This window comes from Ochrobactrum vermis (assembly GCF_002975205.1).
GTDB lineage: Bacteria > Pseudomonadota > Alphaproteobacteria > Rhizobiales > Rhizobiaceae > Brucella > Brucella vermis.
On sequence record NZ_PCOC01000002.1, the window covers coordinates 1,383,191 to 1,440,861 of the forward strand.

The window sequence follows — 57,671 nt, forward strand, 5'->3', positions numbered from 1 at the left end:
ACTGCGTAGGAAACCAATGAAAGGCCGATTGCCACCTGGAAGGTACGTGGGCGAAGAATGAGCCACACGCCGGATGCCATCAATACGCCGATTGCCAGAGCAAGAACGAGTTCCATCAGTTCTCCTCCTTCGTTGCGGCGAGCTTCTCAACACGGTGTTTACGGAGCGATTGGTGCGCCAGAGCGATCAACACCAGCACGGTAGCGCCGACCACGAGGGTGAAGACGCCGAGATCGAACAACAGTGCACTTGCCGTCGGCATTTTCCCGATAAACGGTATTTCCGTATACTGGAAAAAGGTGGTGAGAAACGGATAGCCGAAGAACCACGAACCCGCCCCCGTCGCGGCTGCAAACAGCAGTCCGAGTCCGATCCAGCGCAATGGCAGAATACGCAAGCGGTCTTCGACCACGCGCGCGCCCGACGCCAGATATTGCAGCAGGAATGCAATTGCGAGCGTGATACCTGCCGCGAACCCGCCGCCCGGCAGATCATGACCGCGCAGGAACAAATGCACTGCCAGCACGATGATGACCGGGAAAAGCCATTGCATGATGACCGAGGGTACGGCCAGATAATCGGCCAGTGTTTCGCCCGCCTTGCGATCAGGTGCGGCCTCGTCATAGGCATCCTGAATCTTCTGCTGTGCGGTCGAACCCGTCGTATCGGATGCAGGACGGAAACGACGCAGGAGCGCGAAGACCGTCAGACCCACAATGCCGAGAACGGCGATTTCGCCAAAAGTATCGAAAGCGCGGAAATCGACCAGAATGACGTTCACGACATTCTTGCCGCCGCCGCCCGAATAGGCGTTTTCGAGGAAATAGTCGCCGATGCTGCTGGGCGATATGCGCGTCATCACGGCATAGGCAATGACGGCCACCCCTGCCCCACTGCCGATTGCGAGCAGCAAGTCGCGGTAGCGGCGGATACGTGGGCCGATTTGCACCGGAATCGGATCGGGATCTTCCCAGCGCTTGGGCAGCCAGCGAAGCCCGAGAAGCAGCAGAACGGTGGTGACGATCTCGACCAGCAACTGCGTCACGGCGAGGTCGGGCGCGGACAGCCAGACGAAGGTGATGCAGGTGATAAGCCCCGCACCGCCGAGAAGGATCAGTGCCGCCAGTCGGTGATACTTGGCCTGATAGGCCGCACCGATGGCACAGGCCCCACCAAGGATCCAAAGTCCCGCAAAAATGGGATCGACCGGCTGTGCGCCGAGCGAGCCCGCCTGCAGCCCCGATGATAAAATCGGCCACGCAGCGGCAAAGATGGCCACCGCAACGACGATACGAAGCTGTGGTTGCAGGCGACGGGTACTGAGAAAGGCTTCTGCCTTACGCGCCCAGTTCCATGACAACGTCACCAGAACACGCTCGAAAATGCGCTGTCCCTGCAAGTGCCGGAAGAATGGCGGGCCATCTTCACTGGTTGCAAGATAGTTCTTCAGCATCCAGTGCAGAAGAATGCCGCCGATCATGGCAACGATACTCATCATCAGCGGCAGGTTGAAGCCGTGCCAGACCGAGAGACTATATTCAGGCGTGGCTGTGCCCAGCACCGACTGAACAGCCGAATGCAGGAACGGCCCGATGGAGAGACCCGGAATAATACCGATCAACAGGCAAAGCAGAACCAGAAGCTCGATAGGACGGCGCATCCAGTGCGGCGGCTCGTGCGGCTCATGCGGCAGGTCATGCGGCGGAGGCCCGAAAAATGTCGAATAGATGAAGCGCACCGAATAGGCGACCGTGAAGATACCGGCAATCGTGGCCACGTAAGGTGTGATTGTATCGAGCCACGACGCCATATGCGTTTCTACCGCTTCGGCAAAGAACATTTCCTTGGAAATGAAGCCGTTGAGCAACGGCACGCCCGCCATGGCCGCACTCGCCACCATGGCAAGCGTTGCCGTATAGGGCATGGGACGCAACAGGCCGCTCAGCTTGCGCATGTCACGTGTGCCGGTCTCGTGGTCGATGATACCCGCAGCCATGAACAGCGATGCCTTGAAAATCGCATGGTTGACCATGTGGAAGATCGCGGCAACGGCAGCAAGCGGACTACCAAGGCTAAGCAGAACGGTAATCAGGCCAAGGTTGCTGATCGTCGAATAGGCGAGCAGTCCTTTGAGGTCCTGCTGGAAAACAGCAAAGAAGCTGGCGATCAGGAGCGTTATCAGACCGGCCGAACCGACGATCCAGAACCACTCTTCGGTACCGCTGAGAACCGGCCACAGACGGGCCAACAGGAAGACGCCTGCTTTAACCATGGTTGCCGAATGCAGGTAGGCCGATACCGGCGTCGGTGCTGCCATGGCATTCGGAAGCCAGAAATGGAACGGAAACTGCGCACTCTTCGTGAAAGCACCGAGCAGGATCAGAATGAGCGCCACGCTGTAAAGCGGATGTGTTCGAACGATGTTGCCCGCCGCCAGAACCTTGTCGAGATCGTAGCTTCCGACGATATGGCCGAGGATCAGAACGCCTGCCAGCAGACAGAACCCACCTATGCCGGTCACCGTCAACGCCATGCGCGCGCCATCGCGGGCACTGGCATTATGATACCAATACCCGATCAACAGGAACGAGAAGATGCTGGTCAGTTCCCAGAACACGGCGAGCAATATCAGATTGCCTGACAGAACCACGCCGAGCATCGATCCCATGAAGGACAGAAGGAACGAGAAGAACCTCGGGACGGGATCTTCGGGCGACATGTAATAACGCGCATAAATGACGACCAGCAGGCCGATGCCCGTGATGAGCATCGCGAAAAGCCAGGCAAAGCCGTCCATGCGAAAGGTGACATTGAGGCCGTAGGCTGGAAGCCATTCTACGGTGCCGCGAAGCACCTTGCCGTCTGATACGATGGGATAAAGGCTGGCGGTAACGATAAAGGCAACGAGCGCAATCGCTGCCGTAAACCAGGCCGAACCACTACGATCCGCCCCCCTGAATAATCCGGTTATGGCGCTGCCGAGAAAGGGTAGAAGGACAAGCAGGAAAAGCATTCTGCCGTCCATCGTCATGCGCCACAGGCCTCCTAGCCGAAATCAAGGTTGATCCGAAGCAGGCACCGCTCAAGAAAACAGCAACAGAATCGCTCCGGCAAGTTGTAGAGAGGAATCATATATTCCGATGGCTTTATTATGACCGGCCACGGAACATTATGGCAATAGCTTTCAATGGCTTATCGCGTAAATTTGAATCATTTTATCGTTCCTTACGCCGGAAAATCTATAATTTATCGACTGCTTCGAAGTGCGATACCTAGCTGCCGGTGATATTGACCCGAAAATCTTTCAGCCAGATGACACACATCTTATCTTGAGGTGTACCGCAAACATGGTTCTAACCGTCGAGCAAAATTGCCGACAGTCGTTGGGCTTGAACGCGAATATCCGGCACCGCAGTAACTTCCCAGAATGCGCCTTTCGTAACCGGTCCAATGGCGAAAAAGGGGCCTGAAGGCTCTCCTCGCGCATTGAGAACCTGCAGATCACGCGTGACATCGAAACCGAGATCCAGTGCATCCGGTCGTGCCAGCCCATGCTCCAAAAGGCCGGTCAACGCGGCGTTGCGGGTCGTCGAAAATCGAGGATTACCGCCGCGACAATCGATAACGGTTGCTACATGCAATTTTTCGACCTGTTCGCTACGTCGCGGGCGATAGCGGATTTCCATCCCTTCGCCTTCATCGCGCACCGAAACCAGATGACCTGCCGAAACTTTAAGCTGCCCACTGTTCACGGCAGCTTCAATGCGATCGGCAACTGCGGGTGCCATGCGGTGCCGATGCACATCCCACCATGGACGCAGGTGGCGAAGGAAACTGCGGCGCTGCGATATAGGCAATCCTGCCCAGATGTGCTGCGTATGCGGGCGCAGACCATCCATCACACCGCGCCAGCCGGACCCGGCTTTTTCCGCTTTAATCGCCATGGTGCGCACGCGCTGCATGAGCTGCGACAGGCCCAGCGATACGGGCAGATCGTCTGCCTCTATCGAATAGGCTTGTGTCGGAGAATGACGCGCGGGCAGAAGTCCGCGCCGCGAAATCGCGTTTATTTCAGCACTGTGGCCATTATCAAGCAGCGACAATACGCTATCGATCATCGACAAGCCTGTGCCGAATATCGCGATCGGAGCATCTGTAGGCACATCAAAATAGCCGTTGCTCGACCAGTATTCCGTAACGTGCTTGCCGGATTTTGCGATGGCAGCTTCGTTACCCGTAGCAAGAATGACTGCATCGGCAGCGAAGGCTTCTCCGGTTTCGGTGACAACGGTCGGCCTGCCGTCCTTCAGCGCTACATCGACGATGCCGATTTTCTCAATCATCAGACGCGGGTCACCTTCGCAAAGGTAAGGTGCGACCAGATTCTCCAGATAAGAGCGGTATAATTTGCGCGGTGCAAAACTATGAGGCTCCCACGGGTGGCCACGAGCGGCAACGCCGCCCGACTGCAACCAGTTCAGGAAGTGATCCGGCTGATCGGGAAATGCACTCATATTGCTGGCGCGGACATTGAGAAGATGGCTCGGATTTTCCGTCGCGTAGGCAATCCCTGCCCCAATTTGGCCCGAGCGCTCGAAAATTCTCACGGTTGAACCAGGCGAACGGCGAAGTAACTGTGCGGCCAGAATGATGCCACTTGCGCCTGCGCCGATGATGATAAATGACTTCAAACTATCGTGACCTCGTCCCGTTTCACGACAACGACACGAAAAGCGTGCCGTCAGATTATCGTTTTAAATCCCACTGTTTTAGTTAGATTCCAATAAACGAGCTCTCTTGTAAACCCCATAAAACCGGGATGCTCCCAGTGTCGGGGGCATCTTTTGGCGCCTGTTCATCTGGAGTGGATGATCGAAAAGTAAACAGTGAAATGCGGCGAACCACAGATCGTTGACAGTGTGTTTCAGAAACATGGGCTGGCTTCCGAAGTCCGAATAACAATATTTCTCTCAACATCATTCATGAGGCTGCCTTGAAAATCCCAAGCCAGACAGCCCCCCGCTAGACCGCTGAAACACAGGACAGAGCAATGAACAATTCCCTGCTGAATTCCATCAAGAAGCGCCGCACGCAGTATGCGCTGGGTAAGTCCCTTCCGCTTTCGAACGAAGACACCGCCGAGCTGATCCGTGAAGCGGTCAAGCATACGCCCTCTTCGTTCAACTCGCAGAGCTCTCGCGCTGTGATCCTGTTTGACGCCGAGAGCGACAAGCTGTGGAACATCACGAAGGAAGCGCTTCGCCAGATCGTCCCTGCCGACGCTTTTGCGCAGACGGAAGCCAAGATCGACAGCTTCGCCGCCGGTGCCGGTACAGTTCTGTTCTTTGAAGATCAGAACGTTGTTAAGGGTCTTCAGGAGAACTTTCCGCTTTACGCTGATAATTTCCCGATCTGGTCCGAACAGTCGGGTGGCATGGCGCAGCATTCGGTCTGGAGCGCGCTTGCCGATGCAGGCATCGGCGCCAGCCTTCAGCATTACAACCCGCTGATCGATCAGGAAGTCGCCAAGGCCTGGGATATTCCATCGTCCTGGAAACTTCGCGCACAAATGCCGTTCGGCTCGAACGAACAGCCTTTTGCTGAAAAAACTTTCATGAACGACAACGACCGCTTCAAAGTGTTCGCTTAATCGCGTGATTGCTTAGCATGAATTGAGCCGGAGGAATTTTCCTCCGGCTTTTGCATTTCAGTGGTAAAATATTTCACGAAACCATTGTTCCCTCCCACAAAGCTGGATGTAATGCAGCGGCTTCAAGGAGAGTCGCGCCCAAAGCGACAAGCACCTGGAGCTTCATCAATGCAGGGCCGCAATCATACGGATTGCGCAGCCCGGAGGGGAAGTTGCATGACGACTAAAATTCCGTCACTCACTCAAAATATCTCTAAGGCAGGCCACCCGACGCACGGTCTGGGAAGGAAGCTGTTGCGCGCATCCATTCCGGCCGCGCTGGCATTCACGCTCTTTCTGTCGGCATCACCCAAGGCTGTGGAAGCAGCCACTCCGGCCGATACGCTTGTCATGGCGATGAGCATTGACGACGTCATCTCTCTCGACCCGGCGGAAATCTTCGAGATCACGACGTCTGAGGTGCTGACCAGCACATATGAACGGCTCATCACCACGGATACCAAGGACCCAACCAAGATCATTCCGCAGATTGCCGAAAGCTGGAATTTTTCCGACGATGGGAAGTCGATCACATTCAAGATCCGCAAGGGGCTGAAATTCGCTTCCGGCAATCCACTGACCGCGCAGGACGCAGCCTATTCGTTGCAGCGCGCGATCAAGCTCGACATGAGCCCGGCATTCATTCTGGGCCAGTTCGGCCTCACCCGCGATAATGCCGAGCAGAACATTGTCGCGACCGACGATGAAACGCTTGTATTCACCACCGGAAAGGCGTTTGCGCCGAGCTTCGTCCTGAACTGCCTGACATCCAGCGTCGCGTCGATTGTCGACAGCAAGCTGGTTAAGGAGCATGAGCAGAAGAAGGAAAAGACCAAGGATTTTCCTTACGAAACCGATTTCGGCTACGAATGGCTGAAGAACAATTATGCCGGTTCCGGACCTTTCGCGCTTAAACAATGGCGGGCGAATGAAGTCCTGCTTCTGGAACGCAACGAAAATTATGCCGACGCAAAACCAGCTATGAAGCGTGTTATCTACCGCCACGTGAAGGAAGGCGTTTCGCAGCGCCTGCTTTTGCAGGCGGGCGATATCGACGTCGCACGCAATCTGGAACCCGGCGACATTGAAGAATTGGGCAAGGACCAGAAGTTCCACGTCATCAACGCACCGAAGGGGCGCGTCTATTATCTGGTCGCCAACCAGAACGTTCCTGAACTTGCAAAGCCCGAAGTCCGGCAGGCGCTCAAATATCTGATCGATTACGACACGATTGAATCGAAGCTGATCAACGGGATCGGTCGCACCCACCAGTCCTTCCTGCCGCTCGGCATGTTCGGCGCGGTCGATGACAAACCGTTCAGCTACAACGTCGACAAAGCCAAAGAACTGCTCGCAAAGGCTGGCCTCAAGGATGGCTTCAAGGTGACGCTCGACGTGCGCAACAACCAGCCATTTGTCGGTATCGCGGAAAACATCCAGCAAACCATGGGCAAGGCGGGCATTCAGGTCGAAATCCTGCAGGGCGATGGCAAACTGACGACCACCAAGGTTCGTGCACGCAAACACCAGATGGCGCTTGGCATCTGGGGGCCGGATTATTGGGATCCGCATACCAATGCCGTCACCTTTACCAATAATCCGAACAATGGCGAAGACGTCTCGATGCGCACCAATGCCTGGCAGGCGCATTGGGAAATTCCGGAACTGACAGCCGAAACGATGGCTGCTGCTGAAGAGCGCGACACCGCCAAACGCGAGGCGATGTATCACGATCTTCAAAAGAAGTTCCAGGAAACAAGCCCGTTTGCGATCATCTATCAGCAGATTGAAACGGCTGTGACAGGCTCGAATGTGCACGATTTCAACATGGTGGCCGATGCCAACTATGTTCAGACAGTCACGAAGGACTAGAGCATGTCTCCCGAAAGTGGGAACCGGTTTCGGGATAAAGACATGCGTAAAAACAAACAGTTAGAGAATTTCCGATGATTCAGGCAAAACAGGAAATGCTCTAACTGGATACGAAAAGGCCGGGCAAAGCGCCCGGCCATTTTACTTCCCGTCGTCGAAACTGAACGGCGGCAATTGCTCGAGCGCGGATTTCAGTGCTTCAGACCAGCTTTCCGATACAGTCTGATAATAAGGATCGGTAGCCTCAAACCGTTTGCGGGCACCCGTTTTGAAGCTGTCTGCTTCATAGATCTGCATATCGAGCGGCAATCCCACCGAAAGATTGGCTTTCAGCGTGGAGTCGAAGGAGACAAGCAGCAGCTTCACCGCTTCCTCGAAACTCATTTGCTCCTGATAGGCGCGTACAAGGATGGGTTTGCCGTATTTGTTCTCACCAATCTGGAAGAATGGCGTATCAACCGAACTCTCGATGAAATTGCCCTCGGGATAGATATAGAAAAGGCGCGGCTGCCCGCCCTTGATCTGTCCGCCGAGAATGAATGAAGCGCCGAAAGCATCGGCACTCTGACCGCCTGTGGCGGAGTTCTGGATCACTTCCTTGACGGTATCGCCAACGAGACGTGCAATCTGAAACATCGAAGGCGCATCGAAAACTGACGGATGCCTGTCTGCCGGAGCCTTCATGCGTTCTTCCAGAAGGCTTGCGACGGCTTGCGTGGTCGCGAGGTTTCCAGCCGAAAGCAGAACAATCACGCGCTCACCGGGTTCAGACCAGCTCCGCATCTTCGTAAAGACGGAAATATTGTCGAGCCCGGCATTCGTCCGTGTATCGGACATGAACACAAGGCCACGATCGATTTTCATTCCAACGCAATAGGTCATAAGCAATATCCGGCAGGCAACTCGCTATCCAGAAGGATCACTGCCCTACATTGATGTGAACCGCAAGGCTTTCCATTGTGCCACCCAGACGGACGCCAGAAATCGGCGCAGCATCGCGATAATCGAGCCCGGTTGCAATTCGCACGTAACGGTCGTTCGGGCAAACATTGTTGGCGGCGTCAAAACCGACCCAGCCCAGACCGTCAATATGAGCTTCAGCCCATGCGTGACTTGCGGTCTGCTCTTCCACGCCTTCCATCATCAGATATCCCGATACGTAACGGGCCGGAATGCCGATGAGCCTGGCCGTCGAAAGGAAAATATGCGTGTGATCCTGGCAAACGCCTTTCCCGGTTTCCAATGCACTTTCGGCATCCGTTGAAACGCTCGTTGTTCCAGGCATATAGGCGACGGCCTTGTGTATGGCGTTCATCAGCTCGTGCATCAGGGCAAGCCGTTCCAGTCCGGACGGAAGATCACCCGCCAGAGCCCTGACGCGCTGACCCGGAGTGGTCAGCGGCGTTTCGCGTTCGAAGAGCCAGAGCGGCGCATAACCATAGACAGGCCCCAATACGCCAACCCTGTCTTCCACATCGATGCTGCCACTGGCTGTTATGATGATTTCATTGATATTGCGGGCATGTTGGACCAGATCTGTCTTGTTACCGAAGCCGTCGACATAGGAAACCTCGGGCTCTCCACCTTCGATCTTCAGTTCCCAGTGTTTGACAAGCTGACCCGGCACGGTTGGCGGACGCAGCCGCAACCTTTGCACGGCATAAGGAACCGGATGCTCATAGCGATAATGTGAAACGTGCCGGATGTTGAGCAGCAAGCGAAGACCTCAATAGAAATTATAGGTTTCAGCGATCTCGTTGCCGAGCCGGTTATTGCGGTCGATGAATTCGGTCAGGAATTCATGCAAGCCTACGTCGAAAATCGCGGATATGTCCTGATTTTGCAGGCTTGCATAAATTTTGTCCGCTGTCTCGTGGCAGGCGGCGCGATGGTCGTAATCTTTTGACAGATAATCCAGATGTTCGGCGATGCTGCGATAGCAGTAATTGAGTGAGCGCGGCATACGGCCATTCAGGATCAGATAGTCCGCAACCTGTGCCGGACGGTAATCACCATCATAAACCCAGCGATAGGAGCGGTGTGCGGATACAGAGCGCAGGATCGATTCCCATTGATAATTGTCCAGTGTCGTTCCGACATAGGATATCGCGGGCAGCAGGACATAATATTTCACATCGAGAATACGAGCCGTGTTATCGGCGCGTTCGATAAATGTGCCGAGGCTTGCAAAATCGAAGATTTCATTGCGCAGCATAGTGCCATGAAATGAGCCGCGAATGAGCGCGGTCTCGCGCTTGATCTGATCGAGAAGCTGTGGAAGGTCGCTTTCTTTCAACGGCTTGCACAACGTTTTCTTTAGCGCCATCCATGCTTCATTGATGCTTTCCCACGCTTCACGTGTCAGCGCCGTACGTACCATACGGCCATTGGATCGGGCGGTTTCAAAACATGTCATCACGCTTGACGGGTTATCCGCGTCACGCAGCAGGAAATCCGCGACATTGGCGGCGTTATAGACATCGTATTTTGCGGAGAACCCCTGACTTGCACCTGCAGAAACTGCGACCGAAGACCACTCCTCCGGCGCGTCAGATGTTTTCGTCAATGCCATGCGCAGTCCCGCATCAACGAGGCGTGCCATGTTTTCGGCGCGCTCAATATAGCGGAACATCCAGTAAAGTCCGTTTGCCGTACGGCCAAGAAGCATAAATCATTCCCCTTTCGCGCCCTGATCTTGTCGTCAGTTGCTGCACGTTGATGCAGTTTCAGTCGTCGAGTACCCACGTATCCTTGGTTCCACCGCCCTGGCTGGAGTTCACGACAAGCGATCCCTCCTTCAACGCCACACGCGTGAGCCCGCCGGGCGTTATGCGGATACGGTCGGAAACCAGAACGAAAGGGCGGAGATCGACATGGCGCGGTGCCAGCCCGCTTTCAGTGAAGATGGGTGTCGTTGACAGTGCAAGCGTTGGCTGCGCGATATAATTGCGCGGCCTTGCCTTCAGTTTTTCTGCAAAAGCATCACATTCAGCCTTTGTCGAAGCCGGTCCGACCAGCATTCCGTAGCCACCGGAACCATGCACTTCCTTGACGACAAGCTCGGCCAGATTGTCGAGCACATAAGCCAGGCTGTCCGGCTCGGAACAACGCCATGTCGGCACATTTTCCAGAATGGCTTTGCGGCCCGTGTAAAACTCTATGATTTCCGGCATGTAGGAATAGATCGCCTTATCATCGGCGATGCCGGTTCCGGGCGCATTGGCAATGGTTATGTTTCCGGCTCTATAGACATCCATGATGCCGGGAACACCAAGTGTGGAATCCGGTCTGAAAGTTAGCGGGTCAAGAAACGCATCGTCAACACGCCGATAAAGCACGTCGATGGCGCGGTATCCTTGCGTGGTTCGCATTGCGACACGCCCATCGACGACGCGCAGGTCGCTTCCCTCCACCAGTTCGACACCCATCTGGTCGGCAAGGAATGCATGTTCGAAATAGGCTGAATTATAGATGCCGGGCGTCAGCACCGCGACGGTTGGCACATCCTGCGTGCCCGGAGGCGCAACGCTTGCCAGCGACTGGCGCAGCAACTGCGGGTAATTCTCGACCGGACGGACCTTGACGTTCTGAAACAGCTCGGGAAAGAGCTGCATCATCGTCTCGCGGTTTTCCAGCATATAGGAAACACCGGATGGCGTGCGCGCATTATCTTCCAGCACATAGAACTGGTTTTCGGCGGTTCGCACGATATCGACGCCGATAATATGGGTGTAGACGTTGCCCGGAGGACGAAAACCGATCATTTCCGGCAAGAAGGCTTCATTCCTGAAAATCAGCTCTTTCGGAATGCGCCCTGCCCGGACGATTTCCTGACGATGATAAATATCGTCAAGAAAGGCATTGAGCGCCATGACGCGCTGTTCTATGCCCTGCGACAGACGCCGCCATTCCTGACCTGAAATGATACGCGGGATAATGTCGAAGGGAATGAGGCGCTCGCCCGCTTCCTGATCGCCATAGACGGCAAAGGTTATGCCCGTCTTGCGGAACACGCTTTCGGCGTCATCGCTTTTCTGTAGAAGTTTGTGCGGATCCTGCTGGTCGAGCCACTGCTTGAGAAATTCGTAAGGCTGGCGGACATTCCCGCCATGGTTGAGCATCTCGTCGAATGGCTTCACTTAATTCCCCTTTTTTCCCTATTATTCAGTCCGGACTCAGGGAAAAGCAAGTATGGAAATTATGCAAAAGCGCAAAGCTGGGTTGCGCAGTTTCGTCGTGACAGATGATCTCGGACGCGCTCTAATGCGCCCGCCGGTGCAATTTCAGTGACAGTTCAGCCAGGTCGATGGGCTTTCACGACCGCAGGGTCGGTATCGATGCGTCCTGCTCCGATCAGGTCGAGGCAATAAGGCACTGCTGGAAAAATAGCCTGCAAGGTCATGGCAATCGAAGCCGGTTTGCCGGGAAGATTGAGAATGAAGCTCTTGCCGCGACTGCCTGCCGTCTGGCGTGACAGAATGGCGGTTGGGGTCTGTTCAAGACTGACGCGACGCATCAGCTCACCGAAACCGGGCAACTCCTTGTGCAGGACGGCCTGCATGGCTTCCGGTGTTTCATCACGCGGGCTCGGCCCTGTGCCACCCGTCGTCAGGATAAGATCGCAGGCCTCGTTGTCGCAAAGGTCGATTAGCGTATCGCGTACCGATTCCATACCATCGGGAATGACGCGCCGGATTGTTTCATAAGGTGTGATGACGGCAGTTTTCAGCCATGCTTCCATGGCTGGACCGCTCAGGTCTTCGTATTCGCCGCGACTTGCACGGTCGGAAACAGTCACGAAGCCGATCTTTACCATCATATCCTCATACTAGAGCGCATCCCAAGAAGTGCGAAGCGGTTTTTGGATAAGATGCGCGTTAAAACAAATAGATAGAGCATTTCGAATGATTCGATATAGACCAGAAATGCTCTAATGCTTGGCTCTTAACCAATGTCTGGCGATCTTATAGGCGCTCACCGGTTTGATGTGAAGGTTGTATACTGCAAATGAGAACACCGCCCGTAGGCGGCGTCCGTTTATTGCAAAGATCGAAAATTATGGTGTCACGTCGAAGCCGAACCACTTTTCCGACAAACGCTTGATCGTGCCGTCAGCTTTTGCCGCTCTGATGGCTTCATTGAACCTCTTTCTCAGTTCAGGTTCATCTTTACGCAAACCTACCGCAACCCCGCGACCAAGAATACCACCCTTATAAAAAGGCCCGGTTATCACTGTATTCTCGTAGCCAGGCATATCTTTATTCGTAAGCACGTATGCTTGCGAATTAACAAGCATATCGATGCGTCCTGTTCTTAAATCAAGATCAGCCTCATCACTGAATTTATATTCACGGGTGGTAATTTTGTTACCGAAATACTCATTAACAAGTGATTGCGCGATTGACCCGACGACGACACCTACTGTGGCACCTTCGATTGCGGTTCCAACATCGTTCACTGTTTTGGATGTAATCGCTGGATCTTGCGAGAGATGGAGGGTTTCGCCAGTGTGAGGAAGATTATTATACTTACTTCCCTGCAATGCAGCAAAAACCTGTGGCGTAAGACTATATGAAATGGAAAAATCTATAATCTTTTCTCTTGCCTTCGTTGCAGTCAGCGCTCCCATGATAGCGTCGAATTTACCTACGGTCAGACCCGGAATTACGCCGTCGAATGGCTGAGAGACAAATGTGCACTCAACTTTCATATGTTGGCACAAGTATTTTCCAAGCTCGATTTCATAGCCATCCAGTGTGCCATCGGGCCGCGTTAAATTGTAAGGACGAAGATACCCTTCAGTTGCTATAGTCAATCCTTTTTGATTGCTATCCAAGGCATAAGATTTTTCTTGAAGCGCGCAAAAATAGATCATTGCAGGCAACAATAATGCATAAATAAATCTCAATGCACACCTGTGAATGATAAGTAAATAACGTAATATTATTCTTTATTGAATCGATTTCAAATCCAACTCTTAGCCCGCATAGAAGTACAAAATAAAACGCCGCCCGTAGGCGGCGTCCTGCATGTTGCAAAGATCTAAAATTACGGCGTAACGTCGAAGCCGAACCACTTTTCCGACAGGCGCTTGATCGTGCCGTCAGCCTTTGCAGCTTCGATGGCTTCATCGAACATCTTCTTCAGTTCGGTATCGTCCTTGCGCAGGCCGACAGCAACGCCACGGCCCAGAATACCGCCCTTGAAGAACGGACCGGTCATGACAATGTCTTCATTGCCCGGCTTCTTGGCAGCGTCCGTGAGGTAAGCGAGCGAAGCAACGATCAGATCAACGCGTCCGGCCTTCAGGTCCAGATCGTGCTGTTCCGTGGTCTTGTATTCACGGATTTCGATATTGTCCTTGAAGTATTTGTCGAGGAGCGTCAGGCCAAGCGAAGCGGTCTGGACGCCAACGGTACGACCCTTGATTTCAGCCGATACTTCGTCGATCGCCTTCTGTGCGGCCGCTTCATCCTTGGCGAGATAGAGGGTCTCGCCGGTGTGCGGCAGCTTGGCGTAAGGGCTGTCCTTCAGCGTTGCGAAGGTCTGCGGCGTCAGGCCGTAGGAAATCGAGAAGCTGATGGTTTCTTCACGCTTCGGCGTTGCGGTGAGGCCTGCCATGATCGCATCGAACTTGCCGGCGTTGAGTGCCGGAATGATGCTGTCGAAAGGCTGGGCGACCATCGTGCACTCAACCTTCATGCGAGCGCAAAGGTCCTTGTAGAGGTCGACTTCATAGCCATCCAGCGAGCCATCGGGCTTGGTGAAGTTGTAAGGACGGAAAGCACCTTCCGTGGCGATGGTGATCTTCGTCCACTTCTTTTCCTCGGCATGGGCCGAGATGCTCGTCAGAGCAAGAGCGGAAATGAACACGGCTTTGAAAAGTCCGATAGTCTTCATTGCAGTTATCCTGTTGCGGTTATTTCTGTCCGACTTTCGCCGGAACACAGAATTTCTATGTTTAGGCAGCGTTCTCGTGGCTGATGAACTTGCGGAAACGTTCTGACTTCGAATTGCCGAACACGTCTTCCGGCGCACCGTCTTCTTCCACCAGTCCCTGATGGAAAAACACCACACGATTGGAGACATCGCGCGCAAAGCCCATTTCATGGGTCACGACCAGCATGGTGCGGCCTTCCTCTGCCAGGCCGCGCATAACGCGCAGCACTTCACCGACCAGCTCCGGATCGAGCGCTGAGGTCGGCTCGTCGAAAAGCATGACCTTCGGCTTCATTGCCAGCCCGCGGGCAATTGCAGCGCGCTGCTGCTGTCCGCCCGAGAGGTGGGCCGGATAGAAATCACGCTTGTCGGCAATACCGACCTTCGCCAGCAAGGCTTCTGCCTCGGCGATGCATTCTGCACGCGGGCGTCCCTGCACATAGATCGGTGCCTCGATGACGTTTTCCAGAATGGTCTTGTGTGACCACAGATTAAAGCTCTGGAACACCATGCCCAGTTCCGAACGAATGCGCGAAACCTGCTTCTTGTCCGTCGGGTAGGCTTCACCCTTCGAATTCTTCGCCATGCGGATGGTTTCACCAGAAACCGTCACAGTGCCCGACGTGGGAGTTTCGAGAAGATTGATGCAGCGCAGGAAGGTCGACTTGCCTGAGCCGGACGAACCGAGGATCGAAATGACCTCGCCCTCACGTGCCTCAAGCGAAATGCCCTTCAGCACTTCATTCGCACCGAAGCTCTTGCGCAGGTTTTCGACTTTCAGCGCCACCGGTGCATTGGAGGAAACGATTTTGCTCACGATGTTTGTCCTTCGGAGGAAAGCTTGACGACAGGCTGGCGCAGATAAGGGGTCAGTTTATATTCTGCGAACATAAGCGCACGCGTCAGAACGAAATTGATGGCAAGGTAGATCGCACCGGCGATCACGAAGATTTCTATAGCCCGGTAGCTTTCGGCGATCAGCTTTGCCGCGATGCCGGTCACTTCCATGAGCGTGATGATCGATGCGAGCGAGGTTGCCTTGATCATCGATATCATCTCATTGCCGTAACCAGGCAGCGCCTGACGGATCGCAAGCGGCATGACGATGCGGCGGAAGCAGGTGAATGATGACATGCCACAGGCTTTTGCAGCTTCGATCTGGCCATGCGGAACGGACAGCAGGCCACCGCGGATGATCTCACTCGCATAAGCGGCGTTGTTCAATGTCAGCGCAATGATCGCACACCAGTAAGGCTCGCGTAAAACCGGCCACAGGAACGAGTAGCGGATGGCCGGAAACTGGCTAAGACCGTAATAGATGATGAATATCTGCACCAGAAGCGGTGTTCCACGGAACACAAAGACGTAAAGGCGGGCAATCCAGTCCAGCACCTTGATGCCCGAAAGGCGCATCATGGCGAAAAGCAGGGCTAAAATGGCACCGAACACGATGGAGCTTACCGCAAGCTTCAGGGTCAGCGGTACGCCGCCCAGCATCTGGAAGAATGCATCGGAATAGAATTCAAGGTTCATTTTGCCCTCCGGACACCGCGCGAGAAGTGGCGCTCGGCCATCTGCAGAAGCCCGCCGGAAACCGACGAAATGAGCAGATAGAGCGCACCGGCAATGAGGAAGAAGTTGAAAGGCAGACCAGTCGAACCGGCGCCGATCTGTGCTTGACGCAGAAGCTCAACAACACCGGCAACGGACACCAAAGCGGATTCCTTGAGCGAGACCTGCCAGACATTGCCGAGCCCCGGCAACGCATGTCGCAGCGCGAGCGGCGCGATAATGCGACGGAACTTCAGCATCTGGCCCATGCCGCAGGCGGTGGCAGCTTCGATTTCACCTTTGGAGACAGCCCGAAATGCGCCCCGGAACACTTCCGTATGGTGCGCACCACAGGAAATGGCGATTGCCAGAACGCCTGCAAGAAAGCCGGGAAAACCAATAAAGCCTTCTGCACCGAAATATTTACCGAGGGCCGTGACCGCAGCACTGCCACCGAAATAGAACAGATAGATGACGAGAAGGTCCGGAATACCACGAATGATCGTGGTGTAGCCGTCGGCCACAGCGCGAAGCGTACGCCCGCCGGAAATCTTCGCCCAGGCGGCGAAAACGCCGATGGCTGCGCCAAGAAGGAAGCCGAGAACCGCGAGCGCCACGCTCACGAGGGCACCCATCATCAGCACATAGCCCCAGCCGTCCGGCCCGAAGCTCAAAATATCGAGAAAGCCCATCTGCTTCATGATGCGTCAGGCCCTGTTGGAATTGGGGGATTGAATGTCATTTCAATTTTCGAAATCTGCTTGTCCGGCCACATCATTTTGCGGTTTCGGGCAGAGCGGGTTGAACGCTATCCGGAATGGGATTGACGAAAACGGTTCCGTTGAGCCGTTTTTCATGATCCTGCTTTGCTTTCTCGATCTGTGCCGGGTCACGGAACAATTCGATGGCTGTGCTGCCCATGATTTTGGCAGCATGGGCCATGCCCTTATGCGCTGCTGGCAGCTTACCCTGCGCCACCATCTGCCACGAATGAAGCGGCGTGCCGATTGCGCAGGTCGCGCCGCGCATCTGCACGGTGGGAACAACCCAGCTCACGCTTCCGACGTCAGTGGAACCGACAAGGGTGTTATCGCCTTTATAGGGCGTATAGATGTCTTCGCAAAGTGCCAGACCCGCTTTGGGCTCAACGCCGAAGCGGCGGAAGGCATCCGAAATGTCTTCTTTGGAGAGCGTCTTCTGAAAACGGCTCGCGGTTTCGCGATCCTGCTCGTCAAAGTCTGGAGGTCCAAGCCGTTCGAGCTGTAGCTGCATCATCTGTTCCAGCGGCGTGTTGCCGATCAGATCGGCATCACCGCTGACGATTTCGCTGCGGACCGACGTTTCCGTCATCAGCGCGGCACCTTCAGCGATCTTCTTGACGCGCTCCAGAAGTGTCTGCATTTCCGGCAGGCTGCGGGCACGGACGAGATAACGCACAGTTGCCTTGGCCTGAACGACATTGGGGGCAAAACCACCTGTATCGGTCACGGCGTAATGAATGCGCGCCGTGGACGGCATATGCTCGCGCATGTAGTTCACGCCCACATTCATCAGTTCGACCGCGTCCAGCGCACTCCGCCCCAGATGCGGCGCCGATGAAGCGTGAGCCGCGCGGCCGCTGAAGTGGAAGTTGATTTCGTTGCAGGCCAGCGAAACTGGATCGTTCACGCCCGCAAATGGTGCGGGATGCCAACAAAAGGCAATATCCACGTCGTCGAACAGCCCTTCGCGGACCATGAAACCCTTGGCCGAACCGCCTTCTTCCGCCGGACAGCCATAATAGCGCACGCGGCCCTTGATGCCCTGTGCGGCAAGATAGTCCTTCACCGCTGCAGCGGCGAGCAAAGCCCCTGAGCCCAACAGGTTATGGCCGCAGCCGTGTCCGTGGCCGCCTGCTTCGATGGGCTGTTCTTCATCCAGTCCCGATATCTGGCTCAGGCCCGGCAAGGCATCGAATTCACCGAGAATGGCGATGACCGGCCCTTCGTCGCCGAATTCACCCATCACTGCCGTCGGCAGACCCGCAATACCACGCTCGACGCGAAACCCTTCGGCTTCCAGCATCGCTGCATGGGCATCGCACGATTTGTATTCTTCATAATTTGTTTCAGGATTATCCCAAACCGTATCGCTCAGTTCGAAATATGCGGCGCTCTTGGCGTCGACGATATCCCAGATATCGTGATGGTTTTTCAACTCGGCTCCATCGCTCATTTCACCGTCGCCATGCAAAATGGCGCCGGGCATCAGGACATTCCGGCAAAGGAGATGCCGAAACCTTCCTTAGGCTGCATTTTTTGATGATGCTGATAGAACCCGGGCCCTGCTCTAGCAAGGGCAGATCGGAGAGTTGACGCAGAATTACTGACTTCCGGGCAATTTTATGCCCTCAATCCGCAAATTTACTCAATTCTTCCGATTGAAGTCGGCTGTTGGCCTCCCACGCGCCTCAATATTCCTCGCACCTGTACCCAGCAGTACCCGAGACGAATGGCGGGGAGTAGCCGTGATATTGGTCAAAATTATCGCATGTTTTTGCAATATGAGAGGTCCCTCCTGACAAATTGCCAACAAGATAGCTGAAACGACGTAATCACCGCTCATATTCTGCTGCCAGATATTCACCTCATCCATTGATTCAACGCCCAAGCTTCTTGACGCGAGACTGAAACCACTATCATCGTCAGTCATGCGTATCCTGCTCGTCGAAGACAATCTCACCCTCGCAAACTGGCTGGCAAAAAGCCTGCAACAGTCGAACTATAGCGTCGATACGGTGCACGACGCGGCTGACGCGGAACAGGCGCTGGCCTTCACCGAATACGATCTCGTGATCCTTGATCTCGGCTTGCCTGACAAGACGGGACTTGACGTGCTGGAGCACGTCCGCGGCAGAGGCAACGAGGTTCCCGTCATCATTCTGACGGCCAATGCGAGCCTTGACGGACGTATTCGCGGTCTCGACGCCGGTGCTGACGATTATCTGCCAAAACCTTTCGAACTCAGCGAACTCGAAGCACGCATTCGCGCTCACCTTCGCAGGTCAAGCCAGCGGACTGCGCCAGTCGTAACCTGTGGCCTGTTGCGTTTTGATACCAACACGCGGCTATTCTCTCTCGGAAGTGATCCGCTGGCACTTGCACCGAAAGAACATGCGGTTCTGGAGCAGCTTCTGCGGCGTATCGGAACCACGGTCAGCAAAACAACGCTTGTTCAGGGTATCTACAATTTCGACAGCGAGACCGATGAAAATGCCATTGAGATCTACATTCATCGCCTGCGTAAAAAACTGGAAGGCACCAAGGCTGAAATCGTAACCTTGCGTGGCCTTGGCTATCTGCTGCGCGAAGCGAATTGAGATGAAACGGTTGTTCCCTCGCCTTTCCCAGAGTCTGCGCGCCCAACTCGTTTCGTGGATCGTGATCCCGCTGATTGTCGTAGCGGGCATCAATCTGTGGACCGCGTGGCGTGCGTCGGAAAACATGGCCGGCATCGTGTCCGACCGCATGCTGACGGCATCAGCACGCGCCATCGGTGAGGCCACTGCCGCCTCGCATGACGCTATTGATGCTGTCATTCCGCCGGTCGCGCTGGAGATGTTTTCCACGGGATACGGCGACCGGGTCTATTATCGTGTCGAGACCTCGGATGGGCGTTTACTGGCAGGGTTTCCCGATTTGCCGAAACCAGATGAAATCGCAAACTACGACCCATTTCACTATGAGGGCATCTATCGCGACCATCCCTTGCGTCTGGTCGTCCTGCGCCACCCCGTCGCAGCACCGCCTAATCTGCCGCAGGCCGTCGATGTGGTCGTGGGCGTCACCCTTGCGGGATATACCGCCATGCAGCGGGAACTATGGTTGAACTCCGTGCTGGAGCAATCGCTGCTCATCATTGTCGCCGGAGCCCTTTCGCTGTTGGGCCTGCGCTTCGTGTTGCGCCCGCTGATCCGCCTTCGCAACGAAGTCCGCAATCGGACATCCGAGCTGGAACCGTTCGATCCGCAGACAGTCCAGACCGAACTCCGACCGCTGGTCACGGCGCTCAACCAATATATGGAACGCGTGCGCAAGCAGATGTCGGCGCAACACCGTTTCATCCAGAATGCTGCGCATCAGTTGCGCACCCCACTTGCGACGCTATCGACACAGGCCAGTTTTGCGGAACGGGCAACCAGTGAAAGTGACCGCAGGGATGTTTTGGCAGGCATCAAGAACACGGCCATGCAACTGTCGAGACTGGCAGGACAGTTGCTGACGCTTTCGCGCGCCGAACCGGGCAGCAGGCGCCCGCGCGCCGACCGCGTAGACCTCGCGGAAGCAGGACAGCAAATTCTGGAAAGCCTCGCGGGTAAGGCGTTTGATCGCAAGATTGATCTCGGATTCGAGCTTAAGGCAGCCAAACCGGTCATTTCCGGCGATGGCACTATGCTGCGCGAGATGATTGTCAATCTGGTCGACAATGCCCTTACCTATACGCCTGAAGGCGGCACAGTGACGCTCATGGTCGACCAGGATGGGCGGAAAATCAACATACGGGTAGAGGACAACGGACCCGGCATTCCGGCCAGCGAATATGAACACGTTTTCGAACGTTTCTATCGTGTTCCGGGCACAGTCGCGGAAGGAAGCGGGCTAGGCCTCGCCATAGTACGCGAAGTTACTGATGCCGCTGGCGGCCATGTGGAGCTTTCCAAAACGAAAGGCGGCGGACTTACGGTGACTGTCACCCTGCCCGCCGCCTGACGCATTCGACCTATCCGGCTATCAGCTTCCCTGTTCGGACAGCGCCTGCGGACGCCATTTGACCAGATGGTTTTCGACCAGTGTGATGATGTATTCCACGACGAGTGCCAGAACCGCCAGAATGACCATGGCAGCAAAGACGCCGTTGGCATTGAACGTACCCTGTGCGGTCGAGATCATCAGGCCGACGCCCTTTTTAGCGCCGAGAAATTCACCGACAACGGCACCGACGAGCGCAAAGCCGAAGCTGACGTGAAGGCTTGCCAGAATCCAGCTCATGGCCGATGGCACAATGACGGTGCGTGTGATCTGTGAACGTGATGCACCCAGGATCTGCGCATTGGCGATCAGCGCACGATCAGCCTCACGCACGCCCTGAAACGCGTTTGCGAATACCACAAAGAACACCATGACGACGGCCAGAGCCACCTTGGATGCCATGCCGAGGCCAAGCGCAATGATGAAGATCGAACCCAGCACGACGCGCGGGATGGAATTGGCGATCTTGATATAGATCGAGAACACATCGGCGAGGAACTTGTTGCGGCCAAGCAGGATACCGCAGATAACGCCGCCCACCGCACCGATAAGGAAGCCGAGCGCGGTTTCTTCAAGTGTTACGATAATCTGTTCCGAAAGCGGCCCCTGTGATGTGCCTTCCGTGATCCAGATCCATATCTGGTCGGCAATACCCGAAGGGCTTGCAAAGAAGAATGGATCGATCAGACCGGTCCGCGCGCCGAGTTCCCAACCGCCCAGAACGGCGACAAGAATGGCAAGACGCACGAGGATAACCACGGCGCGGCGGCGGCGCATATCGGCACGAAACTTCGCTTCGGTGCGGGCAAGTTCGTCGGTACTTGCATTGGGCTGCAAGTTTGCGGATGCGGAGAGAGCTTGTGTTGTCATGTCATTGTCTCCGTTTAATTTCCCGTCGCCAGAGCGCGCTTCTGGCCAATCTGCACTTCCTCACGCAAGTCGTCCCAGATCACCTTGGCTATATCGACGAACTGGCTGTCGTAGCGGATGTCTTCCATGACGCGCGGGCGCGGGATGTCGATGTCGTAGACGCTCTTGACTGTGGCTGGACCTGCGGTCAGCACATAAACCTTGTCGGCAAGCGCGATAGCTTCTTCGAGGTCGTGCGTAACGAAAATGACGGACGCGCCGGATTGCTGCCAGAGATCGAGCAATTCGCCCTGCATCAGCGTTCGTGTCTGCACATCAAGCGCGCTGAACGGTTCGTCCATAAGCAGGATTTTCGGCTCGTTGATGAAGGTCTGCGCCAGCGCCACGCGTTTGCGCATACCGCCCGAAAGCTGGTGCGGATAATGCTTTTCAAAACGGGCTAGGCCGACACGGGCGATCCAGCTGCGCGATTTCTCATAGGCTTCTTCCTTGCCCATGCCGCGATAGCGCGGACCGGCACTCACATTGTCGATGACATTCAGCCATGGAAAAAGAGCATCGGCCTGAAACACGAAACCGATATCGGGGCTGATGCCTTCGATGGGCTTGCCCATCAGACGAACTTCGCCGGCACTCGGCTTGGCGAGACCAGTTACGAGATTAAGTGTCGTCGATTTACCGCAGCCGGTTGGGCCGACGACACAGGCAAACTCGCCTTGCGCGACATTCATCGTGAAATCACGCAATGCAGTCATCATCTTGCCGTCGGGGGTGACGAAACGGCGGGTCACATTATTGAGCGCGATTGCAGGCACGCTATTGCCGGCTTTCTCACGCGCAATGGTTCTGGGGGCTTCCATCAGCATGGGGTCCTCGCGGGTATGCGGCACCGCTCGCGCGCGATATTTTCGTGATCAGGCATTTCCAGCAAAACCGTTTTACACTTTTGCTGGAAATACTCTGTCGCGCGCCTGCAATGCGGTTGAATCTGTTGAGAACAACGAGACTGACGTTCGCACTGGAACGTCAGTCCGAGGCTGCTTATTTTGCAGCGTCGAGCGTTGCGTTGGCCTTGTCCACGAACTCGGTCGTGAAGGTCTTCGAAAGATCGACCTGCTTTTCCTGAAGCGGTTTCTTGAAGGTTGCAAGAACCTTGAGAACGGTTTCAGGACCATCCTTCGGCATCCGGCCATCCGGCGTGTATTGCGCCTTGCCCTCCGCAAGTCCCTTCACATAAAGGTCCTTGTCACCGACGTAATAATCCTTGGGCATCTGGTCGGCGATTTCCTCGGCGCTGTGCGAAGCGATGTAGCGCATGGTCTTGACCAGAGCGTTGGCAAGTTTCTGCGCGTCTTCCTTGTGGGTCTCAAGCCACGCGCTCTGAACGTAGAACGAGGCAGCCGGGTATGGTCCGCCAAGCGCTTCGATGGTCTTGTCCGGCGTGCGCATATCGACCAGCACCTTGGCATCGCCGCTCTTCAGCATATTGGCGACGGTTGGCTCCGTAGTCATGCCCGCCTGAACGGCATCCTGCTTGAAGGCCGCAATGAAAGTGTTGCCCGCACCGACCGGCAGCAGCGTATAGTCACCCTGCTTCAAGCCGTTACGCATGGCAAGATACTGGGTCAGAAAGTCCGTGGAAGAGCCGAGGCCCGTGACGCCGAGCGTATGGCCCTTGAAATCAGCGGGTGATTTGATCTGGTCGGCATATTTGCTGGACACCAGTTCTACTTCGCCCGGCGCCTGACTGAACTGAACGATGGACTGGATGAACTTGCCCTTAGACTGCAGGTCGATGGTATGATCGTAAAACCCGACAACGGCCTGGGCGGCACCAGCCAGCAGTTCGTTTTCCGCATCCACACCCGCACGGCTGTTGATCAACTCGACATCAAGACCTTCGTCCTTGAAGTAGCCAAGCTTTTCCGTCAGCACTGCGGGAAGGTAAATCTGCTTTTCCATACCGCCGACGATCACCGTCAGCTTTTCGGCATGGGCTGCGCTTGCACCTAATACCATCGCGCCGCCAATGACGGCTGCGCCAAACAGATGACGATATGAATTGATAGAGATTTTCATCAACGCTCCTCCGAGAGCTCCTGTCGGCCCGGCAAAGCCAGACCCCTCCTGATATGCAACCGATTCCTCAATCGGTTTTGAATGGTTATCGCAGGCAAGCTTTCAACCAGCTTTCAACAAACTTACAGTGAGCTTTCAAACCCAACGAATTGGGACCCGGAGATTATCGCTATTTGTATTCGGAGAAACAGAATTACCAGAAACACTGGTGTGATGCGTTTGATATCGCTGTCATAAAACGATCTGTTGCTTTCCCTTGAAATTAGGGGTTCAATCAATCAAACGGGGGAGGCAACCATGCCATTTCGCGGCAACAAGTATCAAGGAACATACGCGCCAAACGACCTTCAGCTTCTTCAGGCTGCCTATAATCGTTGCTGCGTATTGCTGGATCGGTGTTCGACAACACACGAAAGCAAAGAGGCGCTCGCACGCGCAATCATAAGAACATATGAATCCGGCGAACAAGACCCCGATAAGATTGCCGAAATCGTAGCCAAGCTAGAACTTGCTCGCGCCTAGAAAACGCCTGTTTTGCGGCAAATACCCTACTGAATGATAGCCGCGCAGTTCTTCCGTATTTACCACTGAGAGAATATTTTACATAAAGTAAACAATTCTCGGGTATAAAGTTTTGCAATCGGCTTCCTTTTAGTATAGCGGATCGCACGGATTTATAGGCTTTCGGACGGGATGATCTATCCGCCAGCCATCTGCGGAATGCATAGAATGCCATTTTCGAGAGATTACTACTTCGGGCGTTTCAAACCCGCCGAGTTGGAAGAGCTGCAAGCGGCTTATGTGAAGTCGTGCGAAGCGATGGCACGATGCCCGATCACCTCTCCCCATAAAGACGAAATGGCACGCGAGATCGTACAGATTTATGAATGCGGTGTCGTCGATGCTGAAAAGATCGCCGAACTCATGATACAGATTGAGGCGGTAAAACCGCGTCCTGTGAGCGAACAGCTACTCGGCTTAACAACAATTGAGCCCAAGATCGCCTGATTTTGAATCAGTTCAAAGTAAATACCCGGACGCGCACACCGCATCCGGGTATTTTTCTATTCAGCGCTGAGCAACAGGACGAACAAGCGGGGTCACGCGACGAATGGTGACGCGACGATTTTCCTGCTCAGCAGATTGCGTGCGAATTTTGAGGAAGCGTTCGCCATAGCCCTGCGTGACAAGATTTTCTGGAGGAATGTCATAGACTTCCGTCAAAAGGCTCGCGACTGATTCAGCGCGTTTGTCGGACAGGACGAGATTTGAACGATCAGATCCGACCGCATCTGTGTGTCCTTCAATAAAGAAGGTTTCGCCGGGGTCCCTGGCCAGTACCTTCTGCATGGCGGTCGCGACCTTGCGCAGTGTCTTGGCCTGAGAAAGCGAAACCTCGGCACTTCCCGTCGCGAAGTGGATCGTATCCAGATCGATACGACGCACCTTGTCACGCAGACGGGCAGAATGACGAACTTCGTCAATCGTATAGACGCGTTCCACACGCTCCACCGGCGGCATGGCAAGGAAGTCATAGAAATCGCGATCCGGATCGTCCGCGACGTCGATGATGTAATCCCTCACCGGAATGGTCAAACGCATCGGCGGCAGTTCATATCCCACATCGACAATCGAGGCGCGCGGATTGTTGTCATATTCCGGCGCATAGATCATCAGAAACTCATTACCGTCCCGGTCGATACGGGAACGCTGCAGAATGTCGCCATAACGATCATAGACTGTGACGATCTGGTTTCCGCCCGGGCGAACAATAGTTTCACGGGTGCGTCCGCGCGGCAGTTCATCGTAATAGGTTTCCTCCGCATCACGGCGCAATCTCGGACGGTCATCGCCACGCACGAAGATGCGGTCACCCACGTCAAGAATGACGCGATTATCCACTTCCTCGATCACTTTGACGTTCGTGACATTGTTGGTCACGTTGTTGACCGTCGTATTGTTGATAACGGTATTGTTCACCACCGTGTTGTTGATGATGTTGGTGGTCTCCGGTACGGCAAAAACCGGTGCCTCCTTAATACGGGTGCCTTCTTCCTTGAGATTGGCTTCAATCTTCTGCGGGAGTGCAGCCTTCACTTCCTCCGGGATAGCAACCTGTGCAGCCGCATCGTTTGCGGGCGGCGGTGCATTTTCCTCGGATGAACGCTGCTGTTCACGCTGCTTTCGGCGGTCTTCCCGCGACTGGGTGCCGCCAGAATTGTCAGCATCCTTGTCACTATCGAGAATGGCAGCACCATTATCGACCGGCAAGACGACCGTATCGTCTGTCTTGGCAGGGTCTTTTGCAATTTCCTGCTTTTCCTCGTTCGAACGTTGATCAACGATCTCCGGTGCTGGCTCCGCTGCAGGCGCTTGCGAACCTTCGGTCGACTGCGGCTGCTCGGCAGGCTGAACCTTATCTTGCGGCTCTTCCGATACCTTCGGTTGTTCCGGTGGAACTTCTTCAGGATGCTCAACAATGGATTCTTCTGCAGGTTCTTTCTGCGGAGGCGTTACCGGAGATACCTCTGCCGGTTGCTCGACTGGCTTTTCCGTTTCCGGAGCCGGAGCCTCCTTGGCAGGTTGCTCGGCCTGCTTGGCTGGTTCTTCCGTCGCAGGCTGCTCAGGCTTTGTTTCCGGTTCCTGTACAGGAGCCTCCTTCACCGGCTTTTCAGCAGGCGCTGTTTGCTCTTTAGGTTCACTGGCCTTGCGAGCCGTCTCTTCGTCAGCCTTCTTCTGTTCTTCAGCGTGATGTTGAGCTTCTTCTTCAGCGGCCTTCTGTTTCTGTTCGCTCTGGCGCTGAGCCTCTTCCTCGGCCTTTTTCTGTTCGGCAGCCTGCTGGGCCTGTTCTTCAGCCTGCTTCTGCGCTTCACGCTCTGCGGCCTGGCGTTGTGCTTCTTCTTCCGCAGCACGCTTCTGTTCTTCGGCCTGACGTTCAGCTTCCTGCTGAGCAGCTTTCTGCTGCTGCTCTTCTGCCTGTCGGCGGTTTTCTTCCTCGGCAGCGCGCTGTTGTTCTTCAGCTCGACGCGCTTCTTCTCCTGCAGCCCTTTGCTGTTCTTCGGCCTCGCGCTGTTGCTGCTGCAACTGTTCTTCGGATGGCTGGTCTCCACTTTCCTGCGCCAGCAAGATTGGAGCCGTCAACGTATCCGCCAGTACAGGTTGCGCGAGAATGGAAGCCGACAGAACCGGCACCGCAACCGTGGCAAGAAGCTTCGAACGAATAGACATAAATCCTTCTCCTTTTGGAAGGCAGAATTGATATGCGTCTCACCCACAGAATCGGGGGCAATGACGCCGTAGAACCGCCAGCGATATCCACCGAATTGGGACAAATTCCGGCAACTTCACAAATCCGTTATCGTAATCCACATGAACGCAGTCTGAACCCGACCGTTCCAAAACTACGAGATTTGACGCATTCGTCTGGCCAGAAGCTCAATACCTTCCGCAATGCGATTGAGCGGAATGGATGAATAAGCGATGCGAAAATATCGGCATGGCCGATCATCGCTCCAGAAGAATGGCGATCCCGATTCGATCAGCACACCATCCTCACGCAGATCGCGCGCAAGCTTGTCTGCATCCATACCTTCCGGTCCTTCGATCCAGAATGCCGTACCGCCAAAGCCCGACTTTCCTGCGATTTTCAATCCTTCTCGATTGAGTGCCTCGATCATGACGATGTGGCGCTTGTGATATTCAAGCCGCATACGGTGAATAACCGCGTCGTAATGACCAAGTGCCAGAAAATAAGCCGCCGTTCGCTGCAGATGACCGGGGGGATGACGCAGCATGAGCGCGCGCAGCGCCCTCGCCTCGCGGATGACAGGTGCCGGTGCAACAAGATAGCCAAGCCGAAGTCCCGGAAACAGCGACTTCGAAAAACTGCCCACATAGAGAACGCGGCCATACTGGTCGAGCGATTTCAGTGCCGGTGTCGGAGGCTGTAGAAAGCTCATCTCGAATTCGTAATCATCCTCGACGATGACGAAATCGCGTTCCGCTGCAGCCTCCAGAAGCGCGATACGCCGCGCGCGCGGCATGGTGGCGGCTGTGGGCGATTGGTGGCTAGGCGTGACGAAAACCGCATCGATTCCGCCCGGCAGCAGTTCTGGCGGCAAGCCACCTTCATCGACGTCGAGCGCCGTTACACGGGCTCCGGTCAGATGGAGCGTGGCGCTGATATCAGGATGCCCCGGATTCTCGCACACGACATGGGAATTCCGCGTCAAAAGCAGATGGCTGATAATCCAAAGCGCATTCTGCGCGCCAACCGTAACCAATATCTCGTCAGGTTCGGCACGTATCCCTCGACTCGGCAACGTGCGCGAACGGATATAGTTGACGAGCTCCACATCGTCTGCAGCGGCGAAGTCGCCCGCCATCAGAATAAAGTCTTCTCGCGCCAGCGCCCGCCTCGCGCAATCGCGCCATGCGGCGAGATCGAACAAGGTCTGATCCATCTGACCGTAGAGGAAGGGATAGCGATACCGCCGCCAGTCCAGGGGTTTGCGAATTGTTTTCGCAATATTGAAGCCAAGCCGCAGTTTCGACGACCAATCGACCGCTGTATCGGGTGTTTGCAAAAAATCCTTATCGGGCCGACTGATGGGGGGCGTTGCGGCCACGTGATAAGCACTGCGTGAATGCACCTCCAGATAACCTTGAGATACGAGTTCCTGATAGGCCAGCGTTACGGTGAGACGGGATAGTTTCAGGTATTCCGCCAGCTTCCGTGTCGAGGGCATGCGGGCACCCGGTAAAACAGCGCCGGAAAGAATGGCTGATACGGTCGTTTCACGGATTTGCGACTGCAAGCCCGTATTTCGTCCACCGTCTATAAAGAAAATCGTCGGCGAAACGGCATCCAATGCCCAGCTCCATTAGTAAAACTGCAAATACACCCAAGTCAGCGTCAGTTTTTCCGCTTCAAGCCTCACTTAGCAATAGTGTTTCTTCTTTCTACGTCTCCCCATGGAATAATTCCAGTGGCAAGGTGTGTGCATGCCCCGGTCGCGGGCAGTGCCATCTCGACCGCTGAACTGGACTTATTGACTATTCCAACTGGATATAAGGTAAAATTGATGAGATGGCTATCGTTTGTAACTGGAACTGAAGATTGGCGAAAAACGCCGGCAGTCGTGACCAAGTCAGGCATGGTTCTTAAATGGAAGGGGAACTCCATGAACTATTTCAATAGCATAAAACGGGTGGTGTTATTTTCGGCCGTAGCAGCGTTTTCAACGACTGCGGCTTATGCTGAAACCACGGTTGTGGTCGGCTATCAGCAGATCGTCGGGCCCTTTCTGACCGCAATCACGGATGGAAAGTTCGATGCGGCAGCCCAGAAAGCCGGATACAAGATCGACTGGCGCCAGTTCGCATCGGGTGGCGATATCTCGACCGCACTTGCCTCGGGCAATGTCCCCATAGGCGTGATCGGCTCGACAGGTATCGCGGCAGCCGCCACACGCGGTGTGGACCTGCAGCTCTTCTGGATCCTCGACAATATCGGCAAATCGGAAGCCTTGGTGGCGCGCGAGGGTTCCGGCATCGAAAAGCCGGAAGATCTCAAGGGCAAGAAGATCGGCGTACCGTTTGTTTCCACCTCTCACTTCCATCTTCTCGTCGGCATGGACGACATCTGGAAGATCAATCCGCGCGACGCGGAAATCCTCAACATGACGCCGCCACAGATCGTTGCCGCCTGGCAGCGCGGCGATATCGACGCGGCCTACGTCTGGCCACCGGCACTTTCCGAAATCCTCAAGACAGGCAAGGAAATTGCCAATTCCGAAGAAATCGGCGCGAAAAGCGTTCCAACCTTCGACGGACTTGTGGTGGACAAGAGCTTCGCCAGCGAAAATCCGGAATTCATGACCGCCTTTACGACGGTGCTGAAGGACGCCTATGCCGATTACAAGGCCAATGGCAGCCAATGGACTGCCGATTCCGAACAGGTCAAAGGCATGGTAAAGCTGATCGGCGGCAATGCTGCTGACATACCCGGTGCACTCGCATTGCTGTCCTTCCCCACAGCGGAAGAACAGGCCTCGCCGACATGGCTTGGCGGCGGCAAAGATAGCGGAGCACTTAAATCCGTTACCCAGAGCGCAAAATTCCTTGTCAGTCAGAAACAGCTCGATCAGGCTCTGGATGACTACAGCGGCAATGTAAACGGCAGTTTTGCCGAAGCCGCAGCGAAGTAATTACGTGAAGTAATTCAAGCGCCTCCGCCAGCGGCTGGCTTTCGGGCAAGCCGCTGAACCGAGACGGTTCCTGTATTATTGTGAATTCTGGTCATACCGGAACCGCTCCTTCGTTCCCGAAAGGTGACGTCATGGAAACCTTGAACGTATCGAATGTCAGTCTGACCTATCCTGGTCTTTATGTAGAAGAAGCCGTGATTGCACTAAAGGGTGTCAATCTGCGGATCGACAGCGGGGACTTCGTGGTGGCGCTCGGTGCGTCGGGCTGCGGAAAAACCACGCTTCTCAATCTGATGGCGGGGTTCATGATCCCGTCATCCGGCGAAATCACGCTTGGCGGAAGACAAGTGCGCGGTCCCGGTGCCGACAGAGGTGTCGTGTTCCAGAAACATGCTCTTCTTCCTTGGTTGAACGTCGTCGACAACACCGAGTTCGGCCTCAAGCTTCAAGGTGTACCGAAAGCTGAACGGCGCGAACGCGCCGCCAAGAACCTTGCGCTGGTGGGTTTGCAGGACTTTCACAATCACAAGATCTATCAGCTTTCCGGCGGTATGCAGCAGCGTGTCGGCATTGCCCGCGCATTGACCTGCGACCCTGCCATGCTGCTCATGGACGAGCCCATGGCAGCGCTCGATGCCCTCACTCGCGAAACGATCCAGGAATTGCTTTTGCGGGTCTGGCAAGTGACCAACAAAATGTTCTTCTTCATCACTCACAGCGTCGAAGAGGCCTTGTTTCTCGGTTCGCGGCTGATCGTCATGTCGCCGCGTCCCGGACGGATCACCCATACATATGATCTGGATTTCAACCGACGCTTTCTGGAATGCGGTGACGCGCGCGCCGTCAAGTCCAGTCCCGACTTCATCAAGATGCGTGAGACAATTCTGGGGATTATCTATGGCGATGAACGTGCATCAGGAAACCCGGAACTGGTCCATGCTTGAGTTTTTTACTCGGGCAAGGCCAGTCAAGCCCGGTAAGATCTACGGCGCTCCAGGTGATGGTAACAGCGGTTTCATTAGTCTTTTCACCGCTCTCGCCCTGCTGGGACTGTGGTTCCTCGTGACGGGAATGGGTTGGGTCAAACCACTGTTTCTCCCCTCTCCCTTTGCAGTCTACGGCAAGTTCGTGGTCGCCATGACAGATGGCGTGGCAAACTCCACTCTGGCCGAACATACGCTTGCCAGCCTTGGACGCGTATTGGGCGCCTTTGCAATTGCCTGTGTCACGGCAATCCCTATAGGCATCATGATGGGTATGAGCAATGTCGTTCGTGGCGTTCTGGACCCGATTATCGAGTTTTATCGACCGCTGCCCCCACTTGCCTATCTGCCGCTGATCATCATCTGGCTCGGCATCGGTGAATTCCCGAAGGTGTTCCTCATTTTCCTGGCAATCTTCGCTCCAATGGCGATTGCGGCCAGAGCCGGTGTTCGCTCGGTCTCTACCGAACAAATCCATGCTGCCTATGCGATGGGAGCATCCCGGACGCAGGTGATAACGCAAGTCATCATGAAAGCGGCCATGCCGGAAATCTTCACCGGAATGCGCATCGGGATCGGTGTGGGCTGGACGACGCTGGTCGCGGCAGAAATGGTGGCGGCACATCGTGGTCTTGGCTTTATGGTGCTCAACGCAGCACAGTTTCTGGCCAGCGACACCGTCATCATGGGCATCATCGTCATCGGTGTGTTCGCTTTCGCCTTCGATCTTCTGATCCGTTACATGGAAAAGGTCCTCATCCCATGGAAGGGCAAGATCTGATGGCGCTGCGACCGCTTTAACAGCCCGATCAAAATCCCATTCGCAATATCAATCGCGCGGCAATCTCGTCGCGCCACAGGGAAGTTTTGCCCGAAATCGGGCCAGACTTCAGACTAATCAAGGAGCACTGGAATGTCCGCCGGACAACTCACAGAGAAGCATTTTTCCGATCTTTTCGACGCCTTCAACCGCCACGACATTGAGGCAATCATGGCCTTCTTTGCAGATGATTGCGTGTTCTACACCATCGGCGGCGAGGACGTTTACGGCACCCGTCTTGAAGGCAAGGATGCCATTGCCAAGGCTTTTTCCGGCGTCTGGGCCGCGATGCCCGATGTGAAATGGGACGGGCACAAGCACTTCGTGAGTGGCGACCGTGCCGTGTCCGAATGGACCTTCCTTGGAACCGATGCCAATGGCGCGCGCGTCGAGGCTGAAGGTTGCGATCTCTTCACACAGCGTGACGGCAAGATCGTCCGCAAACAGGCATTCCGCAAGAACCGGCCTTTGCTGAAGGCGTAAGCCCCAACAATGTCCGTCGGTGATTTGGAGGACCGACATATGGATACCCACACACTCAACAGTTTCTCCGCCACCCAGCCGTTCGATCCCGCCTATGATCCGGTGGTTTCGAAGTCGCCTGGACAAGGCCGCGACTATGCGCCGACCTACTGGATCGGCACTGCCGGACCGGCGCCGGAGGATGACGGCCCTATTCGCGGAGACGTTGATGCCGATGTCGTCATCGTCGGCTCAGGTTATACGGGCCTCTCGGCAGCAATCCATCTCGCCCGGGATCACGGCGTAAAGGCCATGGTACTGGAAGCGAATGGCGTTGCATGGGGATGCAGTACGCGCAATGGCGGTCAGGCGCAGATTTCAGCCGGGCGGCTCAAGCGTTCGCAATGGATCGAGCGTTGGGGCGTCGATGTCGCCCGGCAACTGCACAAGGAAATTGCCGAAGGTTTCGACCTCTTTCGCGCGCTCATTGCCGAACCGGAAATAGATTGCGATCCGCAGGATGGCGGTCATCTTTACATCGCTCACCGCGACAAGGTCCTTCCATCGCTGGAGAAGGAGTCCCGTCTGCTGAATGATGTGTTCGGCTATCGGACGCGCATGGTCGGCCGCGAAGAGATTCACCGCGATTTCATCCGCGATCAGGAAGCTCGCGGGGCGATGTACGAGCCGGACGGTATTGGCATACACGCCGCAAAACTCGCCTTCGGCTATCTCCGGCTTGCCCGCAAGCTGGGTGCAAAGGTGCATACCGCAAGTCCGGTCCTCAGCTGCCGGAAGAACGGCAACGTTTTTCATCTCAACACGCCGAACGGTACAGTTAAGGCGCGACAGGTATGTTTTGCGACAGCGGGATACACCTCGCCCGGCCTTCATCCGCTGACGCGATATAGGTTGATGCCGGTGCTGTCGAATTCCATCGTGACGCGACCGCTGACGCCCGATGAGATAGAAGCTTGCGGCCCAAAGACCGGCATTCCGCTGACCGATACGCGCACGCTTCGCCACTACTATCGTTTTCTGCCGGACGGGCGAATGCAGATCGGCAGCCGCAGCGCCATTACGGGAGCTGATGCACCAAACCGGAAATATTACGATCTGCTGCTTTCTGGGCTTTACCGGAAGTTCCCGGCGCTGACCGGTATCCAGATCGATTATTCCTGGTGGGGATGGGTCGATGTCAGCCATGACATGATGCCCCGCATCTATCGTCCTGATCCGGCGCAGGAAATCTATTATGCCATGGGCTACGGCGGCAACGGCGTGATGTATTCCGCACAGGCCGGACGCCGTGTCGCCCAATTGATGACCGGCCACGGACAGGGACTGGACCTGCCGATCTTCACCTCCGAACTGCCGAGCTACGGCATGCTTACGCCATTTAGGCGCATGGGCCAGCGCGCGATGTATCGCTGGTATGCGCTGAAAGACGAAGTTCTCTGAATTGCAAGGAAAGGTACTCGCCATGAAAATGACGACGGAAGAAGCGTTTGTTAAGGTTCTGCAGATGCATGGGATAGAGCATGCATTCGGGATCATCGGTTCGGCGATGATGCCGGTCTCGGATCTGTTTCCGAAGGCAGGCATTACGTTTTGGGATTGCGCGCATGAGACCAATGCGGCGCTGATCTGCGATGGCTATACGCGGGTGACCGGCAAGATGGGCATGGCGATTGCCCAGAACGGTCCGGGCGTGACCGGCTTCGTCACCGCCATCAAGACGGCCTACTGGAACCACACGCCGATGCTGCTGGTCACGCCGCAGGCTGCCAACAAGACCATTGGCCAGGGCGGGTTCCAGGAAGTGGAACAGATGGCGCTGTTCGAGGATATGGTCTGCTATCAGGAAGAAGTGCGTGATGCGACCCGCATTCCCGAAGTGCTGAACCGGGTGATCGAGAAGGCTTGGCGCGGTTGCGCACCGGCGCAGATCAATGTTCCGCGCGATTTCTGGACGCAGGTCATCGATGTAGATCTGCCGCAGATCGTGCGACTGGAACGCCCCAGCGGCGGGCGTGATGCCATTGCCGAGGCTGCAAAGCTTCTGACGGAAGCAAAGTTCCCGGTTATCCTCAACGGTGCCGGCGTCGTCATCGGCGACGCGATATCGGAATCCATCGCGCTTGCCGAAAGGCTCGATGCGCCGGTCTGCTGCGGCTACCAGCACAATGATGCCTTTCCCGGCACCCATCCGCTTGCCGCAGGTCCGCTCGGCTATAATGGCTCCAAGGCCGCGATGGAACTGATCGCCAAAGCCGATGTGGTTCTGGCGCTCGGCACCCGCCTCAATCCGTTCTCGACGCTGCCCGGCTATGGCATCGACTACTGGCCGAAGGACGCCAAGATCATCCAGATCGACATCAATCCGGATCGCATCGGCCTCACCAAGAAGATCACGGTCGGCATTTGCGGCGATGCCAAGCAGGTCGCGCAGCAGATCCTCGACCAGTTGGGCGCCAATGCGGGCAATGCCGGTCGCGACGAGCGCAAGCAGCTCATCCATCAGCGCAAATCCGCCTGGCTGCAGCAGCTTTCCTCGATGGATCACGAGGATGACGATCCGGGCACACATTGGAATGCCGGTGCACGCGAGCGCGAGAAGGAGCGCATGTCGCCGCGACAGGCATGGCGCGCCATTCAGGCCGGTATGCCGAAGAACGCCATCATGTCCACCGACATCGGCAATAACTGCGCCATCGGCAACGCCTATCCAAGCTTCGAGCATGGGCGCAAATATCTGGCGCCCGGCATGTTCGGTCCCTGCGGTTACGGCTTCCCGTCCATCGTCGGCGCCAAGATCGGCCAGCCCGACACGCCGGTGGTCGGCTTTGCCGGCGACGGGGCGTTCGGCATCTCCATGAACGAGATGACCTCCATCGGCCGCAAGGGCTGGCCTGCGATCACCATGGTCATCTTCCGCAACTATCAGTGGGGTGCCGAAAAGCGCAACACGACGCTGTGGTACGACAACAACTTCGTTGGAACCGAGCTCAACCCCAATCTGAGCTACGCCAAGGTGGCGGATGGCTGCGGTCTCAAGGGCGTGACCGTCGATAGCCAGCAGGCGCTCACCGAGGCCTTGCAGACGGCAATCGACGATCAGGCCAAGGGCGTGACCACCTTCATCGAGGTGGTACTCAATCAGGAGCTGGGCGAACCTTTCCGCCGCGATGCGATGAAGAAACCTGTCACCGTGGCCGGCATCGACAAGGCTGATATGCGCCAGCAAATGCCTGTCTGAACCAGTCCCGTCAGAGCATTTCCTGTTTTGATTGTGTCATTGGAAATGCTCTATCCGTTTGTTTTTACGCATGTCTTTATCCCGAAACCGGTTCCCACTTTCGGGAGACATGCTGTAATGATCAGGCCGGGAGGGCTTTCATCCTCCCGGCCATTCCAGAGAAACATACATCCATGCTGCCGTTGGAAAAGATTTTTGAGAAAGCGCGTTCAAAGCCACGTCACATCGTGCTGGCCGAGGGCGAGGACCCGCGTATCATCGATGCGGCGCTGCGGGCCGAACAAGAAGCCATTGCCCGCATCACGCTGCTGGGGTCGCAAAGCATCATCGGCGGACAGATCGACGGTTCAAAGATCGCGATCATCGATCCCAAAACATCGGACAGAAGCGCGGATTATGCGCAAAAACTTTACCGGCTGCGTCAGGCCAAGGGCATGACCGAAGAACAGGCCGCGGCAATGGTAAAGACGCCGCTCGGCTTTGCCGCCATGATGGTGCGGGAAGGCGATGCGGACGGAACGGTCGCCGGTGCGGTTGCGACGACAGCCGATGTGGTGCGTCATGCCCTGCAGATCATCGGCAAGGCCGAAGGCGCTTCCCTCGTCTCGAGCTTCTTCCTGATGCTGCTGTGCCAGTCGCACCATCAAAAGAAAGGCGCTTTCGTCTTTGCCGATTGTGGCCTCGTGGTGGAACCGGATTCCGCCCAGCTTGCCGATATCGCCATCCAGTCGGCAGATTCATACCGCCAGCTGACCGAAAAGGACGCAGCCGTTGCCATGCTGTCCTTCTCCACCGGCGGCAGCGCCGCGCATGAACGCGTGTCGAAGGTCGTTCAGGCAACCCGCACGGTGCGCGACCGCAAACCCGATCTGTGCATCGACGGTGAACTGCAGTTCGACACCGCTTTCGTGGAGGCAATCAGCCATGCCAAATCACCGGATTCACCGCTGAAGGGCAACGCCAATGTCTTCGTCTTCCCCAATCTGGAAGCTGCCAATATCGGCTACAAGATTGCCCAGCGCATCGGGGGAGCACAGGCCATCGGCCCCGTGCTCCAGGGCCTCGCCAAACCCGCAAACGACCTCTCACGCGGCTGCTCCGCCGACGATGTCCTCCACATGATCGCTATTACAGGCAATCAGGCAATGTGAGGGACATCGAGTTGTTATTCGCGCACCGCTGCTAAGGCATCAAGAAGCGAGCGACGATGCCATAGAGAAATTGTGGCAGCACCGTAAAGGCATAGGGCGCATAGACCCGTTCCAGCCGCTGATGATACTCGCGCCCCCACGGGCCGATGTTCACGACCGGATAGGAAAGCGCTTTCGGATGAGCGTGGTCGATAAACTGAGCCGCCGGTGTATTGGCTGCGATCACTTCACTATCTGTCGCGTCCGGGATGTGACCGAAGAAGCTCATATCCGAAATACCGGCAAAGATTTCCCGATATCGGATCGTTGTATCGAACTGACGTTCCGCATCCACGCGCGCCGTTTCCAAAGCTTCTGCGAAACGCTGTTCTTCTGCCGTTTCGCTGCCCATACGAACATGCGGATAGACCAGACTTCCAAAGCCTATAATGACCGTCGGGCCAGTAATGCGGGCCTCGGCAACCATACAGTTGACAAGTTCCCGCGTCATGAGAAGCGGGTTGTCGCTGCTTGAAAGCTCAGCCTCCAGCGCAGCTATCCGTTCCAACGCCGCATCGCCACCGATACGGCGTACCTCTTCGCGCAGCTCAGCCGTGGTAAGAATTCGCGCTTTGTGATTTATGTCGGCTTCACTGCCGGCAAGCTTTGCAAACCGTTCCGCTTCGACATTGAAGTGAGTGATCGCGCGATCCAGCGCCTCACCGACAACCGCCTTGAACCGCTGGAACAAAGCGTCGGGCGAAACGGAATGGGTCAGCCAGTTGAAGGCGATCCATGTTCGTTCCGGCGTGGTCACTTCATAACCACCTCGGAAATCCCGCGCTTCAAGACAGATCGGAGGCGGCGAAACTTCGCCGTCTGCCGTGTCGCAGAGGGTTGCGTTGGCTTCCACCGCGCGCATGATTTCGGACGCGATGAGGTGCGCGCTGACGCCTTCGAACGGATAGCTCGCATGCGAGGGCTGCCCAACGACGAAAGCAAAGGGAAGCTGCTTTCCGATGGTGCCACGATAGATGGCACGGCCTTCCGCGCCGTCGCCCTGATCGCTTGTTGCGTCCAGATTGATACCGGCAACGATATCGAGGCCCCAGCGTTCGGCAAGCTCTGGCAAGGCGTCGCGCAGGCTGCGCATTCCCCGCGAACCGCGCTCTTCGTCAGGGGTCGCGAACAGGATCAGATTGCCTTCGCGATCTGGCTGTTGCGAGAAATATTCCAGTGTTGCGATACCTGCTGCAACGCCGCTCTTCATGTCGAGCATGCCACGTCCGGGGATGTAGTTCCCGCTCTGGAAGTCAGCGAGCGCCTTTTCCTCGTTCGGCGCAAGCGGGCGGCTCGTAAGATCTGCCAGAAGTGCTTCCAGCAAGGCGTCCGGTTCGAAGGCCAGATGCTTCAAATCGCGATAATTGCCCGTTTCCACCACGTCGAAATGTCCGGCCAGCGCCAGGGTTCGCCGCCCTGTACCGCGAACGACCGCAATGACATTCTTGGTCATCGGCGAACCGTGGCTGTCGATGACGGCAATGTCGTCAGGATTCTTCTGGAAATAGGGAAGCTCGCGCAAAAGCTCGGCAAGCTTCGGACCGAACGATGCCTCGTCGGGGGTTCCGGTCTCGCTCGGCCATCGTACCATGCGATAGGAGAGTTCTCGCACCCGTTCCGTCGGGTTCCATTCATTTGGGGATGCCACGGTCTTTCCTCGCTTAATAGTTCCCCGTCTCCGTGCCTTGGTGAAGGCACAGACGGGTTCTCAAATCTGGTTTAAACGTCGACTTACTGGTTGAGATGTTTTTTGAGGAACGCTCTCGTTCGTTCATTCTCCGGATTGGTGAAGATCACGTCCGGCTTGCCTTCCTCGACCACAACGCCCTTGTCCATGAAGAGTACCTTGTCGGAGACTTCGGCAGCAAAGCCCATTTCGTGGGTCACAATCAGCATGGTCATGTGTTCCTGTGCAAGCTGCTTCATGACCTGGTTCACCTCCTCAACCAATTCCGGATCGAGCGCAGAGGTCGCTTCGTCGAACAGCATGACTTTCGGCTGCATGGCAAGCGCACGAGCGATGGCCACGCGCTGCTTTTGTCCGCCAGACAGACGCGACGGATACATGGCAGCCTTGTCTGCAAGGCCAACCTTCTTCAATAGCGAAACGGCCAGCTCCTGTGCTTCATGCTTGCTCTTGCCCTTCAGCTTGATCGGACCGAGCGTGATGTTTTCCATGACATTGAGATGCGGAAACAGATTGAAGTGTTGGAAAACCATGCCCATCTGCTGGCGCACCGCATTGATGTGCCGCTCGAAAGCACGCCCGCTCAGAGACTGGTTGACCTGAACGCCGTCCAGCAGGATCTGGCCCGAATTGACCGTTTCCAGATGGTTGATAGAGCGTAGCAAAGTACTTTTACCGGAACCGGACGGACCGATGATCGCTATGATCTGGCCGCGTTCGACAGACAGGTCGATCCCTTTGAGGACTTCGAGTGCGCCATAGGACTTGTGGACGTCTCGCACTTCCACCATGGGTTTACTGTTGCTCATCGGTAAGCCTCGACTTTCTTTTCCATCCAGTGCAATCCGGCTTCCAGGATGAGATTGAGTACGTAGAAGATCACTGCGGCAGTGATGTAGAATTCAAACGGGCTGTAGGTTTCGCTGATCGCCTGCTGCGATGCATGCACAAGCTCGGTAATGCCGATCACCGACACAAGTGCCGTATCCTTCAACAAGGCGATGAGGTTGTTACCCACCTGCGGCAGTGCGTTGCGGACGGCCTGCGGCACGATGATGTAGCGCAGTGTCTGGCCACTGCCGAAGCCAAGAGAGCGAGCGCCTTCGTTCTGCCCCGGATCGACAGTCTGGATCGCAGTGCGGAAGATATCAGAATTATAGACCGCAAAATGCAAGCCAAGGCCGATGATACCTGTCCACACGGCCGGGATGTTGATGCCAATTTGCGAGAGACCGTAATAGAGCAGGAACAGTTGCAGAAGCAGTGGCGTCCCCATGAAAAGCCAGATGAAAAAGCGAACAGGATAGCGCACCAGCCCGTTGCCATAGAGCACGAGCAGGGCGAATGCGATGCCGCCGAAGAAGCTGACGATAGATGAAGACACCGCGATGATAAGCGTCCACCAGACGCCAGTCATCAGAAGTTCGGTATAGGGCGGGACAATGGAAAAATCGAGTTGCATGGGATCACCGCCTATTTGAGTGCGTAGCGGGCTTCGAGGAAATCGACGAAGCGTGCAACGATGTAGATGAGAACCATGTAGATGGCCGCGGCGATGCCGAAGATTTCAAACGGACGGTAGGTCGAGCCGATGAAGCGTTGGGCCGTGTAGGTCAGTTCGACCACAGAGATCGCTGAAACCAGAGCAGACCCCTTTATCAGCATGACGGTGTTGACGCCAAGCGAGCGGATCATCAGCCGTGCTGCCTGTGGTAGCACCACAAAGCGCATTGACTGTCCGCTACCGAAGCCGATGGAGCGGGCAGCCTCCCTCTGACCGGCATCGACCGTCAGAATGGCGCCCCGCATAGCTTCAGCGTAGTAAGCGCCGATATTCAGACCAAGACCGATAGCACCTGCTGCGAATGGTTCAAGATTGATGCCAATCTGCGGTCCACCGAAATAGAGAACAAAGAGCTGCAGCAGGCATGGCGTGCCGCGAAACACGCTGACATAAGCTGTTCCGATGAAACGCAGCGGCCAGAAGCGCGACAGCTTCGCGGCTGTGGCAAGCGCACCGACGCTCAAACCGATGAGAATGGCAAGCGCCGATATTTCGACGGTAACCAGGGCGGCTTCCAGGAAGTATGGAAAGACCTCCGCCATCAAAGAGAAATTCATTATCTCCCCTTTCCTGTCTGGAAAACCAAGTCGGAAAGACATGTTGCCGGGACGTTTATTTTAGCAGCCGTCCCGGCAAGGGTTTCATACGGTTAGCGGATGTCTCGGCCGACCCACTTGGTCGAAATTTTCTCGTAGGTACCATCAGCTTTCATGTCATCGAGAGCCTTGTTGATCGCATCCTTCAGCTCTGGATTACCCTTGCGCAGAGCAATGCCGACATTGTCGGTGCCCTGAAGTTCGGGCGTATCGAGCTGGCGAACCTTCTCGCCGCTTTCCTTGATGGCGATCAGGATCGGAATGTCGTCCGATGCAATAGCGTCCACGCGGCCTGAACGAAGCTCGAGCAGCAGTTCGGGAATGCCCTTATAGGTACGAACGGTCCAGCCACCCTGTTCGCGCGCCCACTTGTCGCTGGTTTCGCCAAGCGTCACGGCAATGGTCTTGCCCTGCTTCAACTCGTCCATGGACTTGATTGGCGAAGCTTCCGTCACGAAGATGCCACGGCCACCGCGATAGTATGGACCTGCGAAATCGACAGCCTTTTCACGTTCAGGCGTGATGCTCATGCTGCCGACGACCACATCGAATTTGCCTGCGCGCAGTCCGGCAATGATGCCGTCGAAAGCCGTGGTTACGACGACGGGTTTCACATCAAGGCGCTTGGCAATTTCGGCGCCGATATCGACGTCGAAGCCGACAACCTGGTTCTGGCCATCAACAAAGCTGAACGGCGGAAAAACACCGCTCATGCCGATGCGCAATTCACCGCTCTGCTTGACCTTTTCGAGGTCGTCGGCATGAGCGGGCGCAAGCATCATCAGCGCGCCGACACCAGCGGCAATGAGTGAAGACAAAAGGGTTTTCATTTCATTTTCTCCTAAGTGATCGTAACGCGATCACGGGCGATGCCCGTTCCAAGCGTCTGGCAGGACGCATTTTTCCAAAACGTCAACGCCCGACAGGCGGCGACAATTTTCTCGGGAAAGCCGATTCGGAACAGGCAAGATCATCGCGTCCTGGTTACCCAGGAGCGGGAGAAAGAAAAGCTCCATTGATCCACCTCCGAAATTCCCCTTGCCGGTTGCGTTGCTGCTTATCCGGCTTGTTTGTTTTCAAGCACGCTAGCGGAGCAAAGGATCAACGAAAACGCCATTTCGGCATAGAAATGTTCAGCAATCTGCGATAAACGCAATCAAACTGACGAAATCGTCAAACCGGCGGTGTGGTGATGGATGATCTGGATCAACGATTAATCTCAGAGTTGCGCATCAATGCGCGCGCGTCCATTCCGACGCTTGCCAGCATTCTGGGTGTAGCGCGAGGCACGATACAAAGCCGGATGGAACGTCTGATCGCATCAGGTGTCATCGCGGGCTTTACCGTGAGGCTGAAGGATCACGGCTCTACCGACATGATCCGCGGTATCATGATGATCGAACTGACCGGACGAAACATCAAAAGCGCGATCGCGACATTGCGTAAAAACCCTGGCTTTTCCGCTGTGAACACCACGAATGGAACATGGGACCTGATCGCCGAAATCGAAGTCCCCAACATGAATGAGTTTCATCGGCTGGTAACAGGCATTCGCGCCATGGACGGAATTGCGAAGTCCGAGACACACATCTTTCTCGGACCCGCTTGAGCTGTCGGCTCTTATTCCGCCGCTTCCGCCGCATAGCCGAACTGCATGATGGCTTCCGGCGCAGCAACGCCCGGCAGAACACGCCCATCATCCACCGGCACACCTATCTGTGTGGTCATGGGAATGACGCCCGCCCAGATCGGCAGCGCATAATCAGCATCATCATCCTTCGGTGGCCCTGAACGGACCTTCGCCGAAGCCTCGTTCAGTTCGAGTTCCAGAAGCATGGTGGCTTTCAGTTCCTTGGCCATCATCGGCCGCAGCCCTTCCCAGCGCCCTGGTAAAAGCCCGTTCACGAAACTGCGCAAGTGATGTTCCTTCGTCGCGACATCCGTCACTTTGCGCGCTGTTCCGAAAGCCATGACCGAGCGATAATTGCAGGAATGATGGAATGCGGAGCGGGCGAGAACCAACCCATCAAGCAGCGTAAAGCTTACGCAGACTTCAGTTTCATTGCAGCTTTCCAGCATGCGGCTGGCGGATGATCCGTGCCAGTAAATGAAATTGCCTTCCCGCCACACTAGTGTCGGTGTGACATAGGGCGTTCCATTGAACACATACGCCACGTGCGCCAGCGGTTGAGCATCGATGATTGCGTGCACCGTGGCTGTGTCGTAGGCGCCGCGTTCATGCATGCGTTTTACACGGCTGCGTTCGGAAGGGACTGTCGTCATGGCCGATATTTCTCCTTTATATTCGGCCAGATTGGCGTCATAGTGGCTTTGATAGAATAACCACTTTGAATGAATATAATAATGCCAATTTCCAATACGCTTCCAGAGTTAGGGATTGATCGTGCCGGCGATACCCCGTTGACCACCCAGTTGGTCGAGCAGATCAGGCAGGCGGTGTTGGCCGGGCGCCTGAAGCCCGATGCAAGATTGCCGTCCACACGTGCCTTGTCACTGGAGCTGGGTCTTTCCCGCACCACCGTTCTTGCAGCATTCGATCAGTTGATTTCCGAAGGCTATCTGGAGGGGCGACAAGGCTCTGGCACCCATGTCGCGGCAGAACTTCCCGACACCAGTCTAACGGTCAACCAGCAGCTTTTGCACCGAGCGACAACGCCGCGGCGTTTTCATCGAGAACAAACCAAACCTTTTCGGCTTGGCGTGTTTGATAGCGATCATTTTCCGCACAATCAGTGGGGCAAACTGCTTGGGCGTATCTGGCGCGCGCCTTCCCAAGACCTGTTGGACAGTGAGGACGTGTTCGGCTTCCATCCGTTGCGGATATGGTTGGCCCGCCACCTGCACGAATGGCGTGGCATGATTGTATCACCGGAACAGATCATCATTACCGGTGGTAGCGCTGATGCTTTTTCCCTCATCCGGGAATCTCTGTTTGAAGCAGGCGACAAGCTGTGGATGGAAGAACCGGGTTATCCACCTGCGCGCAAGATACTTGGCGTCAATGGCCTCGACGTCATCCCTGTCCCTGTCGACAGAGGCGGCCTTGACGTTTCGGTGGGACGGGAAAAAGCAGCAGATGCCCGCGCCGCCTTTGTCACACCGGCGCGACATCACCCAACCGGCGTAACGATGACTTTGGGTCGGCGGCTGGAACTTATCGGCTGGGCAAGAGAGCGCGATGCCGTCATCATTGAAGACGATTACGACAGCGAGCACCGTTATGTCGGTCAGCCCCTGCCATCCCTGATGTCGCTTGATCCGGATCGCATCCTTTATATCGGAAGCTTCTCCAAGGTATTCTCGCCACTCTTGCGACTGGGGTTCCTGATTGTACCGTCGCATATGATCGATCAGTTCAGAGCACTACGACAAACCCTGTTCCCCGCGCCGTCGCCATTGGCCCAGCCAGCCTTGGCCAGCTTTATCGAAACGGGAGCCTTTGCCCAACATATCCGGCGCATGCGCCGCATACATGCAACACGCCGTCGAAAGCTGATTGCAGCACTTGCGCCTGGAGAACCGAAACTGTTCCGGATTGAGGCTCCTCCTGCGGGACTATCCTTACTGCTGGCTTTGCCAGACGGACAAAGCGATACACGCCTTGCAACTATTCTCGCAGAGGCTGGGATTGAAGTTCAGGCGCTATCGTCGCTCTATACGAAACTGACGCCACGTCAGGGGCTTATCCTCGGCTTTTCAGGATTTGATGAAACCGTATTGGAAAATTCTGCAATAGCACTGATGAAAATTCTCGAACGATCGAATTAGAGGGTGTGCATTAGCAATTTCGTAAACTTTGGATTCAGCATTTCCCGGTAAGCTTTGATTAGCAATTAGCTCGGGAGGAGCGTTGCAGCCCTTTTGTTTTGCGTTACGGGTGCTCATGCGTTCTTCGGTTGTATCAGTCATTGCCCTTGCCTGCGCCGCTTTGACGGGCTGTACGTCAAGTTCCGGCATCGACGGCATCATGCTCCAGTCGAAAACCTCGGCTGAGACCACGAGTTCGGTGGCTCGCCCGGTTCCACCCGCTCCCTTGAGCGAAATGGCGAGCGCACCACAGCCAATGCCCGCAGCGGGGCAGGAAGAAGTCCTGGCGTGGGCCGGTCCTATACCTGATGCAGGTCCATTCAAGGCTGCGCCGCCTGCGCCCGTTACGCCACAGCCGCAGCTACAAGAACGACCACAGGCGCGCATCTCGGTTCCAAAACCGGAAGTCGCAGCCTATCCGCCAGTACGCCTTACACCGCAAGAACGGTCGAAAATCTATAGTCACCGTTTCCGTGACGCGAAACCGATCAATTTCGGACGCTCTTCTCCGCGCAAGCTGGCAGTGCACGGCGTGGATGTATCTCGCTGGCAGGGCGATATCAACTGGGTGAAACTGCGCACGCAAGGGGCAAACTTCGCCTATATCAAGGCAACCGATGGCGGCGACCATCTTGATCCTAAGTTCCGCGAGAACTGGCGCGAAGCGAAAGCGGCAGGCATCAAACGCGGCGCATACCACTTTTTCTATTGGTGTCGTGTAGCAAGCCAGCAGGCCGACTGGTTCATTCGCAACGTTCCGAAGGAAGCCGACGCGCTTCCACCTGTCATCGATGTCGAATGGAACGGCGATTCCTCCTGCAAGCGGCGGCCTTCTCCGGCGCAGGTGCGGGAAAAAATGCAGGTCTTTATGGACAGGCTGGAGCAGCATTACGGCAAACGGCCAATCATCTATACCGCACCGGATTTCTATGATGACAATCTGAAAGGCGCCTTCACCAACTATCCATTCTGGCTGCGTGCCGTAGCCCAGCATCCATCCAAGGTCTATCCGGGTCGCCCGTGGACATTCTGGCAGTATTCGGGATCGGGGCTGTCACAGGGCGTCAACGAAAAGATCGACCTGAATGTCTTTCACGGGTCGGAAGACGACTGGCACAGGTGGCTGGCGCGCGCCGCCAGCTAGAGCACTTCCAGTTTGGATGTTATGAGATCATATCAGGGATAACCGAAGCTTTGCCTCGAAACCCGGCATGCAACACCGCCATGCCGGGCCATTTTTGCTGCCCGCATGGTGTTACCATGAAAGGGAATGGCAAATATGGACGTTCGGTTATTTGTGCTGGCGCTAGCAACTTTCGTTACCGGTACCGCCGAGAATATCATCGTTGGCATTCTTCCGGGCATCGCCCCCGGTTTGAACGTTTCGGTCAGTGCTGCCGGGCAACTGACTTCCGTTTTCTCGATCACCTTTGCTCTCACTGCACCACTGGCACTCATCCTCACGACGCGGTTTGAGCGGAAAGTCATTCTGATCACTGCGCTGATTGTTTTCATTGCAAGCAATATTATTGCAAGCATCAGCCCCAATTATCTCATCCTGTTTGCCACTCGTATGTGCATGGCTGCTGCAAGCGCAGTCGTTTGTCTGATTGCCACAATGCTGGCGACGGAACTGGTCAGCCCTGCGATGCGCGGACGCGCCATCGGGATCATATTCATGGGGATCAGCGGATCTATGGTGGCAGGCGTTCCTGCAGGAATGCTCGTCAATGGGTTGTTGGGCTGGCGCGCGGTATTCGTCGGTCTGGCTTTGATGGCAGCTCTGGTTCTGCTTTTGTCATCACGTTCATTGCCCCGCGCAGGACGCAGCCTACGCGGCTTGCCGCCCTATATACCGCACCTGAAATCTGTCAGACTGGTATCCGCACAACTGGTTTCCATCCTGATGATCGGCGGTCATTTCGTAGTATTCGCCTATCTCGCGCCATACCTTTTGGAAGCAGTGCACATCTCTTCTCGAAACGTTATCTGGGCAATGATGGCCTTCGGTGTAGCTGGAATGACCGGAGGTTACCTCGGAGGGTTGCTTGTTGACAAGTTGTCGCCGCGGCTGGCTATCGTGCTGACGCCCCTTCTCTATCTGACGGCCCTGGTGGCGATGCCGCTCGCGACAGGGTCCAGTGCCGTTTTCGGTGCGGTGCTAATGATCTGGGCCTGTGTCAGTTGGATGATATCGCCCGTCGTCCAAAGCTTTCTCATCACAACCGATCCCGCAACCGCTGATGCCGGTGTCGGGATCAATCTGTCGGCCATGCATATAGGCGTTGCGCTCGGCACTGCTACGGGCGGGCTTGCATTGCAACGCTTGTCCTTGCAAGCCCTGCCCTGGATCGGGTGTATTCTGGTCGCGCTTTCGCTGTTGTGCGCTCTTAACGCTTCCCGATATTTTCCAGGTCGTAAGACGTCGATTGATACATCTCGTTGATCCAGTTCCCGAATAGAAGGTGCGCGTGGCTGCGCCAGCGATTTTCCGGCTGGCGCGTCGCGTCGTCACCGGGGAAATAATTCGCAGGAACCTTCGTTTCAGGCTGAGCCTGAATGTCACGGAAATACTCATCCGCAAGCGATGTGGTGTCATATTCCACGTGATTGAACATATGCAGTGAACGATGATCCGGATCGTCAAGCAGGCACAGCCCCGTCTCCGGACTATCGACCAGCACTTTCAGATCGCTATTGGCCGGAATGTCGCTCTTGCGCACTTCGGTCCAGCGCGAAACCGGGATTTTGAAATCGTCCGAAAAGCCGCGAAGGTAAGGCGATGACGGCGCAAGGTTGCGCTGGCTATAGACGCCTGACGCCTTTCCCGGCAGTTCATACTTGCCCATGCCATGGAAATGATGGACCGCAGCTTGCGCGGCCCAGCATATATTCAGAGTGCGGTGCACATGGGTCTGCGTCCAGTTGAAGACACGCTGCATTTCGTCCCAGTAGGTGACTTCCTCAAATTCGAGACGTTCGACCGGAGCCCCCGTGATGACAAAGCCGTCAAAGCGTTGGTCCTGTACTTCCTCCCACGGCTGATAGAAGGATAGCATGTGATCGGCAGGCGTGTGGCGTGCCACATGATTGGTTATACGAACAAGGGTCAGCTCGACCTGCAGCGGAGTTGCTCCGAGAAGGCGGGCAATCTGCGTCTCGGTGGTGACCTTGTTCGGCATCAGGTTGAGCAGACCGATCTTCAGCGGACGAATATCCTGACGGACGGCATCTGCTTCGCGCATGACCATAACGCCCTCAGCCTGGAGAACACTGGTTGCAGGCAGATCATCAGGAATTTTAATCGGCATGTCGCGTCGGTCCCTAGTTTATGTTGGAGCGGACGCGAGTGGCTCTATCCGTTTATTTGCCGGTTGGGCCACATCCTCTCTTTACAGAGAGTACCACCTTGCCCGGAGAGGCAGGTTGGCGTTGGGCGTCGCCCCAACTCTTGATGTAATGTCACTTCTACTCAAACTCTTTCGGGGTGGCAATAGGGTTTGAGCTTCACCTTAAAGTGTAGGAGAAATTTCGGCTTCGCGAACCAAACGGTTCGCGGATTTTACACTCACAGACACGCCGAATTTGGAATGAACACCCTTTAAATGTCTGCAAATGCGGCTTTCAAAGCACTCACATGCTGAGCCGATGTCCGATATGATTGTTCTGCAGCAAAACCGAAGGCGATAGCACGAGAATCCTTCTCATCGAGCAAAACACGGCATGAAGCATGAACTTCCGTTGCGCCAGTTGCGTCCACTATTCGACCAACATTCTTGGCGTTGATGCCGCTGCCGGGCATGATGCTGATGCGCCCGCGCGCCATTTCAGCCAGCATTCGCAGCCTATCCAACCCCTCTTCCGCAGTTTGTGACAGGCCAGACGTCAGGATGCGCTCGAAACCAAGTGCAATTGCCTGTTGTAGTGCAGCCGTCATATCCGGAACCAGATCGAAAGCGCGATGGAGCGTCGTTCCAAGACCTTTTGCCTCTGCAGCCAATCTTTCCAACATGGCGACATCGAGAGAACCATCGTTCCGCGAAGCACCGACAACGACACCGGCCAAACCAGCACTTCTGGCGTTGCCTATGTCGGACACCATTAGGGCTTCATCTTCGGTTGAAAAGCAGAAGTTGCCCGCGCGTGGTCTGATCATTGCGTAAACCGGAATTGGTGCTTTCGAGGCAAGTTCCATCAATGCCTGCGAGGGCGTCAAGCCGCCCAGTTCGAGCGCAGAACAGAGCTCGATGCGATCCGCACCGCCTTCGATTGCCGACCGCAAGCCCCCAGCGCTATCCACGCAGACTTCAAGTAACACGCTCACGTCTGATGTCCCAATATCGCTGCCCCCACCAAACCACCATCGCTTCCGAATATACCCGGAACAACTAACGGCTTGTCAGTCTTTCGCAGAATTCTGGCTCTCACCGCCGTGTCAAGCGCCGAAACCAGCTCTGATGCGGTAGCAAGTCCTCCGCCTACCGGAATGATCGAAGTACCGGTTATATTGACAACGGCGGCAAGCGGATCAGCAACGAGTTGCAGATAGGCAGTAATTGTCCGTCTCGCCTCCTGATGGCCTTCCAGCCATTCCTGCAAGACTCTATGGCTACTTGCTTCCACATCGTTCAGAAACTGATGCAACCTTTCGATCCCGCGTGCACCACCAATCGTATCGACACAACCGCTTTGCCCGCAACCGCAATTGAAGCGTGGGACCAGCACAGTTTGTCCGTCGATTTCTACAGAAGTGTTGAGGATCGGGCCGTGCCCCCATTCGCCAGTCAAGCCGCCTTTACCTCGAACCAACCGGCCATCGACAACAAGCCCGCCACCAACGCCTGTACCCAGCACTGCGCAGAAGACAATCTCATGCCCTTTACCAGCACCTTCGATTGCCTCGGCAAGGGCGAGGCAATCGGCATCATTGGCGGCGATCACCTGTCGTTGCAATCGCTCGCCAAGTTCAAAGCTCAGCCTGTGACTGGTAATGCAAGGGATGTTGGCCGAGAAAGCGGTACTTGTATCCGGATCAACCAATCCGGCAATAGAAAGTGCAAGTGGCCCATCGTCGTCCGATGCATGAATACGAAGCGCGGTTTCCAATGCGTCACCGAATTCTTGCCAACTGTTTGCCGGGGTAGGCAGCTTTTCAAGAAGTTCGATATTTCCGGGATAGGTCGAGCGCGCCAGCCGAATGAAAGATCCGCCAACATCTGCGGCGAACACAGTTCCAGCCCGTTGAGACTGATGCATCCTTCTGTCGTGCATGATCGATCTTCCGCCGATACGTTTCGATGTTCCATCCAATCATCGCAAATGTACCGGCAGTCAATCGCGCGGCGCAATCTATCCTACGGTTTCGGCGCTACAAGCGAGATGTTCACACCTTGCGGGTCCTTGCATTGAACAACCCATTCGCCGTTCGGAACTTCCATCGGCTCTTGCAAAACCGCTCCGCCCAGAGACTTGACCCTGCTGGCAGCATCTTTCACGCCGTCGACCATGAAGTAGAAACCCCATCCAACTCGCGTGCCGGCAGGTGCGGTCATGATACCGCCATGGTCAGCGCCATCGACACTGAACACCTTGTAGTTTCCCATAGGCCCCATGTCGAAATTGCGTGAAAGCTTCCAACCAAACACTTTCTCGTAGAAGGGAAATACCGTCTCGCAATTCTGAGCGTATAGTTCGTGCCAGCCTGGATGTCCCGGTTTGCGCGAACCGAGGTCAGCCGGTGGCGGCATATCATCCTTCGGCTGGAAGAGCGCGAAAACACCACCTTGCGGGTCTGACACGATCGCAAACCGACCAATGTCCGGGATATCCTGCGCGGCCCTCAGAACCTTGCCGCCCTCCGCCTCGACTTTCCGGGAATATTCATCGGCATTTGTCACACCGACATAACCGATCCAGCCCGGTTCGCCTCCACAATCCTCCTTTGGCATATCCGCCATCGACATCATGCCTGCAATCATGCATCCGGGGACTTCGAACAACGTATATTTCATGCCGGGAACACCGGCGTCTTTCGCAGTCCAGCCGACGACTTTCGTATAAAAATCCTGTGCGTTTTCAGCGTCTGTTGTCATGAGTTCGTACCAGACGAACGGAGAAGAACCGTTTTTCATTGAATGTACTCCCTTGGATTTTGTTCGCGTTCGAACAATCAGCCGCAACAGCTATGTTTGGAAGCCTGCGCCTCATATTCATCGTGCCGCTTGACGAAATGCATCGTGCTGTTTTCATTTCGGCCCTTGGGCGCGCGATCAAGGATCATCAGCGTACCGACCCATTCTTCAATGCCGCGGGCATAGCTTGAATAGGTGTGATAGATTGCGCCACTTTCGTCCTTGTAGAAAGCGCTCATGCCGTGCAGCTCTTCGAAAGCATCTTCTGCGGCCAGCTTTTCGAAGTTGTAGAAAACACGATTGTTCTCGAGTTCATCCTTCGTAAAGGAGACGTGATAATCAAAATTGAAATCGCCGCCTCCAGACGAAACCCACGGGAAATGCCAGCCCATCCGCTTCTTGTAGGCTTCCAGCTTTGCCAGCGGTCCGCGCGAAACGGCGACAAGCGTGACGTCGTGATTGTTGAGATGTGTTACCGCGCCGTCAAGATTATCGGCCAGGAACGAACATCCTGTGCAACCTTGATCCCAGTCGGGGCCGAACATGAAATGATAAATCAGCAACTGACTGCGCCCGTCGAACAGATCGGAAAGCGATTTCCGACCTAAAGGCGTATCGAATGTGTAGTTCTTATCGACCTTGACCCAAGGCAGAGCCTGCCGCTCACGATTAACCTTGTCGCGCAGATGAGTGGCTTCTTTTTCGCTTGCCAGAAGCGCGCGCCGCGCTTCAAGCCAGACTTCTCGGGATACGACATCATTCATGGTGCAAGCCCTCCTCCGGCTTTTGCCCCGTGTCTATGCCCAGATATCAATGTTCCTGCTTGACGATTTACATTGATATCAATATTAATAATGCATGTCAAATAGCCTCGATGTACCGTTTGAAACAACACTTCTGGTTCGCGATACCTGCCTTTGTTTGCATGTTCAGCGCGCTGCACGCGCTCTCGCCCGCCGCTTTGACGATGCCCTGCGCCCGGTAGGGCTGACCAATGGCCAGTTCTCGTTGATGATGGCGCTTAATCGCCCGGCACCGCCACCGATGAAGCCGGTTGCCGAACTCTTGGCTATGGACCAGACGACTTTGACAGCAGCCTTGAAGCCATTGCAGCGGCAGGGCTGGGTGGAGATCGTCGTCAACCCGGACGACAGGCGCGAGCGTTTATTACAGCTCACACCCGAGGGAAAGGCCGCTCTTGCAGCTGCCGTGCCTATATGGAAGGCCACGCATGCGGATATCGAAAAACAGCTCGTAAGCGGCACTGGTGATGACGTTCGCCGGGATTTGCTGGTTCTGTCCTCAGTCTGATCGCAAAAGGGGCGCTCATCGCGCCCCTGCCCTGACCACTGACTTCTTCTTTTTAGGCTTGAATTCCTTATCGTAAACCTCTTCCGCCATACGCCGCAGCGAACGTCCAATCGCGGCATATTCATATTCATTGAGGTTCGCCAGAGAGATGCGGCCTGCAGGCTGCAAAGTACCAAAGCCTGTGCCCGGCAGCATAACAATGCCGGTTTCATCCGCTATACGGAAAAGCAGTTCGGTCGGAGAGATATTCTTCTTTACCCATGCGGCAAAGTCATCTCCATAGAGGCGGCGGACAATATCTTCCAAGTCGAGCAAGGTGTAATAGTCGACCTCGTTCTCATCGGACTGAGGTGCCAACCCCAACTCGCGATAAAGCGCTGCCTCGCGGTGGCGGATCAGCTTTTTAAGCTCGGCTTTATAGGAATCTTTTTCGTCCATAAGGCCAAACAACGAGAACAGCACCATCTGGACTTGCTGCGGCGTTGACAGCCCCGCCGTGTGGTTGAGCGCAACTGTGCGACTATCGGCGACAAGCCTGTCAATGAACTTCAGCTTCGAAACATCCGGCGTCAGTGAAGAATAGCGCTCGTTCATTTCCTTCTTGGCCGATGACGAAAGATTTTTCAGTTTTTCATCCAGAAGATTGTCCTTCTGCATAGCAATGACGCCCAGACGCCAGCCCGTTGCACCAAAGTACTTCGAGAATGAATAAACCAACATCGTATTGTAAGGACAGATCGCGAACAGTGATTTAAAGTTGTCCGCGAAGGTGCCGTATACGTCATCGGTCAGGATCATGAGATCAGGCCGTTTTTCCTTAACAATTCGTGCGATCTGTTCCAGCCCACGCTGGTCCATCTTGACCGAAGGCGGGTTGCTCGGATTGATGAGGAAGAAAACCTTGACTGACTTGTCGAGCAGCTTGTTCAGCTCTGCTTCCGGGTATTGCCAGCCCTGATGCGGGTCGGCATTGATGTGCACTTCTTTCAACCGATAATTGTTGAGTTCCGGTATTTCGATGTAAGGCGTGAAAGCAGGCATGCCGATGGCAACGGTATCGCCCTCATCGAGAATCTTGTTCTGCTTCAGCGTGTCGAAAATATAGGTCATGGCAGCGGTTCCGCCTTCGACTGCAAATACATCGAGCTTATCGGAACTCATGTAACCGCCGATCATCTCGCGCACGAGATAATGCTTCACGATCTCCTCGCTGATCTTCAGCATGCGTGGCGGAACCGGATAGTTACACCCAAGAATACCTTCCACCATTTCGTGCAGATATTCCGAGGGGGAAAGGCCTAGCTGATCACGAACATAAGACAGGGCCCGTCCGAGAAACTTTACCCCCGGCTGATCGCCATTGTCGGAAAGAAAGCGCTGAAACCGCCCTTCTATCCCTTCGACTTTCGGCAAACCACCAACACTTGTCGACATATAGGAATATGAAAGTTCGGCTTCAGCCACGGCGAAAAGCCCGAGCCGCAGAAAGGCACGGCGCGGTAAGGTCGCAATAAAATTCGGGTTACCGCGACCAGCATTCAGCATGGTCAGGTCGGCCTTGCTGGAAGCCAGCTGGATGAGTGCGTCCTTGAGTTCGAACGGGCTTAGCTTCGCATATTTACTATAGTCACTCTTCGCCATGATCTACTCCTCAGGAGAAAGCGACCACCAATGGCCCAAGCAATGTCAAAAAGACATTGGCAAGCGCGTAGGTGATTGCGAACGGGGTGGTAGGAATGGAATTACCTGCCTTGTCCAACACTTCGCCAAAAGCAGGGTTTGCGCTGCGCGAGCCGGAAAGCGCGCCCGCGAACACAGCGACATTGTCGTATTTCAGCACGTAACGACCAAAGAACATCGTGATGATCAGCGGAAGGATCGTTACGACGACACCGATCAGGAAGATGGTGAGGCCACTGCTGATGATTGTCTGAACGGCCTGCAAACCTGACTGAAGACCGACAACTGCGACAAATCCGGCTAGGCCCAGATCACGCAGCAATGTGGAGGCTCCAGTCGGCATGTTGCCGATAGTCATGTTGCGGCTGCGATACCAGCCGAAGAGCAGTCCCGACAGAAGTGCACCGCCACCGCTACCAAGCGTTAGCGGTATTGAGCCGATGCGCACGACAGCTAAACCAATCAAAAGACCAAAAGCAATGCCGAGACCGTGAAACACGAAATCGGTCTTGTCACTTGGAACGATCACCGGACCGATCGACTTTGCTGCGCGCTGCAGATCCTGGTCAGTGCCGTATAGTGAAACGACATCACCGGCATTGATGACCGTATCCGGCTGCAGCGGCAAGGGCTTGTCCGCCCGTTTGACACCGGTAACGTAGACACCGTGGCGTAGCTCGGAACTTATACTGTCCTTGATCGCAGCTACGGTCTTACCGACATAATCGGGTGAGGTGATCGTCACATCACGGATCTGCACAACGACGTCCATGCCCTCCGAGGCTTGCAGCTCCGTACCGATCTGATTGCCGGACGCAACGACCCCGGTACGTCGACCGGCCACGAGAACAATATCGTCGCGCTGCAGCGTCAGATTGGGGGCAAGACCGATAATCTTGCTGGCGCGTTTGACACGTTCTATGGTTATGGCGTTTTCAACCGGGGTCATTGCCTCAATCTGAGCCACGGTCTTTCCGGCAGCCTGCTCCACCTTGTAGATGCGCCCCACCAGGTCAGGAGCAGCTTCACTTTCGCCCTGCCCTAATAGCCTTATGCCGGCCAATAGTTCAGCTTCCGCTTTGATGGCATCGTCACGGATAGTGCGCCCCATGAACTTCGGCAATAGATTGACGCAGACGATAATCGCGCCGAAGGAACCGAAAATATAAGTTACGGCGTATCCAACCGCGACATTGGCCTGTAATCGCTGCACTTCGTCAGCGGCAAGTCCAAGTTTCGAAATGGCCGAGCTTGCCGTTCCGATAATCGCCGATTGCGTTAGCCCGCCAGCGGCGATGCCTGCCGCGAGCCCTTTGTCCAATCCGAATACACGCGCCATGATCACGACGGTCGCCAGACCGCTGATCGCAAGAACCGCAGCCATGGCGATCTCCCGCAATGACTGGCGTCCGAGCGACCGAAAGAACTGCGGACCACTTTCGAAACCGACCGCGTAAATAAAAAGGGCGAAGAGCAAAGCCTTCACCCCATTGTCGATCTGGACACCTACCTGGCTGATTATCACCGCGACAAGCAGCGACCCGGCAACTCCTCCCAGTTGGAACTTGCCGAAGTGTATCTTGCCGATAGCATACCCCCCGGCCAAGGAGAGGAATAAAGCTATTTCGGGTGCCTGCTGAAATATTGCCTGAAGCCAATGCATCCGTCCCTCCAAGCTTCGATAACAACCAAGGATTAGCTAGAGCGAAAATGCCAAAGACAAGAGGTCGACAATATAAATGTAAAAAGAAATCACGACCGCGCAAACATAAGTTAAAGAGTTGAACTCACTTTCTAGAACCGTTCTATTTCGGGATTAAATAATCTCTTCACGACGATCTGTGATAAAAACTTGAAAGTGATAAATATTGAGACGGATGGCCCGGATACACGAGATACAGACATAAACTATGTCAAACGCCTCTGTTCACGACGAACCGGCTGGCTACATGTAGAATAATGAAAGCAGGCAGAAAGCAATGAACGAAAAGCGAGCCCCCCATATCGTTGTCGTCGGCGCTGGTTTTGGCGGATTGCAACTGATCCACGACCTTAGAAATGTCGGCGTGCGGATTACACTGATAGATCAGCGCAATCATCATCTTTTCCAGCCGCTTCTATATCAGGTCGCAACCACCATCCTCGCCACCTCCGAAATCGCATGGCCGATCCGCCATCTATTTCGTGACCGCAAGGAGGTGACGACGCTATTGGGCACAGTCACCGATGTGAACACCGATCGCCGTCAGGTACAGCTCGAAAACGGCACTGAAATTTCATACGACATGCTCGTACTCGCCACCGGAGCGCGCCACGCCTATTTCGGCAACGATCAATGGGAATCCTTGGCACCCGGCTTGAAGGCGCTTGAGGATGCAACCACCATTCGCCGCCGGCTGCTTCTCGCCTTCGAGCGGGCGGAGCGGGAAACAGATGAAGCCAAAAGGCGCGCGCTGTTGACATTCGCTATCGTAGGCGGCGGCCCGACCGGTGTGGAACTTGCCGGTATTATCGCAGAGCTTGCCAAACAGACGATCTGGCCGGAATTTCGCAATATCGACACGCGGGAGACACGCGTGATGCTACTTGAAGCAGGTCCACGCATTCTGGCGGCATTTCCAGAAGATCTATCGGATTATGCATTGAAAGCGCTCGAAAAATTGGGAGTGGAAGTACGGCTCGGAATTCCGGTCAAGGACATTGCAGCCGAAGGCGTTACGGTTGGCGAGGAGTTTATTCCTTGCCGAACTGCAATCTGGGCAGCGGGTGTTGCTGCCTCTCCGGCCGCGACGTGGTTGAATGCCGAAAGCGACCGCGCAGGACGTGTGAAGGTGTTATCCAACCTCAACGTACCGGGACATGACGATATCTTCGTTATCGGCGACACCGCATGGGTCGAAGGGCCGGACGGCAAGCCGGTTCCTGGCATTGCACCTGCTGCCAAACAGCAAGGCGCCTATGTTGCCAAGGTCATTAGAAGCCGCATCGAAGGAAAGACGCCGCCGATGCCGTTCCGTTACAAACACCAGGGCAACCTTGCGACTATCGGCAGAGGCGCTGCCGTGGTCGACATGGGGCGCTTCAAGCTCAAGGGCATCATCGCCTGGTGGTTCTGGGGTATCGCGCATATCTTCTTCCTCATCGGAACGCGAAGCCGTGCAGCCGTCGCCTGGAGCTGGCTCTGGACCTATATTTCGGGACAGCACAGTGCCCGGTTGATAACACAGGGCAAGCCTGTCGAACGCTGAATATAAAACGGCCCGCCAGAAGCGGGCCGTTTTATTGTCCAAGCCAATGGTGATTTATTCGGCAGGCTCCATCTGCGGAACAAGGTCTGTGATAACAGGCGCTCCGTTCATCGCTGCAGCAAGCTTACCGGTATCGAGTTCATTTTCCCAACGAGCCACAACGATGGTTGCAACCGCATTGCCGACAAGATTGGTTAGCGCACGGCATTCCGACATGAAACGGTCGATGCCGAGAATCAAGGCCATGCCCGCAACCGGGACAGACGGAACGACAGACAGCGTAGCTGCAAGCGTGATAAAACCTGCGCCGGTAATCCCCGCAGCGCCCTTCGAGCTAAGCATCGCCACCAGCAGAAGCAGAATCTGGTCACTCAGCGACAGTGGAATATCCGTCGCCTGCGCAATGAAGAGTGCTGCCAGTGTCATGTAGATGTTTGTACCGTCGAGATTGAACGAGTAACCGGTCGGAATGACAAGGCCGACGACGGAACGCTTGCAGCCTGCCTTCTCCATCTTGTCCATCAGCGCGGGGAGCGCCGCTTCCGAAGATGACGTCCCCAGAACCAAAAGCAGCTCTTCCTTGATGTAACGGATAAGCGCGAGAATCGAGAAGCCATTGTAGCGAGCAACCGCCCCAAGAACGACAAGCACAAACAGCAATGACGTAAGATAGAATGTGCCGATCAGCAGCGCGAGATTGGCAATCGAACCAATGCCGTATTTGCCGATGGTGAACGCCATGGCACCGAAAGCACCGATCGGAGCAGCTTTCATGAGGATCGCAACCAGTTTGAACACGGGTGCGGTCATGACATGAAGAAAGTCGGTAACAGGCTTGCCCTTGTCGCCGACCAAGGCCAGCGCGATGCCGAACAGAACCGAGAAAAACAGCACCTGAAGAATATCGCCTTCCGCA

52 protein-coding genes and 1 riboswitch (2 of these 53 running past the window's edge) are annotated in these 57,671 nt (G+C 55.4%); of the genes, 18 read left to right on the plus strand and 34 right to left on the minus strand.

What is annotated here, in order from left to right; genetic code table 11:
- The 3 genes from CQZ93_RS20785 to CQZ93_RS20795 all read right to left on the minus strand — a co-directional run.
- On the minus strand, window positions 1–116 hold the beginning of the coding sequence (locus CQZ93_RS20785) for a Na+/H+ antiporter subunit C (RefSeq protein WP_105544444.1). It extends 223 nt beyond the left edge of the window; 116 of the gene's 339 nt are visible here — the first part of the coding sequence; its start codon is at window positions 114–116; its stop codon lies beyond the left edge, outside the window.
- Window positions 116–3,031, minus strand: a complete 2,916-nt coding sequence (locus tag CQZ93_RS20790; protein WP_105544445.1) for a monovalent cation/H+ antiporter subunit A — start codon at window positions 3,029–3,031, stop codon at window positions 116–118. The genes CQZ93_RS20785 and CQZ93_RS20790 overlap by 1 nt, the downstream gene beginning before the upstream one ends.
- 322 nt (window positions 3,032–3,353) lie before the next feature.
- Complete coding sequence (locus CQZ93_RS20795; protein WP_105544446.1) at window positions 3,354–4,691, minus strand: FAD/NAD(P)-binding protein; 1,338 nt, start codon at window positions 4,689–4,691, stop codon at window positions 3,354–3,356.
- A gap of 359 nt (window positions 4,692–5,050) precedes the next feature.
- Here CQZ93_RS20795 and CQZ93_RS20800 point away from each other — a divergent pair, with 359 nt between their 5' ends.
- Window positions 5,051–5,650, plus strand: coding sequence for a nitroreductase family protein (locus tag CQZ93_RS20800; protein ID WP_105544447.1), 600 nt, complete (start codon window positions 5,051–5,053; stop codon window positions 5,648–5,650).
- Window positions 5,651–5,866: 216 nt separating this feature from the next.
- A complete protein-coding gene (locus tag CQZ93_RS20805) occupies window positions 5,867–7,561 on the plus strand; it encodes an ABC transporter substrate-binding protein (protein WP_105544448.1) in 1,695 nt (564 codons plus the stop codon).
- Window positions 7,562–7,702: 141 nt separating this feature from the next.
- On the opposite strand, the gene CQZ93_RS20810 is transcribed toward CQZ93_RS20805, so the two are convergent.
- From CQZ93_RS20810 to CQZ93_RS20865, 12 genes are all read right to left on the minus strand, one after another.
- Window positions 7,703–8,443, minus strand: coding sequence for a proteasome-type protease (locus tag CQZ93_RS20810; protein ID WP_105544449.1), 741 nt, complete (start codon window positions 8,441–8,443; stop codon window positions 7,703–7,705).
- A gap of 37 nt (window positions 8,444–8,480) precedes the next feature.
- Entirely contained in the window at window positions 8,481–9,278 is a 798-nt protein-coding gene (locus tag CQZ93_RS20815) for a transglutaminase family protein (RefSeq protein WP_105544450.1), read from the minus strand.
- 9 nt (window positions 9,279–9,287) lie between these two features.
- On the minus strand, window positions 9,288–10,229 hold the full coding sequence (locus tag CQZ93_RS20820; RefSeq protein WP_105544451.1) for an alpha-E domain-containing protein: 942 nt from the start codon (window positions 10,227–10,229) through the stop codon (window positions 9,288–9,290).
- Window positions 10,230–10,287: 58 nt separating this feature from the next.
- The gene (locus CQZ93_RS20825; protein WP_105544452.1) at window positions 10,288–11,700 is read right to left on the minus strand and encodes a circularly permuted type 2 ATP-grasp protein; all 1,413 of its coding nucleotides are present in this window, start codon (window positions 11,698–11,700) and stop codon (window positions 10,288–10,290) included.
- A 155-nt stretch (window positions 11,701–11,855) separates the two neighbouring features.
- Window positions 11,856–12,377, minus strand: coding sequence for a molybdopterin adenylyltransferase (gene mog, locus CQZ93_RS20830; RefSeq protein WP_105544453.1), 522 nt, complete (start codon window positions 12,375–12,377; stop codon window positions 11,856–11,858).
- Window positions 12,378–12,617: 240 nt separating this feature from the next.
- The gene (locus CQZ93_RS20835; protein WP_286154232.1) at window positions 12,618–13,469 is read right to left on the minus strand and encodes a transporter substrate-binding domain-containing protein; all 852 of its coding nucleotides are present in this window, start codon (window positions 13,467–13,469) and stop codon (window positions 12,618–12,620) included.
- A 140-nt stretch (window positions 13,470–13,609) separates the two neighbouring features.
- On the minus strand, window positions 13,610–14,461 hold the full coding sequence (locus CQZ93_RS20840; RefSeq protein ID WP_105544455.1) for a transporter substrate-binding domain-containing protein: 852 nt from the start codon (window positions 14,459–14,461) through the stop codon (window positions 13,610–13,612).
- Window positions 14,462–14,522: 61 nt separating this feature from the next.
- Window positions 14,523–15,317: an ABC transporter ATP-binding protein gene (locus CQZ93_RS20845; RefSeq protein WP_105544456.1), complete on the minus strand. Its 795-nt coding sequence runs from the start codon at window positions 15,315–15,317 to the stop codon at window positions 14,523–14,525.
- Window positions 15,314–16,033, minus strand: a complete 720-nt coding sequence (locus CQZ93_RS20850) for an ABC transporter permease (protein ID WP_105544457.1) — start codon at window positions 16,031–16,033, stop codon at window positions 15,314–15,316. Before CQZ93_RS20850 ends, CQZ93_RS20845 begins: the two co-directional genes overlap by 4 nt.
- Entirely contained in the window at window positions 16,030–16,752 is a 723-nt protein-coding gene (locus CQZ93_RS20855) for an ABC transporter permease (protein ID WP_105544458.1), read from the minus strand. The genes CQZ93_RS20850 and CQZ93_RS20855 overlap by 4 nt, the downstream gene beginning before the upstream one ends.
- A gap of 73 nt (window positions 16,753–16,825) precedes the next feature.
- On the minus strand, window positions 16,826–18,298 hold the full coding sequence (locus CQZ93_RS20860) for a M20 family metallopeptidase (protein ID WP_105544459.1): 1,473 nt from the start codon (window positions 18,296–18,298) through the stop codon (window positions 16,826–16,828).
- A gap of 159 nt (window positions 18,299–18,457) precedes the next feature.
- Complete coding sequence (locus CQZ93_RS20865) at window positions 18,458–18,742, minus strand: hypothetical protein (protein WP_105544460.1); 285 nt, start codon at window positions 18,740–18,742, stop codon at window positions 18,458–18,460.
- Between CQZ93_RS20865 and CQZ93_RS20870 the strand changes: the two genes are divergently transcribed.
- Window positions 18,741–19,409 (plus strand): response regulator, encoded by a 669-nt coding sequence (locus tag CQZ93_RS20870; protein ID WP_105544461.1) that lies wholly within the window; start codon window positions 18,741–18,743, stop codon window positions 19,407–19,409. The two genes, CQZ93_RS20865 and CQZ93_RS20870, sit on opposite strands and share 2 nt — an antisense overlap.
- A gap of 1 nt (window position 19,410) precedes the next feature.
- Window positions 19,411–20,799 carry a sensor histidine kinase gene (locus CQZ93_RS20875; RefSeq protein WP_105544462.1) on the plus strand — a complete coding sequence of 463 codons (1,389 nt, stop codon included), beginning with the start codon at window positions 19,411–19,413 and terminating at the stop codon, window positions 20,797–20,799.
- Between the two features lie 21 nt (window positions 20,800–20,820).
- Here the strand turns inward: CQZ93_RS20875 and CQZ93_RS20880 are convergent, their stop codons facing one another.
- The 3 genes from CQZ93_RS20880 to CQZ93_RS20890 all read right to left on the minus strand — a co-directional run bounded on the left by CQZ93_RS20880 (window position 20,821) and on the right by CQZ93_RS20890 (window position 23,787).
- Window positions 20,821–21,708, minus strand: coding sequence for an ABC transporter permease (locus CQZ93_RS20880; protein ID WP_105544463.1), 888 nt, complete (start codon window positions 21,706–21,708; stop codon window positions 20,821–20,823).
- Between the two features lie 14 nt (window positions 21,709–21,722).
- The gene (locus CQZ93_RS20885) at window positions 21,723–22,574 is read right to left on the minus strand and encodes an ABC transporter ATP-binding protein (RefSeq protein ID WP_181153443.1); all 852 of its coding nucleotides are present in this window, start codon (window positions 22,572–22,574) and stop codon (window positions 21,723–21,725) included.
- A gap of 175 nt (window positions 22,575–22,749) precedes the next feature.
- Window positions 22,750–23,787 carry an ABC transporter substrate-binding protein gene (locus CQZ93_RS20890; protein WP_105544464.1) on the minus strand — a complete coding sequence of 346 codons (1,038 nt, stop codon included), beginning with the start codon at window positions 23,785–23,787 and terminating at the stop codon, window positions 22,750–22,752.
- 729 nt (window positions 23,788–24,516) lie between these two features.
- Between CQZ93_RS20890 and CQZ93_RS20900 the strand changes: the two genes are divergently transcribed.
- The gene (locus tag CQZ93_RS20900) at window positions 24,517–24,795 is read left to right on the plus strand and encodes a hypothetical protein (protein WP_105544466.1); all 279 of its coding nucleotides are present in this window, start codon (window positions 24,517–24,519) and stop codon (window positions 24,793–24,795) included.
- Between the two features lie 60 nt (window positions 24,796–24,855).
- Here CQZ93_RS20900 and CQZ93_RS20905 read toward each other — a convergent pair whose 3' ends face one another.
- Window positions 24,856–27,015 carry an OmpA family protein gene (locus CQZ93_RS20905; protein ID WP_105544467.1) on the minus strand — a complete coding sequence of 720 codons (2,160 nt, stop codon included), beginning with the start codon at window positions 27,013–27,015 and terminating at the stop codon, window positions 24,856–24,858.
- A gap of 173 nt (window positions 27,016–27,188) precedes the next feature.
- Entirely contained in the window at window positions 27,189–28,658 is a 1,470-nt protein-coding gene (gene pdxR / locus CQZ93_RS20910; protein ID WP_105544468.1) for a MocR-like pyridoxine biosynthesis transcription factor PdxR, read from the minus strand.
- 312 nt (window positions 28,659–28,970) lie between these two features.
- Here pdxR (CQZ93_RS20910) and tauA point away from each other — a divergent pair, with 312 nt between their 5' ends.
- From tauA to pta, 7 genes are all read left to right on the plus strand, one after another.
- On the plus strand, window positions 28,971–29,996 hold the full coding sequence (gene tauA / locus CQZ93_RS20915) for a taurine ABC transporter substrate-binding protein (protein WP_105544469.1): 1,026 nt from the start codon (window positions 28,971–28,973) through the stop codon (window positions 29,994–29,996).
- Between the two features lie 131 nt (window positions 29,997–30,127).
- Window positions 30,128–30,940: a taurine ABC transporter ATP-binding protein gene (locus CQZ93_RS20920; protein ID WP_105544470.1), complete on the plus strand. Its 813-nt coding sequence runs from the start codon at window positions 30,128–30,130 to the stop codon at window positions 30,938–30,940.
- Entirely contained in the window at window positions 30,933–31,760 is an 828-nt protein-coding gene (locus CQZ93_RS20925; RefSeq protein ID WP_105544471.1) for an ABC transporter permease subunit, read from the plus strand. The genes CQZ93_RS20920 and CQZ93_RS20925 overlap by 8 nt, the downstream gene beginning before the upstream one ends.
- A gap of 132 nt (window positions 31,761–31,892) precedes the next feature.
- On the plus strand, window positions 31,893–32,282 hold the full coding sequence (locus CQZ93_RS20930; protein ID WP_105544472.1) for a nuclear transport factor 2 family protein: 390 nt from the start codon (window positions 31,893–31,895) through the stop codon (window positions 32,280–32,282).
- Between the two features lie 39 nt (window positions 32,283–32,321).
- Window positions 32,322–33,722, plus strand: a complete 1,401-nt coding sequence (locus tag CQZ93_RS20935; RefSeq protein WP_105544473.1) for an NAD(P)/FAD-dependent oxidoreductase — start codon at window positions 32,322–32,324, stop codon at window positions 33,720–33,722.
- A 22-nt stretch (window positions 33,723–33,744) separates the two neighbouring features.
- On the plus strand, window positions 33,745–35,520 hold the full coding sequence (xsc, locus tag CQZ93_RS20940; RefSeq protein WP_105544474.1) for a sulfoacetaldehyde acetyltransferase: 1,776 nt from the start codon (window positions 33,745–33,747) through the stop codon (window positions 35,518–35,520).
- A 173-nt stretch (window positions 35,521–35,693) separates the two neighbouring features.
- A complete protein-coding gene (pta, locus tag CQZ93_RS20945; protein WP_105544475.1) occupies window positions 35,694–36,671 on the plus strand; it encodes a phosphate acetyltransferase in 978 nt (325 codons plus the stop codon).
- Between the two features lie 31 nt (window positions 36,672–36,702).
- On the opposite strand, the gene CQZ93_RS20950 is transcribed toward pta, so the two are convergent.
- The 5 genes from CQZ93_RS20950 to CQZ93_RS20970 all read right to left on the minus strand — a co-directional run bounded on the left by CQZ93_RS20950 (window position 36,703) and on the right by CQZ93_RS20970 (window position 41,387).
- Window positions 36,703–38,301: a M20/M25/M40 family metallo-hydrolase gene (locus tag CQZ93_RS20950; protein ID WP_105544476.1), complete on the minus strand. Its 1,599-nt coding sequence runs from the start codon at window positions 38,299–38,301 to the stop codon at window positions 36,703–36,705.
- 140 nt (window positions 38,302–38,441) lie between these two features.
- Window positions 38,442–39,206, minus strand: coding sequence for an amino acid ABC transporter ATP-binding protein (locus CQZ93_RS20955; RefSeq protein WP_105544477.1), 765 nt, complete (start codon window positions 39,204–39,206; stop codon window positions 38,442–38,444).
- Window positions 39,203–39,859: an amino acid ABC transporter permease gene (locus CQZ93_RS20960; protein WP_105544478.1), complete on the minus strand. Its 657-nt coding sequence runs from the start codon at window positions 39,857–39,859 to the stop codon at window positions 39,203–39,205. The genes CQZ93_RS20955 and CQZ93_RS20960 overlap by 4 nt, the downstream gene beginning before the upstream one ends.
- Window positions 39,860–39,870: 11 nt before the next feature.
- On the minus strand, window positions 39,871–40,518 hold the full coding sequence (locus CQZ93_RS20965) for an amino acid ABC transporter permease (protein WP_105544479.1): 648 nt from the start codon (window positions 40,516–40,518) through the stop codon (window positions 39,871–39,873).
- Window positions 40,519–40,610: 92 nt separating this feature from the next.
- Entirely contained in the window at window positions 40,611–41,387 is a 777-nt protein-coding gene (locus CQZ93_RS20970) for an ABC transporter substrate-binding protein (protein ID WP_105544480.1), read from the minus strand.
- Window positions 41,388–41,749: 362 nt separating this feature from the next.
- Here CQZ93_RS20970 and CQZ93_RS20975 point away from each other — a divergent pair, with 362 nt between their 5' ends.
- The gene (locus tag CQZ93_RS20975) at window positions 41,750–42,166 is read left to right on the plus strand and encodes an Lrp/AsnC family transcriptional regulator (protein ID WP_105544481.1); all 417 of its coding nucleotides are present in this window, start codon (window positions 41,750–41,752) and stop codon (window positions 42,164–42,166) included.
- A gap of 11 nt (window positions 42,167–42,177) precedes the next feature.
- Here the strand turns inward: CQZ93_RS20975 and CQZ93_RS20980 are convergent, their stop codons facing one another.
- Window positions 42,178–42,840, minus strand: coding sequence for a pyridoxamine 5'-phosphate oxidase family protein (locus CQZ93_RS20980; RefSeq protein ID WP_105544482.1), 663 nt, complete (start codon window positions 42,838–42,840; stop codon window positions 42,178–42,180).
- A gap of 81 nt (window positions 42,841–42,921) precedes the next feature.
- On the opposite strand from CQZ93_RS20980, the gene pdxR (CQZ93_RS20985) reads away from it, so the two are divergent.
- From pdxR (CQZ93_RS20985) to CQZ93_RS20995, 3 genes are all read left to right on the plus strand, one after another.
- Window positions 42,922–44,346: a MocR-like pyridoxine biosynthesis transcription factor PdxR gene (pdxR, locus tag CQZ93_RS20985; protein WP_105544483.1), complete on the plus strand. Its 1,425-nt coding sequence runs from the start codon at window positions 42,922–42,924 to the stop codon at window positions 44,344–44,346.
- Between the two features lie 115 nt (window positions 44,347–44,461).
- The gene (locus CQZ93_RS20990; RefSeq protein ID WP_105544484.1) at window positions 44,462–45,529 is read left to right on the plus strand and encodes a glycoside hydrolase family 25 protein; all 1,068 of its coding nucleotides are present in this window, start codon (window positions 44,462–44,464) and stop codon (window positions 45,527–45,529) included.
- A gap of 135 nt (window positions 45,530–45,664) precedes the next feature.
- Entirely contained in the window at window positions 45,665–46,831 is a 1,167-nt protein-coding gene (locus tag CQZ93_RS20995; RefSeq protein WP_105545247.1) for an MFS transporter, read from the plus strand.
- Here the strand turns inward: CQZ93_RS20995 and metA are convergent.
- The 5 genes from metA to CQZ93_RS21020 form a co-directional block, all read right to left on the minus strand.
- Window positions 46,776–47,696 (minus strand): homoserine O-acetyltransferase MetA, encoded by a 921-nt coding sequence (gene metA, locus CQZ93_RS21000; protein WP_105544485.1) that lies wholly within the window; start codon window positions 47,694–47,696, stop codon window positions 46,776–46,778. The two genes, CQZ93_RS20995 and metA, sit on opposite strands and share 56 nt — an antisense overlap.
- A 42-nt stretch (window positions 47,697–47,738) precedes the next feature.
- Window positions 47,739–47,848: riboswitch (SAM-I-IV-variant riboswitch) on the minus strand.
- 138 nt (window positions 47,849–47,986) lie between these two features.
- On the minus strand, window positions 47,987–48,709 hold the full coding sequence (locus CQZ93_RS21005) for a copper homeostasis protein CutC (protein WP_105544486.1): 723 nt from the start codon (window positions 48,707–48,709) through the stop codon (window positions 47,987–47,989).
- Window positions 48,706–49,656, minus strand: a complete 951-nt coding sequence (locus CQZ93_RS21010; protein WP_105544487.1) for an ROK family protein — start codon at window positions 49,654–49,656, stop codon at window positions 48,706–48,708. The genes CQZ93_RS21005 and CQZ93_RS21010 overlap by 4 nt, the downstream gene beginning before the upstream one ends.
- A gap of 83 nt (window positions 49,657–49,739) precedes the next feature.
- Window positions 49,740–50,516, minus strand: a complete 777-nt coding sequence (locus tag CQZ93_RS21015) for a VOC family protein (RefSeq protein WP_105544488.1) — start codon at window positions 50,514–50,516, stop codon at window positions 49,740–49,742.
- 38 nt (window positions 50,517–50,554) lie between these two features.
- Complete coding sequence (locus CQZ93_RS21020) at window positions 50,555–51,280, minus strand: DUF899 domain-containing protein (protein WP_105544489.1); 726 nt, start codon at window positions 51,278–51,280, stop codon at window positions 50,555–50,557.
- Between the two features lie 94 nt (window positions 51,281–51,374).
- On the opposite strand from CQZ93_RS21020, the gene CQZ93_RS21025 reads away from it, so the two are divergent.
- On the plus strand, window positions 51,375–51,827 hold the full coding sequence (locus CQZ93_RS21025) for a MarR family winged helix-turn-helix transcriptional regulator (protein ID WP_105544490.1): 453 nt from the start codon (window positions 51,375–51,377) through the stop codon (window positions 51,825–51,827).
- A 15-nt stretch (window positions 51,828–51,842) separates the two neighbouring features.
- Here the strand turns inward: CQZ93_RS21025 and CQZ93_RS21030 are convergent, their stop codons facing one another.
- On the minus strand, window positions 51,843–53,468 hold the full coding sequence (locus CQZ93_RS21030) for a bifunctional aspartate transaminase/aspartate 4-decarboxylase (RefSeq protein ID WP_105544491.1): 1,626 nt from the start codon (window positions 53,466–53,468) through the stop codon (window positions 51,843–51,845).
- 10 nt (window positions 53,469–53,478) lie between these two features.
- Window positions 53,479–55,170 carry an aspartate-alanine antiporter gene (gene aspT / locus CQZ93_RS21035; RefSeq protein WP_105544492.1) on the minus strand — a complete coding sequence of 564 codons (1,692 nt, stop codon included), beginning with the start codon at window positions 55,168–55,170 and terminating at the stop codon, window positions 53,479–53,481.
- 316 nt (window positions 55,171–55,486) lie between these two features.
- Here aspT and CQZ93_RS21040 point away from each other — a divergent pair, with 316 nt between their 5' ends.
- Window positions 55,487–56,755, plus strand: a complete 1,269-nt coding sequence (locus CQZ93_RS21040) for an NAD(P)/FAD-dependent oxidoreductase (protein ID WP_105544493.1) — start codon at window positions 55,487–55,489, stop codon at window positions 56,753–56,755.
- A gap of 54 nt (window positions 56,756–56,809) precedes the next feature.
- Here CQZ93_RS21040 and CQZ93_RS21045 read toward each other — a convergent pair whose 3' ends face one another.
- Window positions 56,810–57,671, minus strand: partial view of a dicarboxylate/amino acid:cation symporter gene (locus tag CQZ93_RS21045; protein ID WP_105545248.1) — the 3' portion only. It continues 473 nt past the right edge of the window; 862 of the gene's 1,335 nt are visible here — the last part of the coding sequence; the start codon falls outside the window, past its right edge; its stop codon occupies window positions 56,810–56,812.

Coding starts and splice junctions, on each gene's coding strand:
- CQZ93_RS21030 (WP_105544491.1), bottom strand. CDS start 53,468: ATGGCGAAGAGTGACTATAGTAAATATGCGAAGCTAAGCCCGTTCGAA.
- CQZ93_RS20880 (WP_105544463.1), bottom strand. CDS start 21,708: ATGACAACACAAGCTCTCTCCGCATCCGCAAACTTGCAGCCCAATGCA.
- CQZ93_RS20990 (WP_105544484.1), top strand. CDS start 44,462: ATGCGTTCTTCGGTTGTATCAGTCATTGCCCTTGCCTGCGCCGCTTTG.
- CQZ93_RS20955 (WP_105544477.1), bottom strand. CDS start 39,206: ATGAGCAACAGTAAACCCATGGTGGAAGTGCGAGACGTCCACAAGTCC.
- tauA (WP_105544469.1), top strand. CDS start 28,971: ATGAACTATTTCAATAGCATAAAACGGGTGGTGTTATTTTCGGCCGTA.
- CQZ93_RS21025 (WP_105544490.1), top strand. CDS start 51,375: ATGTCAAATAGCCTCGATGTACCGTTTGAAACAACACTTCTGGTTCGC.
- CQZ93_RS20790 (WP_105544445.1), bottom strand. CDS start 3,031: ATGACGATGGACGGCAGAATGCTTTTCCTGCTTGTCCTTCTACCCTTT.
- CQZ93_RS20870 (WP_105544461.1), top strand. CDS start 18,741: ATGCGTATCCTGCTCGTCGAAGACAATCTCACCCTCGCAAACTGGCTG.
- CQZ93_RS20890 (WP_105544464.1), bottom strand. CDS start 23,787: ATGAAAATCTCTATCAATTCATATCGTCATCTGTTTGGCGCAGCCGTC.
- pdxR (WP_105544483.1), top strand. CDS start 42,922: ATGCCAATTTCCAATACGCTTCCAGAGTTAGGGATTGATCGTGCCGGC.
- CQZ93_RS20865 (WP_105544460.1), bottom strand. CDS start 18,742: ATGACTGACGATGATAGTGGTTTCAGTCTCGCGTCAAGAAGCTTGGGC.
- CQZ93_RS20965 (WP_105544479.1), bottom strand. CDS start 40,518: ATGAATTTCTCTTTGATGGCGGAGGTCTTTCCATACTTCCTGGAAGCC.
- metA (WP_105544485.1), bottom strand. CDS start 47,696: ATGCCGATTAAAATTCCTGATGATCTGCCTGCAACCAGTGTTCTCCAG.
- CQZ93_RS20860 (WP_105544459.1), bottom strand. CDS start 18,298: ATGCCCGGCGCCATTTTGCATGGCGACGGTGAAATGAGCGATGGAGCC.
- CQZ93_RS21020 (WP_105544489.1), bottom strand. CDS start 51,280: ATGAATGATGTCGTATCCCGAGAAGTCTGGCTTGAAGCGCGGCGCGCG.
- mog (WP_105544453.1), bottom strand. CDS start 12,377: ATGGTAAAGATCGGCTTCGTGACTGTTTCCGACCGTGCAAGTCGCGGC.
- CQZ93_RS21015 (WP_105544488.1), bottom strand. CDS start 50,516: ATGAAAAACGGTTCTTCTCCGTTCGTCTGGTACGAACTCATGACAACA.
- CQZ93_RS20900 (WP_105544466.1), top strand. CDS start 24,517: ATGCCATTTTCGAGAGATTACTACTTCGGGCGTTTCAAACCCGCCGAG.
- CQZ93_RS20995 (WP_105545247.1), top strand. CDS start 45,665: ATGGACGTTCGGTTATTTGTGCTGGCGCTAGCAACTTTCGTTACCGGT.
- CQZ93_RS20975 (WP_105544481.1), top strand. CDS start 41,750: ATGGATGATCTGGATCAACGATTAATCTCAGAGTTGCGCATCAATGCG.
- CQZ93_RS20935 (WP_105544473.1), top strand. CDS start 32,322: ATGGATACCCACACACTCAACAGTTTCTCCGCCACCCAGCCGTTCGAT.
- CQZ93_RS20800 (WP_105544447.1), top strand. CDS start 5,051: ATGAACAATTCCCTGCTGAATTCCATCAAGAAGCGCCGCACGCAGTAT.
- CQZ93_RS20885 (WP_181153443.1), bottom strand. CDS start 22,574: ATGCTGATGGAAGCCCCCAGAACCATTGCGCGTGAGAAAGCCGGCAAT.
- CQZ93_RS20980 (WP_105544482.1), bottom strand. CDS start 42,840: ATGACGACAGTCCCTTCCGAACGCAGCCGTGTAAAACGCATGCATGAA.
- CQZ93_RS20840 (WP_105544455.1), bottom strand. CDS start 14,461: ATGAAGACTATCGGACTTTTCAAAGCCGTGTTCATTTCCGCTCTTGCT.
- CQZ93_RS20805 (WP_105544448.1), top strand. CDS start 5,867: ATGACGACTAAAATTCCGTCACTCACTCAAAATATCTCTAAGGCAGGC.
- CQZ93_RS20855 (WP_105544458.1), bottom strand. CDS start 16,752: ATGAAGCAGATGGGCTTTCTCGATATTTTGAGCTTCGGGCCGGACGGC.
- CQZ93_RS20810 (WP_105544449.1), bottom strand. CDS start 8,443: ATGACCTATTGCGTTGGAATGAAAATCGATCGTGGCCTTGTGTTCATG.
- CQZ93_RS20820 (WP_105544451.1), bottom strand. CDS start 10,229: ATGCTTCTTGGCCGTACGGCAAACGGACTTTACTGGATGTTCCGCTAT.
- CQZ93_RS20850 (WP_105544457.1), bottom strand. CDS start 16,033: ATGAACCTTGAATTCTATTCCGATGCATTCTTCCAGATGCTGGGCGGC.
- CQZ93_RS20960 (WP_105544478.1), bottom strand. CDS start 39,859: ATGCAACTCGATTTTTCCATTGTCCCGCCCTATACCGAACTTCTGATG.
- CQZ93_RS21040 (WP_105544493.1), top strand. CDS start 55,487: ATGAACGAAAAGCGAGCCCCCCATATCGTTGTCGTCGGCGCTGGTTTT.
- CQZ93_RS20920 (WP_105544470.1), top strand. CDS start 30,128: ATGGAAACCTTGAACGTATCGAATGTCAGTCTGACCTATCCTGGTCTT.
- xsc (WP_105544474.1), top strand. CDS start 33,745: ATGAAAATGACGACGGAAGAAGCGTTTGTTAAGGTTCTGCAGATGCAT.
- CQZ93_RS20970 (WP_105544480.1), bottom strand. CDS start 41,387: ATGAAAACCCTTTTGTCTTCACTCATTGCCGCTGGTGTCGGCGCGCTG.
- pta (WP_105544475.1), top strand. CDS start 35,694: ATGCTGCCGTTGGAAAAGATTTTTGAGAAAGCGCGTTCAAAGCCACGT.
- CQZ93_RS20925 (WP_105544471.1), top strand. CDS start 30,933: ATGCTTGAGTTTTTTACTCGGGCAAGGCCAGTCAAGCCCGGTAAGATC.
- CQZ93_RS20930 (WP_105544472.1), top strand. CDS start 31,893: ATGTCCGCCGGACAACTCACAGAGAAGCATTTTTCCGATCTTTTCGAC.
- CQZ93_RS21010 (WP_105544487.1), bottom strand. CDS start 49,656: ATGCACGACAGAAGGATGCATCAGTCTCAACGGGCTGGAACTGTGTTC.
- CQZ93_RS20875 (WP_105544462.1), top strand. CDS start 19,411: ATGAAACGGTTGTTCCCTCGCCTTTCCCAGAGTCTGCGCGCCCAACTC.
- aspT (WP_105544492.1), bottom strand. CDS start 55,170: ATGCATTGGCTTCAGGCAATATTTCAGCAGGCACCCGAAATAGCTTTA.
- CQZ93_RS20905 (WP_105544467.1), bottom strand. CDS start 27,015: ATGTCTATTCGTTCGAAGCTTCTTGCCACGGTTGCGGTGCCGGTTCTG.
- CQZ93_RS20950 (WP_105544476.1), bottom strand. CDS start 38,301: ATGGTACGATGGCCGAGCGAGACCGGAACCCCCGACGAGGCATCGTTC.